This is a genomic window from Escherichia sp. E2586 (assembly GCF_005781105.1).
Taxonomy (GTDB): Bacteria; Pseudomonadota; Gammaproteobacteria; order Enterobacterales; family Enterobacteriaceae; genus Escherichia.
In genome coordinates, this window is record NZ_VATN01000018.1 from 57672 (window position 1) to 115342 (window position 57671).

53 protein-coding genes, 1 tRNA gene and 2 other RNA genes (2 of these 56 cut by a window edge) are annotated in these 57671 nt (G+C 50.5%); 40 read left to right on the forward strand and 16 right to left on the reverse strand.

Annotated elements, in window-relative coordinates:
• The 3 genes from xylH to xylF all read right to left on the reverse strand — a co-directional run.
• On the reverse strand, positions 1 to 76 hold the beginning of the coding sequence (gene xylH / locus FEK50_RS16905; RefSeq protein WP_131161470.1) for a xylose ABC transporter permease XylH. The gene continues 1106 nt to the left of window position 1, outside the view; 76 of the gene's 1182 nt are visible here — the first part of the coding sequence; its start codon is at positions 74 to 76; its stop codon lies beyond the left edge, outside the window.
• Positions 54 to 1595 (reverse strand): D-xylose ABC transporter ATP-binding protein, encoded by a 1542-nt coding sequence (xylG, locus tag FEK50_RS16910; protein WP_131161471.1) that lies wholly within the window; start codon positions 1593 to 1595, stop codon positions 54 to 56. Before xylG ends, xylH begins: the two co-directional genes overlap by 23 nt.
• A 77-nt stretch (positions 1596 to 1672) precedes the next feature.
• Positions 1673 to 2665 (reverse strand): D-xylose ABC transporter substrate-binding protein, encoded by a 993-nt coding sequence (gene xylF / locus FEK50_RS16915; RefSeq protein ID WP_131161472.1) that lies wholly within the window; start codon positions 2663 to 2665, stop codon positions 1673 to 1675.
• Between the two features lie 366 nt (positions 2666 to 3031).
• Here xylF and xylA point away from each other — a divergent pair, with 366 nt between their 5' ends.
• The 4 genes from xylA (at position 3032) to yiaA (ending at position 6870) form a co-directional block, all read left to right on the forward strand.
• Entirely contained in the window at positions 3032 to 4354 is a 1323-nt protein-coding gene (xylA, locus tag FEK50_RS16920; protein WP_130260109.1) for a xylose isomerase, read from the forward strand.
• A 70-nt stretch (positions 4355 to 4424) separates the two neighbouring features.
• Complete coding sequence (gene xylB, locus FEK50_RS16925) at positions 4425 to 5879, forward strand: xylulokinase (RefSeq protein WP_131161473.1); 1455 nt, start codon at positions 4425 to 4427, stop codon at positions 5877 to 5879.
• A gap of 166 nt (positions 5880 to 6045) precedes the next feature.
• A complete protein-coding gene (yiaB, locus tag FEK50_RS16930) occupies positions 6046 to 6387 on the forward strand; it encodes an inner membrane protein YiaB (protein WP_130210044.1) in 342 nt (113 codons plus the stop codon).
• 45 nt (positions 6388 to 6432) lie between these two features.
• The gene (gene yiaA / locus FEK50_RS16935; RefSeq protein WP_130210046.1) at positions 6433 to 6870 is read left to right on the forward strand and encodes an inner membrane protein YiaA; all 438 of its coding nucleotides are present in this window, start codon (positions 6433 to 6435) and stop codon (positions 6868 to 6870) included.
• A 36-nt stretch (positions 6871 to 6906) separates the two neighbouring features.
• On the opposite strand, the gene wecH is transcribed toward yiaA, so the two are convergent.
• The gene (wecH, locus tag FEK50_RS16940; protein ID WP_131161474.1) at positions 6907 to 7902 is read right to left on the reverse strand and encodes an O-acetyltransferase WecH; all 996 of its coding nucleotides are present in this window, start codon (positions 7900 to 7902) and stop codon (positions 6907 to 6909) included.
• A 174-nt stretch (positions 7903 to 8076) separates the two neighbouring features.
• Between wecH and FEK50_RS16945 the strand changes: the two genes are divergently transcribed.
• From FEK50_RS16945 to hokA, 4 genes are all read left to right on the forward strand, one after another.
• Positions 8077 to 8376, forward strand: a complete 300-nt coding sequence (locus FEK50_RS16945) for a YsaB family lipoprotein (RefSeq protein WP_130210050.1) — start codon at positions 8077 to 8079, stop codon at positions 8374 to 8376.
• Positions 8377 to 8470: 94 nt separating this feature from the next.
• Entirely contained in the window at positions 8471 to 9382 is a 912-nt protein-coding gene (gene glyQ, locus FEK50_RS16950) for a glycine--tRNA ligase subunit alpha (protein ID WP_001168547.1), read from the forward strand.
• A 9-nt stretch (positions 9383 to 9391) separates the two neighbouring features.
• Complete coding sequence (glyS, locus tag FEK50_RS16955) at positions 9392 to 11461, forward strand: glycine--tRNA ligase subunit beta (RefSeq protein WP_130210052.1); 2070 nt, start codon at positions 9392 to 9394, stop codon at positions 11459 to 11461.
• 323 nt (positions 11462 to 11784) lie between these two features.
• Positions 11785 to 11937, forward strand: coding sequence for a type I toxin-antitoxin system toxin HokA (gene hokA, locus FEK50_RS16960; protein ID WP_131161475.1), 153 nt, complete (start codon positions 11785 to 11787; stop codon positions 11935 to 11937).
• On the opposite strand, the gene FEK50_RS24555 is transcribed toward hokA, so the two are convergent.
• Positions 11914 to 11985, reverse strand: a complete 72-nt coding sequence (locus FEK50_RS24555) for a hypothetical protein (RefSeq protein ID WP_240780253.1) — start codon at positions 11983 to 11985, stop codon at positions 11914 to 11916. The genes hokA and FEK50_RS24555 overlap by 24 nt on opposite strands.
• Before the next feature lie 109 nt (positions 11986 to 12094).
• Here FEK50_RS24555 and yidD point away from each other — a divergent pair, with 109 nt between their 5' ends.
• The gene (gene yidD / locus FEK50_RS16965; protein ID WP_131161476.1) at positions 12095 to 12466 is read left to right on the forward strand and encodes a membrane protein insertion efficiency factor YidD; all 372 of its coding nucleotides are present in this window, start codon (positions 12095 to 12097) and stop codon (positions 12464 to 12466) included.
• 53 nt (positions 12467 to 12519) lie between these two features.
• Here the strand turns inward: yidD and cspA are convergent, their stop codons facing one another.
• Together cspA and FEK50_RS16975 are read right to left on the reverse strand one after the other, a co-directional pair.
• Positions 12520 to 12732 (reverse strand): RNA chaperone/antiterminator CspA, encoded by a 213-nt coding sequence (gene cspA, locus FEK50_RS16970; RefSeq protein WP_000014594.1) that lies wholly within the window; start codon positions 12730 to 12732, stop codon positions 12520 to 12522.
• A gap of 281 nt (positions 12733 to 13013) precedes the next feature.
• Positions 13014 to 13304, reverse strand: coding sequence for an HTH-type transcriptional regulator (locus tag FEK50_RS16975; RefSeq protein WP_130210056.1), 291 nt, complete (start codon positions 13302 to 13304; stop codon positions 13014 to 13016).
• A 419-nt stretch (positions 13305 to 13723) separates the two neighbouring features.
• On the opposite strand from FEK50_RS16975, the gene FEK50_RS16980 reads away from it, so the two are divergent.
• Positions 13724 to 14434 (forward strand): DUF3053 domain-containing protein, encoded by a 711-nt coding sequence (locus FEK50_RS16980; RefSeq protein ID WP_130210058.1) that lies wholly within the window; start codon positions 13724 to 13726, stop codon positions 14432 to 14434.
• A gap of 48 nt (positions 14435 to 14482) precedes the next feature.
• Here the strand turns inward: FEK50_RS16980 and ghrB are convergent, their stop codons facing one another.
• Entirely contained in the window at positions 14483 to 15457 is a 975-nt protein-coding gene (gene ghrB / locus FEK50_RS16985; RefSeq protein WP_131161477.1) for a glyoxylate/hydroxypyruvate reductase GhrB, read from the reverse strand.
• Positions 15458 to 15560: 103 nt separating this feature from the next.
• Positions 15561 to 16220: an OmpA family lipoprotein gene (locus FEK50_RS16990; protein WP_000747625.1), complete on the reverse strand. Its 660-nt coding sequence runs from the start codon at positions 16218 to 16220 to the stop codon at positions 15561 to 15563.
• A 152-nt stretch (positions 16221 to 16372) separates the two neighbouring features.
• Here FEK50_RS16990 and bisC point away from each other — a divergent pair, with 152 nt between their 5' ends.
• The gene (gene bisC, locus FEK50_RS16995) at positions 16373 to 18706 is read left to right on the forward strand and encodes a biotin sulfoxide reductase (protein ID WP_130210062.1); all 2334 of its coding nucleotides are present in this window, start codon (positions 16373 to 16375) and stop codon (positions 18704 to 18706) included.
• On the opposite strand, the gene FEK50_RS17000 is transcribed toward bisC, so the two are convergent.
• Complete coding sequence (locus FEK50_RS17000) at positions 18675 to 19115, reverse strand: N-acetyltransferase (protein WP_130210064.1); 441 nt, start codon at positions 19113 to 19115, stop codon at positions 18675 to 18677. The genes bisC and FEK50_RS17000 overlap by 32 nt on opposite strands.
• Positions 19112 to 19675, reverse strand: coding sequence for a DNA-3-methyladenine glycosylase I (gene tag, locus FEK50_RS17005; RefSeq protein ID WP_131161478.1), 564 nt, complete (start codon positions 19673 to 19675; stop codon positions 19112 to 19114). The genes FEK50_RS17000 and tag overlap by 4 nt, the downstream gene beginning before the upstream one ends.
• Positions 19676 to 19832: 157 nt before the next feature.
• Here tag and FEK50_RS17010 point away from each other — a divergent pair, with 157 nt between their 5' ends.
• The 12 genes from FEK50_RS17010 to dppA all read left to right on the forward strand — a co-directional run bounded on the left by FEK50_RS17010 (position 19833) and on the right by dppA (position 32445).
• A complete protein-coding gene (locus FEK50_RS17010) occupies positions 19833 to 20531 on the forward strand; it encodes an autotransporter outer membrane beta-barrel domain-containing protein (protein WP_130260119.1) in 699 nt (232 codons plus the stop codon).
• Positions 20532 to 20759: 228 nt separating this feature from the next.
• On the forward strand, positions 20760 to 21962 hold the full coding sequence (locus FEK50_RS17015; RefSeq protein ID WP_131161479.1) for an MFS transporter: 1203 nt from the start codon (positions 20760 to 20762) through the stop codon (positions 21960 to 21962).
• Positions 21963 to 22285: 323 nt separating this feature from the next.
• Complete coding sequence (gene lpfA, locus FEK50_RS17020; RefSeq protein ID WP_130210072.1) at positions 22286 to 22810, forward strand: long polar fimbrial major subunit LpfA; 525 nt, start codon at positions 22286 to 22288, stop codon at positions 22808 to 22810.
• Between the two features lie 83 nt (positions 22811 to 22893).
• Positions 22894 to 23580, forward strand: coding sequence for a long polar fimbrial biogenesis chaperone LpfB (gene lpfB / locus FEK50_RS17025; RefSeq protein WP_130210074.1), 687 nt, complete (start codon positions 22894 to 22896; stop codon positions 23578 to 23580).
• Between the two features lie 23 nt (positions 23581 to 23603).
• Positions 23604 to 26135 (forward strand): outer membrane usher protein LpfC, encoded by a 2532-nt coding sequence (gene lpfC, locus FEK50_RS17030; RefSeq protein WP_131161480.1) that lies wholly within the window; start codon positions 23604 to 23606, stop codon positions 26133 to 26135.
• Between the two features lie 10 nt (positions 26136 to 26145).
• The gene (gene lpfD / locus FEK50_RS17035) at positions 26146 to 27198 is read left to right on the forward strand and encodes a long polar fimbrial protein LpfD (protein WP_240780252.1); all 1053 of its coding nucleotides are present in this window, start codon (positions 26146 to 26148) and stop codon (positions 27196 to 27198) included.
• Between the two features lie 5 nt (positions 27199 to 27203).
• Positions 27204 to 27728, forward strand: coding sequence for a long polar fimbrial protein LpfE (gene lpfE / locus FEK50_RS17040; RefSeq protein ID WP_131161482.1), 525 nt, complete (start codon positions 27204 to 27206; stop codon positions 27726 to 27728).
• Positions 27729 to 27980: 252 nt separating this feature from the next.
• The gene (eptB, locus tag FEK50_RS17045; protein ID WP_130260123.1) at positions 27981 to 29672 is read left to right on the forward strand and encodes a kdo(2)-lipid A phosphoethanolamine 7''-transferase; all 1692 of its coding nucleotides are present in this window, start codon (positions 27981 to 27983) and stop codon (positions 29670 to 29672) included.
• A 91-nt stretch (positions 29673 to 29763) separates the two neighbouring features.
• A tRNA-Pro gene (locus FEK50_RS17050) sits at positions 29764 to 29840 on the forward strand.
• 34 nt (positions 29841 to 29874) lie between these two features.
• A non-coding RNA gene (locus FEK50_RS17055) (RtT sRNA) lies at positions 29875 to 30008 on the forward strand.
• 34 nt (positions 30009 to 30042) lie between these two features.
• Positions 30043 to 30176, forward strand: a non-coding RNA gene (locus tag FEK50_RS17060) — RtT sRNA.
• A gap of 661 nt (positions 30177 to 30837) precedes the next feature.
• Positions 30838 to 32445: a dipeptide ABC transporter substrate-binding protein DppA gene (dppA, locus tag FEK50_RS17065; protein WP_016262652.1), complete on the forward strand. Its 1608-nt coding sequence runs from the start codon at positions 30838 to 30840 to the stop codon at positions 32443 to 32445.
• A gap of 62 nt (positions 32446 to 32507) precedes the next feature.
• Here dppA and FEK50_RS24215 read toward each other — a convergent pair whose 3' ends face one another.
• Positions 32508 to 32735, reverse strand: coding sequence for a hypothetical protein (locus FEK50_RS24215; protein WP_165383329.1), 228 nt, complete (start codon positions 32733 to 32735; stop codon positions 32508 to 32510).
• 17 nt (positions 32736 to 32752) lie between these two features.
• Between FEK50_RS24215 and dppB the strand changes: the two genes are divergently transcribed.
• The 7 genes from dppB to FEK50_RS17105 all read left to right on the forward strand — a co-directional run bounded on the left by dppB (position 32753) and on the right by FEK50_RS17105 (position 38538).
• Positions 32753 to 33772, forward strand: a complete 1020-nt coding sequence (gene dppB / locus FEK50_RS17075; protein WP_000938857.1) for a dipeptide ABC transporter permease DppB — start codon at positions 32753 to 32755, stop codon at positions 33770 to 33772.
• Positions 33773 to 33781: 9 nt separating this feature from the next.
• The gene (gene dppC / locus FEK50_RS17080; RefSeq protein WP_130258811.1) at positions 33782 to 34684 is read left to right on the forward strand and encodes a dipeptide ABC transporter permease DppC; all 903 of its coding nucleotides are present in this window, start codon (positions 33782 to 33784) and stop codon (positions 34682 to 34684) included.
• Positions 34685 to 34694: 10 nt separating this feature from the next.
• Positions 34695 to 35678: a dipeptide ABC transporter ATP-binding protein gene (dppD, locus tag FEK50_RS17085; RefSeq protein WP_001196445.1), complete on the forward strand. Its 984-nt coding sequence runs from the start codon at positions 34695 to 34697 to the stop codon at positions 35676 to 35678.
• Positions 35675 to 36688 (forward strand): dipeptide ABC transporter ATP-binding subunit DppF, encoded by a 1014-nt coding sequence (dppF, locus tag FEK50_RS17090; protein ID WP_130260125.1) that lies wholly within the window; start codon positions 35675 to 35677, stop codon positions 36686 to 36688. The genes dppD and dppF overlap by 4 nt, the downstream gene beginning before the upstream one ends.
• Before the next feature lie 223 nt (positions 36689 to 36911).
• Positions 36912 to 37235: a helix-turn-helix transcriptional regulator gene (locus FEK50_RS17095; protein ID WP_130260126.1), complete on the forward strand. Its 324-nt coding sequence runs from the start codon at positions 36912 to 36914 to the stop codon at positions 37233 to 37235.
• Complete coding sequence (locus FEK50_RS17100) at positions 37220 to 37531, forward strand: HipA N-terminal domain-containing protein (protein ID WP_131161483.1); 312 nt, start codon at positions 37220 to 37222, stop codon at positions 37529 to 37531. The genes FEK50_RS17095 and FEK50_RS17100 overlap by 16 nt, the downstream gene beginning before the upstream one ends.
• Positions 37531 to 38538, forward strand: coding sequence for a HipA domain-containing protein (locus FEK50_RS17105; RefSeq protein WP_131161484.1), 1008 nt, complete (start codon positions 37531 to 37533; stop codon positions 38536 to 38538). Before FEK50_RS17100 ends, FEK50_RS17105 begins: the two co-directional genes overlap by 1 nt.
• Positions 38539 to 38554: 16 nt before the next feature.
• Here the strand turns inward: FEK50_RS17105 and FEK50_RS17110 are convergent, their stop codons facing one another.
• Entirely contained in the window at positions 38555 to 39826 is a 1272-nt protein-coding gene (locus FEK50_RS17110; RefSeq protein ID WP_130210096.1) for an amino acid permease, read from the reverse strand.
• Between the two features lie 475 nt (positions 39827 to 40301).
• Here FEK50_RS17110 and FEK50_RS24220 point away from each other — a divergent pair, with 475 nt between their 5' ends.
• The 3 genes from FEK50_RS24220 to FEK50_RS17135 all read left to right on the forward strand — a co-directional run bounded on the left by FEK50_RS24220 (position 40302) and on the right by FEK50_RS17135 (position 41373).
• The gene (locus FEK50_RS24220) at positions 40302 to 40409 is read left to right on the forward strand and encodes a type I toxin-antitoxin system toxin Ldr family protein (RefSeq protein WP_074399497.1); all 108 of its coding nucleotides are present in this window, start codon (positions 40302 to 40304) and stop codon (positions 40407 to 40409) included.
• Positions 40410 to 40783: 374 nt separating this feature from the next.
• Complete coding sequence (locus tag FEK50_RS17130; protein WP_002431793.1) at positions 40784 to 40891, forward strand: type I toxin-antitoxin system toxin Ldr family protein; 108 nt, start codon at positions 40784 to 40786, stop codon at positions 40889 to 40891.
• Between the two features lie 374 nt (positions 40892 to 41265).
• On the forward strand, positions 41266 to 41373 hold the full coding sequence (locus tag FEK50_RS17135; RefSeq protein WP_074399497.1) for a type I toxin-antitoxin system toxin Ldr family protein: 108 nt from the start codon (positions 41266 to 41268) through the stop codon (positions 41371 to 41373).
• A gap of 85 nt (positions 41374 to 41458) precedes the next feature.
• On the opposite strand, the gene bcsG is transcribed toward FEK50_RS17135, so the two are convergent.
• The 3 genes from bcsG to bcsE are packed head-to-tail and all read right to left on the reverse strand — an operon-like array spanning position 41459 to position 44894.
• The gene (gene bcsG, locus FEK50_RS17140; protein ID WP_130210100.1) at positions 41459 to 43138 is read right to left on the reverse strand and encodes a cellulose biosynthesis protein BcsG; all 1680 of its coding nucleotides are present in this window, start codon (positions 43136 to 43138) and stop codon (positions 41459 to 41461) included.
• Positions 43135 to 43326: a cellulose biosynthesis protein BcsF gene (bcsF, locus tag FEK50_RS17145; protein WP_130210102.1), complete on the reverse strand. Its 192-nt coding sequence runs from the start codon at positions 43324 to 43326 to the stop codon at positions 43135 to 43137. Before bcsF ends, bcsG begins: the two co-directional genes overlap by 4 nt.
• The gene (gene bcsE, locus FEK50_RS17150) at positions 43323 to 44894 is read right to left on the reverse strand and encodes a cellulose biosynthesis c-di-GMP-binding protein BcsE (RefSeq protein WP_130210104.1); all 1572 of its coding nucleotides are present in this window, start codon (positions 44892 to 44894) and stop codon (positions 43323 to 43325) included. The genes bcsF and bcsE overlap by 4 nt, the downstream gene beginning before the upstream one ends.
• A gap of 273 nt (positions 44895 to 45167) precedes the next feature.
• On the opposite strand from bcsE, the gene bcsR reads away from it, so the two are divergent.
• The 7 genes from bcsR to hmsP all read left to right on the forward strand — a co-directional run.
• Positions 45168 to 45356: a cellulose biosynthesis protein BcsR gene (gene bcsR / locus FEK50_RS17155; protein WP_064527810.1), complete on the forward strand. Its 189-nt coding sequence runs from the start codon at positions 45168 to 45170 to the stop codon at positions 45354 to 45356.
• Between the two features lie 11 nt (positions 45357 to 45367).
• The gene (gene bcsQ / locus FEK50_RS17160; RefSeq protein WP_130210106.1) at positions 45368 to 46120 is read left to right on the forward strand and encodes a cellulose biosynthesis protein BcsQ; all 753 of its coding nucleotides are present in this window, start codon (positions 45368 to 45370) and stop codon (positions 46118 to 46120) included.
• Entirely contained in the window at positions 46117 to 48735 is a 2619-nt protein-coding gene (gene bcsA / locus FEK50_RS17165) for a UDP-forming cellulose synthase catalytic subunit (RefSeq protein WP_131161486.1), read from the forward strand. The genes bcsQ and bcsA overlap by 4 nt, the downstream gene beginning before the upstream one ends.
• 10 nt (positions 48736 to 48745) lie before the next feature.
• Positions 48746 to 51085, forward strand: coding sequence for a cellulose biosynthesis cyclic di-GMP-binding regulatory protein BcsB (gene bcsB, locus FEK50_RS17170; protein ID WP_130210110.1), 2340 nt, complete (start codon positions 48746 to 48748; stop codon positions 51083 to 51085).
• A gap of 6 nt (positions 51086 to 51091) precedes the next feature.
• Complete coding sequence (gene bcsZ / locus FEK50_RS17175; RefSeq protein ID WP_131161492.1) at positions 51092 to 52198, forward strand: cellulose synthase complex periplasmic endoglucanase BcsZ; 1107 nt, start codon at positions 51092 to 51094, stop codon at positions 52196 to 52198.
• Entirely contained in the window at positions 52180 to 55653 is a 3474-nt protein-coding gene (gene bcsC, locus FEK50_RS17180; RefSeq protein WP_131161487.1) for a cellulose synthase complex outer membrane protein BcsC, read from the forward strand. Before bcsZ ends, bcsC begins: the two co-directional genes overlap by 19 nt.
• Before the next feature lie 82 nt (positions 55654 to 55735).
• Positions 55736 to 57671, forward strand: partial view of a biofilm formation regulator HmsP gene (hmsP, locus tag FEK50_RS17185; RefSeq protein ID WP_130210114.1) — the 5' portion only. 53 nt of this gene lie beyond the right edge of the window; the window shows 1936 of its 1989 coding nt (coding positions 1–1936); its start codon is at positions 55736 to 55738; its stop codon lies off the right edge, out of view.

The window sequence follows — 57671 nt, forward strand, 5'->3', positions numbered from 1 at the left end:
TCAGTGACTTCAGCACAGAGAAGCCACCGGATGTCGGTACGGCTAATTTCACTTCAGACGGATTGCTTTTCGACATGATGTTCGCTCCTCAATGCGGCTTCCATCACCTGCTCCTGAGTCAGGTTATGATTTATCAGGTTGGCTTTTAGTTTTCCTTCATGCATCACCAGTACGCGATCGCTAAGACCAAGTACTTCAGGTAATTCAGAAGAGATGACAATAACGGCGATACCCTGCTGGACGAGTTGGTTAATTAATTTGTAGATCTCGTATTTCGCGCCAATATCGATACCCCTGGTAGGTTCATCAAGAATGAGAATGCGCGGGTTGAGTAACAGACAGCGTGCCAGGATCGCTTTTTGTTGATTGCCGCCGCTTAAACGTCCAATAGCAAGTTCCGGAGACGACGTTTTCACTTTGAGTCGCTGGATTGATTCCAGAATACATTTTTGCTCTGCGGCATCATCAAGCTGGCTAATACCCCCGGTAAATTTACTGAGTGCGGCGAGGGTAATATTTTTACCAACTGCCATTACCGGAACGATGCCATCACGCTTTCTATCTTCTGGCACCATTGCAATACCCTGGGAGATGGCGTGCTGGCAATTACGAATATCCACTTGTTTGCCATCAATATAGATTTTCCCTTCCCATTGTCCGGGCCAAACGCCAAAAAGGCATTGAATAGTTTCGGTGCGACCAGCGCCGACCAGTCCAGCAATCCCCAGTATTTCGCCACGTTTCAGGGAAAACGAGACATCGTTAACCCGTTTAATATGACGATTAACCGGATGCCATGCCGTCAGATGTTCTATACGTAATATTTCATCGCCAGTGGTATGTGGTTCGTTTGGGTACAGTGCCGTTAATTCTCGCCCAACCATCATGGTGATAATATCGTCTTCGCTCATTCCGGCTGCATCACGCGTACCTATGTGCTGACCGTCGCGAATAACACAAATTGTGTCGGAAATCGCTTTGACTTCGTTGAGCTTGTGAGAAATATAGATACATGCGATGCCGTGTTGTTGCAGATCGCGAATAATATCCAGTAAAACTGTGGTTTCCAGCTCAGTTAATGAGGCTGTTGGTTCATCGAGAATTAATAAACGCACCTGTTTATTTAGTGCCTTGGCAATTTCAACGAGTTGTTGTTGCCCAAGCCCTAAATCACCCACGCGGGTATCTGGTGAAATGGATAAGCTGACTTGCGCTAACAGTTTCTGACAGCGTAGCGTCATCAGGTCATAATCCATGACCCCATTGCGGGTTATCTCATTGCCAAGAAAGATATTTTCCAGCACGGTCAACTCTTTCACCAATGCTAATTCCTGGTGAATGATGGCAATACCTTTGCGTTCGGTATCGCGGATGTGACTTGCCTGTATTACTTCACCAGCAAAAGTAATTTCGCCTTCGTAACTGCCAAAGGGATAAATTCCGCATAGCACTTTCATTAATGTTGATTTACCAGAACCGTTCTCACCGCAAAGTGAGACGATCTCACCAGCATTTAGCCGTAAACTGACGTTATCTATCGCCTTTACGCTGCCGAAAGTTTTGGTAATGCTCTTCATTTCAAGTAGATAAGACATAACGACTCCACCTAAGCCAATCAGTTCATGCGGCATGGAGAGAAATCACGTCCCCGTTGTCGACAGGGACGTAACGCTTAAAGCTCGCTCTCCTTGTGGAAACCGTCTTTAATCACCGTGTCTTTGATGTTGTTTTTATTCACATCAATAGGTGTCAGCAGGCGGGATGGAACATCTTTCAGCCCATTATTCAGCGTGGTATCTGCTTTAGGTTGTTGAGCGTTACCCAGTTCAACGGCAATTTCCGCGGCAGTATTTGCCAGAAGAGTAATCGGTTTATACACCGTCATGGTTTGCGTACCCGCAGCAATACGTTTAATGCCGGCGAGATCCGCATCCTGACCGGAAATGGCGACTTTCCCTGACAAACCTTGCGCGCTTAATGCCTGAATAGCCCCGCCAGCAGTAGCATCGTTAGAAGCAACAACAGCGTCAATTTTGTTATTGTTGGCGGTCAACGCGTTTTCCATAATTTTCAGTGCGTTTTCTGGTAACCAGCCATCAACCCATTGGTCGCCTACGACTTTAATTTTCCCGGAGTCGACGTAAGGTTTTAATACTTTCATTTGCCCGGCGCGGAAAAGCTTAGCGTTGTTATCCACCGGAGAGCCGCCCATCAGGAAATAATTTCCTTGCGGGACGATATCGACCAGCGCTTTTGCTTGTAGTTCGCCCACTTTTTCGTTATCGAAAGAAATATAAAAGTCGATATCAGCATCATTAATCATGCGGTCGTAAGCTAATACTTTAATGCCTTCTTGTTTTGCTTCTTTTACAACGTTACTTAATACCTGTCCGTTATACGGAATAATGACAAGAACATCGACTCCCCGGTTAATCATGTTTTCAATCTGCGACATTTGAGTTTCTTCGTTGCCATTTGCAGACTGCACAAATACTTTTGCGCCGAGAGATTCAGCTTTTTTCACGAAAATATCCCGGTCTTTCTGCCAGCGCTCAAGACGGAGATCATCAATAGCCATACCAATTTTGACTTCTTTAGCATGTGCCGCAACGTTGGTTAGCAGAAGTGAGGTGCACAGGGTGAGTAAAATGTTCTTTATTTTCATGGTTCAGAGGCCTTCTTTTGTTAGAGGGTAGCTTTAAAAAGTAACAATCACCGCGTTAAACGTGACCAATTTTTAGCAACTAAATGGGGGAAAACAATTACAGATTTTTATCTTTCGATTACGATTTTTCGTTTATTTCTTGATTTATGACCGAGATCTTATTTTTGTTGGTTAATCGAATTTGTTGCATTTTTCTCTTCGAGTAATTACCCAATTTCATCATTCCATTTTATTTTGCGAGCGAGCGCACACTTGTGAATTATCTCAATAGCAGTGTGAAATAACATAATTGAGCAACTTAAAGGGAGTGCCCAATATTACGACATCATCCATTACCCGCGGCATTACCTGATTATGGAGTTCATTATGCAAGCTTATTTTGACCAGCTCGATCGCGTTCGTTATGAAGGCCCGAAATCCTCTAACCCGTTAGCATTCCGTCACTACAACCCCGACGAATTGGTGTTGGGTAAGCGTATGGAAGACCATTTGCGTTTTGCTGCTTGCTACTGGCACACCTTCTGCTGGAACGGGGCGGATATGTTTGGCGTAGGCGCGTTTAACCGTCCCTGGCAGCAACCTGGCGAGGCGCTGGCATTGGCGAAGCGTAAAGCAGATGTCGCATTTGAGTTTTTCCACAAATTACATGTGCCTTTTTATTGCTTCCACGATGTGGACGTTTCCCCGGAAGGCGCATCGTTAAAAGAGTACATCAATAACTTTGCGCAAATGGTCGATGTGCTGGCAGGTAAACAAGAAGAGAGCGGCGTGAAACTGCTGTGGGGAACCGCTAACTGCTTTACTAACCCACGTTATGGTGCGGGCGCAGCTACGAATCCCGACCCGGAAGTTTTCAGCTGGGCAGCAACACAAGTCGTTACGGCGATGGAAGCGACGCATAAACTGGGTGGTGAAAACTATGTATTGTGGGGCGGTCGCGAAGGTTACGAAACGCTGCTGAATACCGATTTGCGTCAGGAGCGTGAACAGATTGGCCGCTTTATGCAGATGGTGGTTGATCATAAACATAAAATCGGTTTCCAGGGTACCCTGCTTATCGAACCGAAACCGCAAGAGCCGACCAAACATCAATATGATTACGATGCCGCGACGGTCTACGGCTTCCTGAAGCAGTTTGGCCTGGAAAAAGAGATTAAACTGAATATTGAAGCAAACCATGCAACGTTGGCGGGGCACTCTTTCCACCATGAAATTGCCACCGCCATTGCGCTTGGTCTGTTCGGTTCTGTCGATGCTAACCGTGGTGACGCGCAGTTGGGCTGGGATACCGACCAGTTCCCGAACAGCGTGGAAGAAAATGCGCTGGTGATGTATGAAATTCTCAAAGCGGGCGGTTTTACCACCGGTGGTTTGAATTTCGATGCCAAAGTACGTCGTCAGAGCACCGATAAATATGACCTGTTCTACGGTCATATTGGCGCGATGGATACGATGGCACTGGCGCTGAAAATTGCAGCACGCATGATTGAAGACGGTGAGCTGGATAAACGCGTAGCGCAACGTTATTCCGGCTGGAATAGCGAACTGGGCCAGCAAATTCTGAAAGGCCAAATGTCACTGGCGGATTTAGCAAAATATGCCCAGGAACATAATCTTGCACCGGTGCATCAGAGTGGTCGCCAGGAGCAGTTAGAAAATCTGGTAAACCATTATCTGTTCGACAAATAACGGCTAACTGTGCAGTCCGTTGGCCCGGTTATCGGTAGCGATACCGGGCATTTTTTAAGGAACGATCGCTATGTATATCGGGATAGATCTTGGCACATCGGGCGTGAAAGTCATTCTGCTCAACAAACAGGGTGAGGTAATTGCTTCACAAACAGAAAAACTAACCGTTTCGCGCCCACATCCCCTCTGGTCGGAACAAGACCCGGAACAGTGGTGGCAGGCAACTGATCGTGCAGTGAGAACACTTGCGCGACAATGTTCTTTGCAAGAGGTTAAGGCGTTAGGTATTGCCGGACAGATGCACGGAGCAACGTTACTTGATGCTCGGCAGCAGGTATTACGTCCAGCGATTTTGTGGAATGACGGGCGCTGTGCGCAAGAGTGCGCTTTGCTTGAAGCACGAGTCCCGGATTCGCGCGCTATAACCGGCAACCTGATGATGCCCGGATTTACCGCGCCTAAGCTGCTGTGGGTGCAACGCCATGAGCCAGATATATTCCGTCAGGTAGACAAAGTTTTATTGCCAAAAGATTATTTGCGTCTGCGTATGACCGGAGAGTTTGCCAGTGATATGTCTGATGCGGCAGGCACCATGTGGCTGGATGTCGCGAAGCGTGACTGGAGTGATGTCATGCTGCAAGCTTGCCAGCTGTCCCGTGACCAGATGCCAGCATTATACGAAGGCAGTGAAGTTACTGGGACTTTGCTTCCCGAGGTGGCAAAAGCATGGGGAATGGCGGCAGTGCCCGTTGTAGCGGGCGGCGGCGATAATGCGGCTGGCGCGGTTGGTGTGGGTATGGTTGATGCCAACCAGGCAATGCTGTCGCTGGGAACTTCTGGTGTTTATTTTGCGGTGAGCGAAGGGTTCTTAAGCAAGCCGGAAAGCGCCGTACACAGCTTTTGCCATGCATTACCACAGCGTTGGCATTTAATGTCGGTGATGTTGAGTGCGGCATCGTGTCTGGATTGGGCCGCGAAATTAACCGGCCTGAGCAATGTTCCAGCCTTAATTGCAGCTGCGCAACAGGCAGATGAAAGTGCCGAGCCAATCTGGTTTTTGCCTTATCTTTCCGGCGAGCGTACTCCGCACAATAATCCACAGGCGAAGGGGGTTTTCTTTGGCCTGACCCATCAACACGGTCCTAATGAACTGGCGCGAGCAGTGCTGGAAGGCGTGGGTTATGCGCTGGCCGATGGCATGGATGTCGTGCACGCCTGCGGTATTAAACCGCAAAGTATTACCCTGATTGGTGGTGGAGCACGTAGTGAGTACTGGCGTCAGATGCTGGCGGATATCAGCGGTCAGCAGTTGGATTACCGCACGGGTGGTGATGTAGGGCCAGCACTGGGCGCTGCAAGGTTGGCGCAGATTGCGGTGAATCCAGATAAATCACTCAGTGAATTGTTGCCGCAACTGCCGTTAGAGCAGTCGCATATGCCGAACGCGCAGCATCATGCCGCTTATCAGCCACGACGCGAAACATTCCGTCGTCTCTACCAGCAACTTCTGCCACTAATGGCGTAAACTTATCCCCTGCCTGACCGGGCAGGGATAATTCCTGTCTATATAAATTATCAATTCATTAGTATTCAATATGAATTTATTCTGAAAATCATTTGTTAATGGTATTTTTCAGTTTTGTCTTTCGTTGGTTAATCGTAATGTATCGCTGGTAGATACGGAGATCATTATGAAAACCTCAAAGACTGTGGCAAAACTATTATTCGTTGTCGGGGCGTTGGTTTATCTGGTTGGGCTATGGATCTCATGCCCATTGTTAAGCGGCAAAGGCTATTTTCTCGGTGTGTTAATGACGGGAACGTTTGGCAATTATGCTTATCTTCGTGCTGAAAAACTCGGGCAACTGGATGACATGTTTATTCGCATCTGCCAGTTAGTTGCGTTAATCACTATCGGTCTGTTGTTTATCGGTGTTTTAAATGCACCTATCAATGCTTATGAAATGGTGATCTACCCCATCGCCTTTTTTGTCTGCTTGTTTGGTCAAATGCGTTTGTTTCGCTCGGCATGAGCAACATAAAGCTCTTACACATTCAGGAATGAAAGGAATACTGTGATGGAAAACAAAATATCAACCTATTCTCCAGCATTTAGCATTGTGTCATGGATAGCGCTTGGCGGCGGTATTGTTACCTATTTATTAGGGCTATGGAATGCGGAAATGCAGTTAAATGAAAAAGGATATTACTTTGCTGTTCTGGTGCTAGGACTATTTTCAGCCGCATCTTATCAAAAAACTGTGCGGGACAAATATGAAGGCATCCCCACTACATCCATTTATTATATGACCTGCCTGGTTGTCTTTATCATTTCTGTTGCATTACTGATAGTTGGTCTGTGGAATGCAACATTATTACTCAGCGAAAAAGGGTTTTATGGTCTGGCCTTCTTTTTAAGTTTGTTTGGTGCAGTAGCAGTGCAGAAGAATATTCGTGATGCTGGAGTTAATCCAACAAAAGAAACTGTGGTTGTTCAGGAAGAATATAGCGAATAATCCTTGTAAGCCCGGTCAATGTGACCGGGCTTTTGCTCAACTTACGAATCTGTTGCGGTCGATTCGTTGCACCAGCACAGAAAGTAATAAGCTTGTGGCCAGCGTGGCGCAGAAGATCCAGATAATATCCAGTATTGGCCAGTTTTTAAGCTCAATCCCCCGGGTACGCAGCGCATGGATAATCAATGCGTGGAACCCGTATATACCTAAAGAATGGCGTGATATCAGCCCAAGCCCGGGAACAGTGCGTGTATCCAGCGTATTTTTTACCAGCGTCAGTAACGCGATTGCACAGATAAAAACCATCGGTCCGCAATAGAGATACCAGGTATCGGCAAAATTTCCTCGCCACTGTAATTCATATAATGTCCCGCGAGAGATAATAAATACCCCCGCAACAAACAGCGTGGCGCTCACCCACGACAGTGATTTATGTTGCGTATCCATCATGCCAATGGCGCGGCCCAACATGCCATACAGGATGTAGTAAAAAGTATCGCCATTGATATATAAGTTAATCGGTAGCCATTCGAAGCTGTCGATCTTCTGTGGCACTGTGTTTGGGTTAGCGATGATGCCAATCACCACCATTAGTACCAGCAACATTTTACCGCTAACGTTTTTCACCTGAACCAGCGGCGAAACCAGATAAATCACCGCAATCGCGAAGAAAAACCATAAGTGATAAAACACAGGCTTTTGTAGCAGGTTTTTCAGCGCTAACTCCACATTGATAGCGGTAAAAAGCGCAATGTAGATCAACGCGATGACACTATAAAACAGCAGGCATAAGCCAATACGCAAAAAATGACGCGGCTGGGCACTACGTTCGCCAAAAAAGAGATAGCCGGAAATCATGAAAAATAGCGGCACGCTGACACGGGAGGCAGAATTTAGAACATTCGCGATATCCCAGGTTACGGGGCTAACGCTATGGGCGTTGGTTACATACCAGGTGGTAGTATGAATCATCACCACCATTAAACAGGCTATCCCTCGCAGGTTATCAATCCAATAAATTTTGGGCTGCATCTGTGTCTCTGTAACTGGTTAAAAAAAGGTCTGACCGATAAATCATTCAGCTGGTGCACTGGAATAATCCGAGTTTTATCTCTACAGCTTATAGAGGCTTGAGGAAATTCGTTAGATTCAGCCACTATACCGATATTAATAATAAGACTCACCTGCAAATAAGACGGTAATTTAATGATGATGAACTCTTTCTTTCCAGCAATGGCACTTATTGTGTTAGTGGGATGCTCGACACCGCCACCCGAGCAGAAAGCACAGCGGGTAAAGGTTGAGCCGCTGCGTTCATTGAATATGGAAGCATTGTGCAAGGGTCAGGCAGCAAAACGTTATAACACCGGCGAGCAAAAAATCGACGTCACTGCCTTTGAACAGTTCCAGGGAAGCTACGAAATGCGTGGTTATACCTTCCGGAAAGAGCAGTTTGTCTGTTCTTTTGACGCAGATGGCCATTTTTTGCATCTTTCCATGCGTTAAGCCCTGCTTTTTCCCGTTTCGTACTGTATATCTTCCATCCAGCGGGTATACTGATCCCTTCCTTTAAATCCACACGTATCCAGCACGAAATAATATGCAAAAGTTTGATACCAGGACCTTCCAGGGCTTGATCCTGACCTTACAGGATTACTGGGCTCGCCAGGGCTGCACCATTGTTCAACCATTGGACATGGAAGTCGGCGCGGGAACCTCTCACCCAATGACCTGTCTGCGCGCGCTGGGGCCAGAACCGATGGCGGCTGCTTATGTTCAGCCTTCTCGTCGCCCGACCGATGGTCGCTACGGCGAAAACCCCAACCGTTTACAGCACTACTATCAGTTCCAGGTGGTGATTAAGCCATCGCCGGACAATATTCAGGAGCTGTACCTCGGTTCTCTGAAAGAGCTGGGCATGGACCCGACTATCCACGATATCCGTTTCGTGGAAGATAACTGGGAAAACCCGACGCTGGGTGCCTGGGGGCTGGGCTGGGAAGTGTGGCTGAACGGCATGGAAGTGACGCAGTTCACTTACTTCCAGCAGGTTGGTGGTCTGGAGTGTAAACCGGTTACCGGCGAGATCACCTACGGTCTGGAACGTCTGGCAATGTACATTCAGGGCGTAGACAGCGTTTACGACCTGGTCTGGAGCGACGGCCCGCTGGGTAAAACCACCTACGGCGACGTGTTCCATCAGAACGAAGTGGAGCAGTCCACTTACAACTTCGAATACGCGGATGTGGACTTCCTGTTCACCTGCTTCGAGCAGTACGAGAAAGAAGCCCAGCAGCTGCTGGCGCTGGAAAGTCCGCTGCCGCTGCCAGCCTACGAACGTATTCTGAAAGCCGCCCACAGCTTCAACCTGCTGGATGCGCGTAAAGCCATCTCCGTCACCGAGCGTCAGCGCTACATTCTGCGCATTCGCACCCTGACCAAAGCAGTGGCAGAAGCATACTACGCTTCCCGTGAAGCCCTCGGCTTCCCGATGTGCAACAAAGATAAGTAAGAGGCGGCTATGTCTGAGAAAACTTTTCTGGTGGAAATCGGCACTGAAGAGCTGCCACCAAAAGCACTGCGCAGCCTGGCTGAGTCCTTTGCTGCGAACTTTACTGCGGAGCTGGATAACGCTGGCCTCGCACACGGCACCGTTCAATGGTTTGCTGCTCCGCGTCGTCTGGCGCTGAAAGTAGCTAACCTGGCGGAAGCACAGCCGGATCGCGAAATCGAAAAACGTGGCCCGGCAATTGCCCAGGCGTTCGACGCCGAAGGCAAACCGAGCAAAGCGGCAGAAGGTTGGGCGCGTGGTTGCGGTATTACCGTTGACCAGGCAGAGCGCCTGACCACTGACAAAGGTGAATGGCTGCTGTATCGCGCCCACGTGAAAGGCGAAAGTACCGAAGCACTGCTGCCGAATATGGTTGCGACTTCGCTGGCGAAACTGCCGATCCCGAAACTGATGCGCTGGGGCGCGTCTGACGTACACTTCGTGCGTCCGGTTCACACCGTAACCCTGCTGCTGGGCGACAAAGTTATTCCGGCGACGATCCTGGGCATTCAGTCCGATCGCGTGATTCGCGGTCACCGCTTTATGGGCGAACCGGAATTCACTATCGACAATGCCGATCAGTATCCGGAGATTCTGCGTGAGCGCGGGAAAGTCATCGCCGATTATGAAGAACGTAAGGCGAAGATTAAAGCCGATGCCGAAGAAGCAGCGCGTAAGATTGGCGGTAACGCTGACTTAAGCGAAAACCTGCTGGAAGAAGTGGCTTCTCTGGTTGAATGGCCAGTTGTTCTGACCGCGAAATTCGAAGAGAAATTCCTCGCTGTGCCGTCTGAAGCACTGGTTTACACTATGAAAGGTGACCAGAAGTACTTCCCGGTGTACGCGAACGACGGCAAACTGCTGCCGAACTTTATCTTCGTTGCCAACATCGAATCGAAAGATCCGCAGCAAATTATCTCCGGTAACGAGAAAGTCGTTCGTCCACGTCTGGCAGATGCCGAGTTCTTCTTCAACACCGACCGTAAAAAACGTCTGGAAGATAACCTGCCGCGCCTGCAAACCGTGCTGTTCCAGCAACAGCTGGGTACGCTGCGCGACAAAACTGACCGCATTCAGGCGCTGGCTGGCTGGATTGCTGAACAGATTGGCGCTGACGTCAACCACGCAACCCGTGCGGGTCTGCTGTCTAAGTGTGACCTGATGACCAACATGGTCTTCGAGTTCACCGACACCCAGGGCGTTATGGGGATGCACTACGCGCGTCACGATGGCGAAGCGGAAGATGTCGCTGTTGCGCTGAACGAGCAGTATCAGCCGCGTTTTGCCGGTGATGACCTGCCGTCTAACCCGGTGGCCTGTGCGCTGGCGATTGCTGACAAGATGGACACCCTGGCGGGTATCTTCGGTATTGGTCAGCATCCGAAAGGCGACAAAGACCCGTTTGCGCTGCGTCGTGCCGCACTTGGCGTGCTGCGTATTATCGTTGAGAAGAACCTCAACCTTGATCTGCAAACGCTGACCGAAGAAGCGGTGCGCTTGTACGGTGATAAGCTGACCAACGCCAACGTGGTTGATGACGTTATCGACTTTATGCTTGGTCGCTTCCGCGCCTGGTATCAGGACGAAGGTTACACCGTTGACACCATCCAGGCGGTACTGGCGCGTCGTCCGACTCGTCCGGCAGATTTCGATGCTCGTATGAAAGCAGTATCGCACTTCCGTACGCTGGATGCGGCGGCTGCACTGGCGGCGGCGAACAAACGTGTATCCAACATTCTGGCGAAATCTGCCGAAGTGCTGAGCGATCGCGTGAATGCCTCTACCCTGAAAGAGCCGGAAGAAATTAAGCTGGCGATGCAGGTTGTGGTGCTGCGCGACAAACTGGAGCCGTACTTTGCTGAAGGTCGTTACCAGGATGCGCTGGTCGAACTGGCCGAGTTGCGTGAACCGGTAGATGCTTTCTTCGATAAAGTGATGGTCATGGTTGATGATAAAGATCTGCGTATCAACCGTCTGACCATGCTGGAAAAACTGCGCGAATTATTCCTGCGCGTTGCGGATATTTCGCTGTTGCAGTAATAACACTGTTATTAAATAGCCTGCCACTTGGCAGGCTTTTTTTATCGCTAAATAATACAGCTACCTTTAATAATTTTCTGCTGAATAAAAGTTATCTCATATATTAATTTCATGAGATTTTTTTAGGATTTTATTAAGGAGAGGAAAGGAATTTATTACGCTAGAATAGCTGTGGGTGCTTGAGACTGTTTGTCTCAGGTATTCACCGAAAGGCAGACAGAGAAAAGCCCCACCTGACTATAAATCAAAGTGAGGCTACCTCTATGCCTGAACACCATAAGGTTAGCCTCTTACTCGTTGGAAATCAACACAGGAGGCTGGGAATGCCGCAAAAATACGGATTACTTTCTTTAATAGTGATTTGTTTCACGCTTTTATTTTTCACCTGGATGGTAAGAGATTCACTGTGTGAATTGCATATTAAACAGGAGAGTTATGAGCTGGCGGCGTTTTTAGCCTGCAAATTGAAAGAGTAAGAGTCTTCGGCGGGAAGTTATTCCCGCCTTTCTTACGGTGTTGGGTATTCTCAATGCACCCTAATTTATTTCCTTGATGAATATTATTTAAAAAATGCGAATGGATTTGGCTATTAAATAGGTTTTTAATTGAGAACAGGAATAGTTCGGAGCCTTCATGAATAAACTGCTTTTACTGTTGATAATGCTTTATCAACGACATCTTTCTCCTCGCAAAGGATACCGCTGTGCTTACAGTGTGTTGCACCAAACGCAGGGATGTTCGGGAGCGGTCAAAGAGATTATTCAACAGAAAGGTGTTATTGCAGGCTGGGGCGAGATACGTCAGCGTTTTGCAGATTGCCGACTAGCGGCACAGACAATCAGGCAGAAGCAACACCTGAACGAGGTTACACGTAAAAAGAAGAATAATGATTGTGATTGTTCCGGGTGTGATGGTGCGGCCTGTCGCGATTGCCACATCCCGGTGCCGGATATGGATTGTTCCTGGGACTGTTCTTCTCTACATATAAAGCGGTTTTTCCAATAAAAAAATCCCCGCCAAATGGCAGGGATCTTAGATTCTGTGCTTTTAAGCAGAGATTACAGGCTGGTTACGTTACCAGCTGCCGGGCCTTTAGCGCCGCTTTCGATGGTGAAGGACACTTTCTGACCTTCGTCCAGAGATTTGTAACCATCGTTCTGGATAGCAGAGAAGTGTACGAACACGTCTTTAGAGCCATCGTCAGGAGTGATGAAACCGAAGCCTTTGTCAGCGTTGAACCATTTTACGATACCAGTCATTTTACCGGACATAGTGTATTACCTTTAATAATTAAGTGTGCCTTTCGGCGATATGGCGTGCTTTACAGATTTTGAAGCGTTAAAGGAAATGTGCACTACGAGGGGTATCAACGATAACTCTTGAAGGGACTTGCCTTACTACACTGCTTTAATGGTCTGTACGTCAAACCGTTGATGTGCATTAAGCCACGCATTGGAGGTGGATGCAACAATTATTTTTCAAATTTATGATTAATCGGTCGGAAAACGGCCCTGTCATCAGGACCGTAAACATCAAAAAAGTTAATAAAACTCTATTCCATCAACTGCTTACTTAATGCCGGATTGGCCTGAATCAGACGCATTAATTTTAGTTCAGCACTGGAAGGCTTCACTCGTCTGGATTCCCATTCCTTTACCATCGCAACGGATACGCCCAAAACACGAGCGAAATCATCAATTTTTAACCCCGTTCCTTTGCGTAATTGCTCAATCTCGGTACAGGGCGTAGGTCTGTGCATCAGGGTAATCTTCTGTGTTTCATCTTTAAAAACAATTTGTTCCAGACTGCTCAACAGCTCAAGCATTGGATCTTTATATTCCATTGAAAACTCCTCAAATCACACTGCGGGATCGTGAATTGCATTGAAGCTCATTAAGAATAGTCGGGAAACACAGACTCAGCGGGAAGCAACCAGAGTGTGATTCGATTCAGCCTATCAATAACTGTGACTTATAGTTGCCTAACGATATGATTAATGCCGATATATTTCGCAGAATCCCGGATTGTAAAGATTCCGAAAATTTCACCTACCTAAGAGAAGTAAAGTCCTGGCTAAAAAACGCAATAGCAATGCCTGTTTTTAACAATGAAACAACAAATTAACCTTCCTTCATTTTCTACATCATTTTCCCAGGAAGATTATGCATAAAGGGTATCTTGCAAGCTTGTCCTGGACTATCCTTGTCACGTCAGACACGCGTGTGTCGTTGTGCGCTTTTTTTGGGTGAAAGGAGTAAGAAAATGGCGACAGGAAAGTCCTGCTCTCGCTGGTTTGCGCCTCTTGCGGCGTTATTAATGGTAGTTAGCCTGAGTGGGTGTTTTGATAAAGAAGGCGATCAGCGTAAAGCGTTTATCGACTTCCTGCAGAATACAGTGATGCGTAGCGGTGAACGTCTACCAACCTTGACTGCCGATCAGAAAAAACAATTTGGTCCTTTTGTCTCTGATTACGCGATTCTGTATGGCTATTCCCAACAGGTGAATCAGGCGATGGATTCCGGTCTACGTCCGGTTGTAGACAGCGTTAACGCAATTCGTGCACCACAGGATTATGTCACGCAAAGTGGTCCGCTGCGTGAAATGAACGGTTCGCTGGGTGTACTGGCGCAACAGCTACAAAATGCGAAGTTGCAGGCCGATGCTGCGCACTCTGCGCTGAAACAGACTGATGATCTGAAGCCGGTCTTTGATCAGGCATTCACCAAAGTGGTGACGACACCGGCTGATGCGTTACAACCGTTGATTCCGGCGGCACAAACCTTTACACAACAACTGGTAATGGTTGGGGACTATATTTCCCAGCAGGGTACTCAGGTAAGCTTTGTGGCGAATGGCATTCAGTTCCCGACTTCGCAGCAGGCGAGTGAATATAACAAACTGATTGCGCCATTACCGGCACAACATCAGGCGTTTAATCAGGCCTGGACCGCAGCAGTAACTGCAACCCAATAAAGAGTAAAAGCCCGGGAGATTTTCGGGCTTTTCTCCACGCAGTCGCGGTTATTCCGCGACTTGCGGATTCACACAGTTCTTCTCGACATTCCCTTGTAACGCATTAATCAAATTATCCACCGCACAGGCGGCCATGCCATAACGCGTCTCATGAGTAGCAGAACCAATATGTGGGACTGCGACGACATTTGCCATTGAGAGCAGCGGTGAATCCACTGACAGTGGCTCTTGTTCGAAGACATCCAGTCCGGCGGCGTGAATTTCCCCTTTCTGCAATGCCGCAATCAGTGCATTTTCGTCAACCACCGGTCCACGTCCTGCATTAATGAAGATGGCGGAGGATTTCATTTTGGCGAATTGTTCAGCGCCAAACAGGTGATGCGTTTCTTCAGTTAGCGGCAGGATCAGGCAAACGAAATCCGATTCTTGTAACAGCGTATCCAGATCGCAATAACGGGCGTTAAAGCGTTCTTCAGCTTCTTTATGGTGGCGGCGAGCGTTATAGAGAATCGGCATGTTGAAGCCAAAGTGCGCCCGTTGTGCCAGTGCCATGCCAATCCGTCCCATCCCGACAATGCCAAGAGTTTTATGATGCACGTCGCTGCCGTACCAGTCCGGGCCAATGCTCGCGGTCCATTCGCCTGCTTTTACGCGTTCTGCTACCTCGACAACCCGACGCGCGGTACACAGCACCAATGCCATCAGCGTATCGGCCACCGTTTCCGTTAATACGGTTGGCGTATGCATTAGCAGGATTTTTCGGGCGGTAAGCGCATCGACATCGAAATTGTCGTAGCCTACAGAGATAGTTGATGTGGCACGCAGTTTCGGCATTTTGTCCAGCAACGTGGCATCAACATTTTCATTTGAACCTAACAAGCCCTCGGCTTCGGCAAAAATTTCCGCGTTTTGCGCGACGGTCTGTGGAGTGAGGTCTGTCACCTGGTGAACGGTGAAATGTGCTTGCAGGCGTTGCAGTAAATCATCAGGTAAGGCTTTGTAGAGGATAACGGACGGCTTCATGCTTCTCTCCATTCACTGATAAGGCGATCACCTTAGCCTGAAAAATGAAGCAGGAAAACCTAAGAATACCAGGTGATTGAATCACCACCTGGCATGAAAGTGATTACAGCGGGCTTAAGGTAATTTCTACGCGACGGTTTTGGGCTTTGCCTTCTGCGGTGCTGTTGCTGGCGATCGGGTTAGCCGGACCAAGACCCTGGGTACGAATACGGCTGGCGTCAACGCCCTGGGTAATCAACGCGCTGGCAACGGAATCTGCACGCTGCTGCGACAGACGCATGTTCAGGTCATGACCACCAGTGCTGTCGGTGTAGCCAATCACGTTAACCGCCGTTTTCGGGTACTCTTTCAGTACCATTGCAACACCGGTCAGGGTGTTAGCACCTGCTGGTTTCAGAGTGGCGCTGCTGCTGTCGAAGGTCACATTGTTCGGCATGTTGAGGATAATGTTGTCCCCGCTGCGCGTTACGCTAACGCCGGTGCCGCGCATTTTGTCGCGCAGTTTCGCTTCCTGCACATCCATGTAATAGCCAACGCCGCCGCCCAGTGCCGCGCCTGCTGCTGCGCCAATCAGTGCGCCTTTACCACGATCTTTCTTCGAAGAAGAGAGTGCGCCAATGCCCGCGCCAACGAGAGAGCCCAGACCCGCGCCAATAGCAGATTTACCCGCTTCGCGTTCGCCGGTGTAAGGGTTAGTTGTACAACCAGATACCGCCAGAGCGCCACTCACAACGGCGGCAATAAGATAAACACGTTTCTTCATTGTTAATCCTTAATAACCTTTTTATTCTTTGCCACGGGTTTCGTGGCGGAAGATTATGCCGTGTGAACATGAAGATTATTCCTGGGAATACTCGGAAATTTGTAAGTAATATTTAACTGCTCAATACATCTAACTTTTCAGGAGCCTTCGGTTTGGCCAACTCATCCTCACGTTATTCTGTTCTTACTGCCGCCCACTGGGGCCCAATGCTGGTTGAAACCGACGGTGAAACAGTTTTCACCTCGCGTGGTGCGTTAACCACAGGAATGGAAAACTCCTTGCAGAGTGCGGTTCGCGACCAGGTTCATAGCAATACGCGGGTGCGATTTCCGATGGTGCGTAAAGGCTTTCTTGCGTCACCAGAAAATCCACAAGGAATTCGCGGGCAGGACGAATTTGTTCGCGTGAGTTGGGATGAGGCACTGGATCTTATTCACCAACAACACAAACGTATTCGCGGAACTTATGGTCCGGCGTCGATTTTTGCCGGTTCCTACGGTTGGCGTTCAAATGGCGTGCTGCATAAAGCGTCAACCTTGTTACAACGCTATATGGCGCTGGCAGGCGGCTATACCGGCCATCTGGGGGATTATTCGACCGGCGCAGCACAGGCGATCATGCCGTATGTTGTGGGCGGCAGCGAAGTTTATCAACAGCAGACCAGCTGGCCGTTGGTGCTGCAACACAGCGATGTGGTTGTGCTGTGGAGTGCTAACCCTCTAAATACGCTGAAAATTGCGTGGAATGCGTCTGATGAGCAGGGGCTTTCTTACTTTTGTGCACTGCGTGACAGTGGGAAAAAGCTGATCTGCATTGATCCAATGCGATCGGAAACCGTCGATTTCTTTGGCGACAAAATAGAGTGGGTAGCTCCACATATGGGCACCGACGTAGCACTGATGCTGGGGATCGCCCATACGCTGGTGGAAAATGGCTGGCACGACGAGGCATTTCTGGCACGTTGTACCACAGGTTATGACGTCTTCGCCGCTTATTTGCTGGGCGAGAGCGATGGCATTGCGAAAACTGCCGAATGGGCGGCGGAGATTTGTGGTGTTGGCGCAGAGAAAATCCGCGAACTGGCGGCTATTTTCCATCAAAATACCACCATGCTGATGGCTGGTTGGGGAATGCAACGCCAACAGTTTGGTGAGCAGAAACACTGGATGCTCGTCACGCTGGCGGCAATGTTGGGGCAAATCGGTACACCAGGTGGCGGTTTTGGGCTTTCTTATCATTTTGCCAACGGTGGTAATCCCACGCGCCGCGCTGCGGTGCTTTCATCCATGCAGGGCAGTTTGCCGGAGGGCACCGATGCGGTAGATAAAATCCCCGTAGCTCGCATTGTTGAAGCTCTGGAAAATCCTGGCGGCGCGTATCAACACAACGGCATGAACCGACATTTTCCGGATATTCGTTTTATCTGGTGGGCGGGCGGTGCCAACTTTACCCACCACCAGGATACCAATCGCTTGATCCGCGCCTGGCAAAAACCGGAGCTGGTGGTGATATCGGAATGTTTCTGGACGGCGGCGGCGAAACACGCCGATATCGTCCTCCCCGCGACCACCTCATTTGAGCGTAACGATCTCACTATGACTGGTGATTACAGCAATCAGCATCTGGTGCCGATGAAGCAAGTAGTGCCACCGCGCGATGAAGCGCGTAATGATTTTGATGTTTTTGCTGAGTTAAGTGAGCGCTGGGAGAAGGGCGGCTATACACGGTTTACGGAAGGGAAAAGTGAGCTGCAATGGCTGGAAACGTTCTATAACGTTGCGCGGCAACGTGGGGCAAGTCAGCAGGTACACTTGCCGCCGTTTGACGAGTTCTGGGAAGCCAACCAGTTAATTGAGATGCCAGAAAACCCAACCAGCGAACAGTTTATTCGGTTTGCTGATTTTCGCCGCGCCCCACAGGCGCATCCGTTAAAAACTGCCAGTGGTAAGATTGAAATCTTCTCGCAGCGTATCGCGGATTACGGTTACCCGGATTGTCCAGGGCATCCCATGTGGCTGGAGCCGGATGAGTGGCAGGGCAACGCCGAACCGGAACAGTTGCAGGTACTTTCTGCTCATCCGGCGCATCGTCTGCACAGTCAGTTGAATTACAGTTCCCTGCGCGAATTGTACGCGGTGGCAAATCGAGAACCTGTCACCATTCATCCTGTAGATGCACAGGCGCGCGGTATACAAGATGGCGATACTGTTCGGCTGTGGAACTCACGCGGGCAAATCCTTGCCGGAGCGGTGATTAGCGAAGGTATCAAACCCGGTGTGATGTGCATTCACGAAGGGGCATGGCCGGATCTGGATTTTACTGCTGGCGGGATTTGTAAGAACGGTGCGGTGAATGTGCTGACCAAAGACCTCCCAAGCTCGCGGCTGGGGAATGGCTGTGCAGGTAACACGGCGCTGGCGTGGCTGGAAAAATACACCGGCCCTGAACTTACGCTTACGGCGTTTGATCCGCCTGCCAGTCCATAATCCAGGTAGGGAGTTGAGTTTCCTCCTGCCATGCGCAGTCGACAATGCGAAAGCCTTGCGCATGATAAAAACTTATCGCTGGTTGGTTTTTCTGGTAAACCTCCAGCAATAAATGGGGATGGCGTTGTTGCATATGTTGCATTAACGCCTTGCCGATACCGCGCCTGACAGCCTTCGGTGCGACAAACATCGCTGCCAGAAATCGCCCTTCCATCACGCTGACAAAACCGAGAAATTCACCGCTTTCTTCCCACACCCAGTTTTGTGCGTTAGCAAGATATGCATCACGCACCAGTGGAATGCAGTCACGCCAGTAACTCTCTTCTATAAAGGGATGTCCCCAGGTTGTGCTTTCCAGCCACAGTTCAAGGATCGCGGGCAGCTCAGAACGTTGCGCTTGTCTAATCATGCCTTATTCCCCGGATGGCAACAGCAGCCAACCACATGATCGTTCACCAGCCCACACGCCTGCATAAAGGAGTAACAAATCGTCGAGCCTACAAATTTAAAGCCACGTTTTTTCAATGCCTTAGAGAGTGCGTCGGAGGCAGGTGTCGACGAGGGGATTTCGCTCAACGTTGTGGCTTGTGTCACCTGTGGCTGATGATTTACGAACGACCAGACAAACTCGGCAAACGGTTCGCCGTTCTCTTCCATTTGCAGGTATGCACGCACATTGCCAATAATGGCCTGAATCTTCCCGCGATGGCGGATAATCCCGGCGTCCTGAACCAGTCTTTCGACATCCTCTTCCTGCATTGCCGCAACTTTTACTGGATCGAACTGATGAAAACAGGCGCGATAATTCTCTCGTTTTTTGAGGACGGTAATCCAGGACAGCCCCGCTTGTTGACCTTCAAGGCAGATCATTTCGAACAGTTTTTTACTGTCAGTTTCAGGCACGCCCCACTCTTCATCGTGGTAGGCAATATAAAGCGGGTCCTGACTCACCCAGCCGCAACGTTCCATACTTTCCCTCGCTATGTACCTGTTCGTAAAAATTTCACCGGCTTTTCTTGACGCACCGGTGAAAAAGTCAATATTTAATACAGGACTACTATGCCCGATATCTTTCATACAATGACAATAATAATGCCGAATTCGGCTCTTCCCTGGAGTCGTGTTAATGATCATAAAAAAATGTGGTGGTCGCCAGACGTTAAGTCTACTGGCGAGCGTGGTAATCAATTCCTTTTTTCTCAACACAGCTTACGCCTGGCAACAAGAATATATCGTTGATACGCAACCCGGACATACCACGGAGCGTTACACCTGGGATAGCGATCACCAACCGGATTACAACGATATTTTGTCGCAACGTATTCAAAGCAGCCAAAGAGTGCTGGGACTGGACGTTAATCTGGCGGAAGAAACGCCTGCGGATGTAACCAGCAGCATGAGTATGGGCTGGAATTTCCCTTTATATGAACACGTTACGACTGGTCCGGTTGCCGCATTGCATTACGACGGTACGACCACTTCGATGTATAACGAGTTTGGCGACAGCACGGCAATGCTGACCGATCCGTTATGGCATGCCAGCGTCAGTACGTTAGGCTGGCGTGTTGATTCCCGACTTGGCGATTTCCGCCCCTGGGCGCAAATCAGCTACAACCAGCAATTTGGTGAAAATATCTGGAAGGCTCAATCAGGCCTAAGTCGCATGACAGCGACAAATCAGAATGGTAACTGGCTCGATGTGACCGTAGGAGCCGATATGTTGCTTAACCAACATATTGCCGCCTATGCCGCGTTATCCCAGGCGGAGAATAGCGCCAATGATAGTGATTACTTGTATACCATGGGTGTTAGCGCCAGATTTTAACGAATTAGTCACAATCAAAGCCCGGCAATAACAATCATTGTAATGATAGTGGGTGCTAACTCACTCAAATAATAATTTTAATGAATGTTTGTCATGTCATTCATTCCTTAGTTAAAGCATTTCATTCCGTTCTGATGGCATTTCATGCCGTTTTTCCCCTGGCATAAAATGCACTTCGTTATGGTTGTCGGCAGAGAATCTTCCAATTTACTACTGCAGGACACTGCCATGACACCTTCAAACTATCAGCGTACCCGCTGGCTAACCCTTATCGGTACCATTATCACCCAGTTTGCGCTGGGGTCAGTTTATACCTGGAGCCTGTTTAATGGCGCGCTCTCTGCCAAACTGGATGCGCCGGTCAGTCAGGTTGCTTTCTCCTTCGGCCTGTTGAGTCTGGGACTGGCAATTTCTTCTTCTGTTGCTGGCAAGTTACAGGAACGTTTTGGTGTCAAGCGCGTCACAATGGCTTCCGGTGTTCTGCTGGGATTGGGGTTCTTTCTTACCGCGCACTCCAACAGCCTGATGATGTTGTGGTTGAGCGCTGGTGTGCTGGTTGGTCTGGCAGATGGCGCAGGTTATCTGCTGACGCTCTCTAACTGTGTGAAGTGGTTCCCGGAGCGTAAAGGGCTGATCTCCGCGTTTGCCATTGGTTCCTATGGTTTGGGTAGCCTGGGATTCAAATTTATCGACTCGCATCTGCTGGAGACGGTGGGTCTGGAAAAAACCTTTGTGATTTGGGGCGCGATTGCGCTGGTGATGATTGTCTTTGGCGCGACGTTAATGAAAGATGCACCGAAACAGGAAGTCAAAACCCATAATGGTGTAGTGGAAAATGATTTCACTCTGGCCGAGTCAATGCGTAAACCGCAATACTGGATGCTGGCGGTGATGTTCCTCACTGCCTGCATGAGCGGCCTGTATGTGATTGGTGTAGCGAAAGATATTGCTCAGAGTCTGGCGCATCTTGATGCAATTTCCGCGGCCAACGCAGTGACGGTTATTTCTATTGCTAACCTTTCTGGTCGTCTGGTGTTGGGCATTCTGTCTGACAAAATCGCCCGTATCCGCGTCATCACTATTGGACAGGTGATTTCGCTGGTGGGTATGGCAGCACTGCTGTTTGCACCATTGAATGCAGTGACATTCTTTGCGGCGATTGCCTGTGTGGCGTTTAACTTCGGCGGCACGATTACTGTGTTCCCGTCACTGGTCAGTGAGTTTTTCGGTCTTAATAACCTGGCTAAAAACTACGGTGTGATTTACCTCGGTTTCGGTATCGGCAGCATTTGCGGCTCGCTTATCGCCTCACTGTTTGGCGGCTTCTATGTGACTTTCTACGTCATTTTTGCCCTGCTGATTTTGTCTCTGGCGCTTTCTACTACCATTCGCCAGCCAGAGCAGGAAGTATTGCGTGAAGCACATATTTAGAAATATGTGGCTACTGAAATAAATCCCACAGGGAGACGTCAGCGTCTCCCTTTTTTATAATCGAATATTAAATGAGCAATAATATTCATATAAAGAATGTGTTTTGTTATTTAATATAAATCATAAATATAAATATATTCCTAAAAACACAGTGGCTATTTGATGTGTTATTTGTAATGCATTGAAGTTGAAGTAAATTTAACTTTGTTACCAAAATACACCTTCAGTAAAATAATTTTATTTTTTAGCACCGTTTGTATAATCTGCCCCCCCGTTGTTATGAACAACATCAAGCATATTTATCTATATAAATGGAGTTATAAATGAAAAAGGTTCTGTTTGCCTTATCTGCGCTTGCGCTGACCTCTACTTCCGTATTCGCAGCTGATGCGGGCGACGGTACTGTTAAATTCACTGGTGAGATTGTTGACGCCGCTTGTGTTGTGTCTCCAGACACTCAAAAACAAGAAGTTGTTCTGGGCCAGGTGAACAAGTCTGTGTTTACTGCTACTGGTGATAAATCCACAGCAACTCCGTTCAAAATCAAACTGGAAAACTGCGATATCTCCACGTTCAAAAATGTGGATATCAGTTTTAACGGTGTTGGTGATGCAGACAACAGCAAACTGATTTCTGTGAGCACTGAACCAGGTGCGGCATCTGGCGTAGGTATTGGTATTTATGATAACACCAATACGCTGGTTGAACTGAATACTGGTAAATCCAAAACTACTCTGAAACAAGGCCAGACCGTTCTGTATTTCACCGCTAACTATGTCTCTACTAAAGATGCAGTAACCATCGGTTACGGTAACGCCGAAGTCGACTTCAACCTGACTTACAACTAATCGAGCCTGACGGAACGATCATCTCTCAATGGCAACAGATTATCTGTTGCCATTATTCGCACCAATGACTCAGGGACCGAATCATGAAACGTATTAGCCTTGCCGTGCTGGCACTTTTAATGACCGCACAACAGTGTTTTGCTGGTGGCATAGCCTTAAGCACGACGCGTGTTATTTATGATGGCGGCAAGAAAGAAGCGTCGCTGACCGTTGAAAATCACAATAAAAATGAAGAGTTTTTGATCCAGTCATGGATTGATGATGTGAATGGCAATAAAAAAACACCGTTTATTATTACACCGCCATTATTCAAACTTGATCCCGATAAAAATAACGTCTTACGTATCGTCAATATTGAAGATACTTTACCTAAAGATCGTGAATCTGTTTACTGGATTAATGTAAAAGCGATTCCTGCGAAAAGCGCTGAAAATGAAAATAAAAACGTCTTACAGATAGCCGTTCGCACCCGTCTGAAGTTGTTCTACCGTCCGAAAGGCTTACCGGGAAGTAATCTTGAGGCAATGAAGCAGTTACGTTTTCAACGTCAAAATAACCAAATTGTGGTTAATAACGACTCCGCTTATAACCTGACCTTTAATCAGTTTTCCGTTAATGGACAAAAGATTGAACGGGCGGGAATGGTTCTCGCGAAAGGAAAGTTAAACATTAACCTTCCAGCCGGTACAGGCAATGCGAACGAAGTGAAATACAGCATTATTAATGATTTCGGTGTTGCTGGCGAAATGCTGACGAAGCCGATTAACTGATCCTTTTACAAGGCGCTTTTACTATGCATTGGATGCATTTACCTCTCTATCACTACAGAGCGCATTTTTCTTTCTCACTGCTGGCATTAACGATTGCCAGCTCGTTACCTGCGTATGGCGGAAAATTTAACCCTAAATTTCTCGAAAACGTTCAGGGTATCGATCAACACGTCGACTTGTCGGTATACGACTCACCTGTCGGCCAGCAAATACCCGGTAAATACCGGGTTTCGGTGTTTGTAAACGAAGAAAAAATGGCTTCCCGGACGCTGGATTTTAGTACCGCCAGCGAAGCGAAACGCAAAGCCAGCGGTGAGTCGCTTATGCCTTGCCTTAGCCGGGTGCAACTGGAAGAAATGGGCGTGCGTGTTGACAGCTTTCCGGCGCTGAAGATGTCACCACCGGAAGCCTGTGTGGCGTTTGATGAAATCATTCCCCAGGCCACCAGCCGCTTTGATTTTAATACTCAGACGCTGCATCTTTCCTTCCCGCAGGCGGCAATGATGATGACCGCTCGTGGCACGGTTGATCCTTCTCGCTGGGACGAAGGAATACCCGCGCTGTTGCTGGATTACAGCTTTAGTGGCAGCAATGGGCGCAATGAAGGAACAGGTTCATCTTCAGACTCTACCAGTGACAGTTATTACCTGAACCTGCGCAGCGGTTTGAACGTCGGTCCGTGGCGTTTACGTAATAACAGTATCTGGAACCGTACCGATGGCAAAAACCAATGGGATAACGTTGGTACATCGTTAAACCGGGCGATTATTCCACTCAAGTCACAGATAACACTGGGTGATACCGCCACGCCTGGCGAGATTTTTGACAGCGTACAAATGCGCGGGGCGTTACTGGCATCTGACGATGAGATGTTGCCGGACAGCCAGCGTGGCTTTGCTCCGGTGGTGCGCGGCATCGCCAAAAGCAACGCTGAAGTCAGTATCGAACAGAACGGCTATGTCATTTATCGCACTTTTGTTCAGCCGGGCGCATTTGAGATTAACGATCTCTACGCAACCTCCGGCAGCGGCGACCTGACGGTGATCATTAAAGAAGCCGACGGAAGTGAACAACGTTTCATCCAGCCGTTTTCGGCGGTGGCGATTTTTCAGCGTGAAGGGTATCTGAAATATAGCCTGGCTGCCGGTGAGTATCGTGCGGGTAATTACGACAGCGATAAATCGCGATTCGGGCAGTTTACCGCCATGTACGGCTTGCCGTGGGGAATGACCGCCTATGGTGGTGCATTGTTATCGGCTGACTACAACGCCTTAGCACTGGGGCTGGGGAAAAACTTCGGCACCATTGGCGCGGTATCGGTGGATGTCACCCAGGCGAAAAGTCAGTTACGCAACAATGAAAAAGAGGAAGGCCAGTCTTATCGTTTCCTCTATTCGAAAAGTTTTGACGGCGGCACTGACTTGCGCCTGCTGGGCTACAAGTATTCAACTAGCGGCTATTACACCTTCCAGGAAGCGACCGATGTTCGCAGTGACGCCGACAGTGATTACCGTCGTTATCACAAGCGCAGCCAGATACAGGGCAACATTACTCAGCAACTGGGAGACTACGGCTCTGTTTATTTCAATATGACGCAGCAGGATTACTGGAACGTTGACGGTAAGGAGAACTCCTTAAGCGCTGGTTATCACGGTCATATTGGTCGGGTGAATTACAGTGTGGCCTATACCTGGACGAGAAGCCCGGAATGGGAAGAAGACGATCGCCTGTGGTCATTCAGTGTTTCGATCCCTCTGGGGGGCGCGTGGAGCAGTTATCGCATGACCACCGACCAGAATGGCAGGACGTCGCAACAGGCCTCTGTCAGCGGCACGTTACTGGAAGATCGTAACCTGAACTATAACGTTCAGCAGGGTTACACCAGTAATGGCGTTGGCTACAGTGGCAGCGTCAATATGGGGTATATGGGTGGCTCTGGCAACATCGACATGGGCTATAACTATTCCAAAGATAACCAACAGGTTAACTATGGCGTGCGCGGCGGTGTCATCGTTCACAGTGAAGGTATAACGCTTTCGCAGCCCTTAGGGGAAAGTCTGGCGATTGTTTCTGCTCCGGGCGCGCGTGGTGGACATGTGGTTAATAGCAGCGGCGTAGAAGTTGACTGGATGGGTAACGCGGTGGTGCCGTATCTCACGCCATATCGTGAAACCATTGTGGAACTGCGTAGCGACACGCTGGGGCAAAACGTTGAACTACAGGAAGCGTTCCAGAAAGTCGTGCCAACGCGTGGCGCAGTTGTGCGTTCCCGCTTTGAAACGCGCGTTGGTTACCGCGTATTGATGAGTTTAAAACAGGCGAATGGCAACGCTGTACCGTTCGGTGCTACCGCAGCATTAAGTGATGACAGCAAACCAGCCAGCAGCATTGTGGGTGAAGAGGGGCAGCTCTATATCAGCGGGATGCCGGAAGAGGGCGAGTTACAGGTGAGCTGGGGGAATGAGCAGGCGCAACGTTGCCGTGTGCCGTTCCGTTTGTCAGAGAAAAAGGACAATTCGGCTATCGTGATGGTTAATGCGGTATGTGAGAAATAAGGATATGCAGATGAGCTTTGTGAAATTAGTGTTTGGTGCTGTATTAATAACCTTAAGTTTATTTTCTACGAGTACTTATGCAGCGGATTGGGGACCCTGTCAGACTGATTCAGGAATACCTCACGACTATTGGTTTGATATAACGCAAACCATTATGGTCCCGACTGAAAATAAATCAGGTAAAATCGTCAGTATTCCATTTGATCTAGGGTATACTTATTCCGCTTATTGTCAGTGCCCTGATCCTATACCTCAAACGGGAGTAGTAACTAGATTTAAAGGAGAGTCTACTCTTTTGGATTCAACTCCCCAGTCAAATTATTACAAGTTGAATAATAATATATCAGTATTAACGAAGATTTATATTTTTAGACGTGGGGATTATATTGTTCCATTTACGGACATTGATAATGTTACTCTTGGTCTGGAGTGTACGCGGGGATTGTCAACGGGTTGGACGACAGGGAGTAAAGGTAATGTATTAATAAAAATAACCAAGCCTTTTACTGGTGAACTGGATATTCCAAAAACTCAAATTGCTGCACTTTATGGTTCAAAAAAAGCTTCATCTTACGGCAGTATTCCAATGGCAACAGTAAGTATTTTGGGGAAAATCACTGTCACTCAAGGTTGTGAACTTGCCGCTGGCACCGTGCTGGATATTCCATTCGGAGAATATCAGGCCCATGACTTTAAAGGGCGTGCCGGGCAACCGCCACAAAATGTTCGGAAGGTACAAAAAGAACTGAGTTTTGACTGCAATAATATTTCAGATGGCGTTAAAATTTATCTCAGTATTGATGCAACACCGAATAATGCTTACCCCAACGCAATTGATTTAGGTAACGCCGATGTTGGTGCAGTCATTGAGGACGGTAAAGGTAATATCCTCAAGCCGAATGACAGTAATAGCTTATTAGAAATGAATCCCGGTTCGCTGTACGAAGATGTCAAACGCAAAGCGACAACCACAATTACCGCTTATCCCGTTAGCACGACCGGAAAATTACCCGCTGCCGGTGATTACAGCGGCATTGCTACCATGCATGTCGAACTGGAGTAACAGTCATGAAGCGAACAATACTTGCGTTATGTCTGCTGCCTCTTTCCTTTTCGTCACTGGCGGCAACCACGGACTTAGGGCCGAAAGGAACGTTGAAATTCACCCTTAAAATTAGCCAGGGTGCCTGCGAACTGGTAAAAGACAGTGTTGAAGTCGACATGGGATTAGCGGTTCTCAAAAAACCGGTAAGAATTGGAACAGAACTTAATCCCACTACTTTTTCCATCGGTCTGAAAAACTGTAGCGATGTGGTCAGAGCCTACGTCACTATGGACGGTACGCCCAATGCGGACGACCCGAATCTTTTTGCGCTGGATGCGGGTGGCGCTACGGGCGTTGGGCTGAAAATCAAAACCGCCGCGGGAGTACAACAGTTCCCGGAAAATACGACACCGACACCGGTTGAGTTTGCAATTAACGGTGATGGCGCACATCAACTGAACTATATCGCCAGCTATGTGCCAATTCGCGCTGATGCAACCATTGGTCGCGCGGATGCAACGGTCGATTTTACCGTTCAGTACGAATAATTTCGCATCTTCGGGGCCAGGAAACTGGCCCTTTTTACTGCTTTTTGTAACGCTAAAGTCTTTTTTCATACTTGTATTTTTGTAAATTTGTGCTTCAAGTACACTCTTTCCCCACACTTTTTCCCTTTGCTGTGGTCTACTTATCAGCGTGTGCAGATTTTCCTTATCTGACGACCTTCGCACTTTTCCCTTGCCTGGCTTGAAAGGCCATAATGCAGGGTGTTATCACCTGTTTTTCCAGGGTTTGTTTGCATGAGATATATCAAAACGATAACGCAGCAAAAGCTAAGCTTTTTGCTCGCTGTCTATATCGGTCTGTTTATGAATTGCGCAGTCTATTTCCGTCGGTTTGACGGTTACGCGCATAACTTCACTTTTCTTAATGGCGTCTCGGCGGTTATCGAACTGGCAGGGACGGTTCTGGCAACCTTCTTCTTTTTACGCTTAATTTCACTCTTTGGCAGAACGGCCTGGAAAGTGCTGGCTTCATTGCTGGTGCTGATTTCTGCCGGAGCCAGCTACTACATGACATTTATGAATGTCATGATTGGCTACGGGATTGTTGCTTCGGTGATGACCACCGACATTGACCTGTCGAAAGAAGTGGTTGGCTGGACGCTTATCGCATGGGTTGTACTGGTGAGTATTATCCCGTTGCTATTTATCTGGATGAACCGTTCACAAGACACTTTCTGGCGCCAACTTTGTACCCCGAAAACTCGCTGGCGTAGTGCGCTTACCGTGCTTTTGGCGGGCTTGTTGGTATGGGGCCCAATTCGTCTGATGGATGTAGTGCAAAAGCGTGCAGACCGTTTGGCCGGAGTGGATATGCCAAGCTACGGCGGCGTGCTGGCGAACTCTTATCTGCCTTCGAACTGGCTTTCTGCGCTGGGGCTGTATGCCTGGGCGCAAGTGGATGAATCGTCAGACAATCGGTCGCTGATGAATCCGGCAAAAAAATTCACCTATACCCCGACGCAAAATCTCGACGACACCTATGTGGTTTTCATTATTGGCGAAACTACGCGTTGGGATCATATGGGGATGCTGGGCTACGAGCGCGATACCACGCCGAAGCTGGCCAAAGAGAAAAACCTGGTGATGTACCGTGGTTATTCTTGTGATACCGCGACTAAATTATCACTACGCTGTATGTTTGTACGTGAAGGTGGAACGGAAGATAACCCACAACGTACGCTTAAAGAGCAGAACGTATTTGCGGTTCTCAAACAGCTGGGCTTTAGCTCTGATTTGTACGCCATGCAGAGTGAGATGTGGTTCTACAGCAACACCATGGCTGACAACATTGCCTATCGCGAGCAAATTGCAGCAGAGCCGCGTAACCGTGGGAAAGCGGTGGACGACATGTTACTGGTCAATGAAATCGAGCGTTCTCTGGAGAAAAAACCAGAAGGTAAGCATCTGATTGTCCTGCATACCAAAGGTTCGCACTACAACTATACTCAACGTTATCCCCGTGAGTTTGCCCAGTGGAAGCCAGAGTGCTATGCCATTGACCGCAAATGCCCACGAGCGCCGATGATTAACTCATACGATAACTCAATCACCTACGTTGATCATTTTATCGACACGGTTATCGACAAATTCCGCGATAAGAAGGCCATTATTTTCTATGCAGCGGACCACGGTGAATCAATTAATGAGCGTGAGCACTTGCATGGCACACCACGTGAATATGCGCCGCCGGAGCAGTTCCGCGTACCCATGATGGTCTGGATGTCGGATAAATATCTGGAGAATCCGGCCAACGCGCAGGCATTCGCGCAGCTGAAAAAAGAGGCGGATATAAAAGTGCCACGCCGTCATGTAGAACTGTACGACACCATTTTAGGTTGCCTTGGTTATACTTCACCGGACGGTGGTATCAACGAAAACAACAACTGGTGTCGAATCCCTCAGGCGAAGAAAGCAGAAGCTAACTAAATGCACTGCTGAGTTTCTCGCCGATCAAAAGGCATTTTGCTATTAAGGGATTGACGAAGGCGTATCTGAGCAGTAAGATGCGCCCCGCATTCGGTGATTGGCGCAGCCTGGTAGCGCACTTCGTTCGGGACGAAGGGGTCGGAGGTTCGAATCCTCTATCACCGACCAAATTCGAAAAGCCTGCTCAGTGAGCAGGCTTTTTTGCATTTGTAGCCCATGAGGACGAGAACCTCCGGGGGCAGGGAGGTTCGACTCGAGCGAAGCGAGAGAACGTTGCGTCAGCAACGGCCCGCAGGGCGAGCCACGAAGTGGCGAGTAATCCTCTATCACCGACCAAATTCGAAAAGCCTGCTCAGTGAGCAGGCTTTTTTGCATTTGTAGCCCATGAGGATGAGAACCTCCGGGGGCAGGGAGGTTCGACTCGAGCGAAGCGAGAGAACGTTGCGTCAGCAACGGCCCGCAGGGCGAGCCACGAAGTGGCGAGTAATCCTCTATCACCGACCAATTTAGAAAAACCAGCCTACGGGCTGGTTTTTTGCTTTCTGTAACCCGCTCGAACGTAGGCCTGATAAGACGCGGCAGCGTCGCATCAGGCAATGGCAGCACACATTTCCCTGCCAAAATTGCGCCCCACATCTCACTATCCATTAACGGATTTGTGACAGAAACCATTGTCTTTTTTTATATTTGCTTAAATCTTTTTTTGCGTTACTTATGCCTGGCGCTGGCATTTTCCGTTGTGCGGTTTAGCGTTCATGGTATTAATCGCTCAGATATCCACCTTTTCCTCAGATTTTTTTCATTAAATGCATAAAACTTAATCACCAATTGTTGCTAAATATTAAGCTGATTGTTCTGGTTATGTTGGCGTAGCACAAATTTCTCTGCTGCAAATAGTTGTTTGAAGTTTTTTTAATCTTTGTTTGTGGATTCTCACCGTTGGTGTAAATCCCGGTGGGCTGTATTGACGTTTTCACATTCTGTTGACAGATTGTAGGTCACGAGGGGCATTTTATGGAGGATCCGCACTGTAACACTGATGTTAATTAGTACGGCATCCCCACCTCATAACGTTGACCCGACCGGGCAAAAAACAAAAAAGGTCAGGCAGCGACAACCCACTGCAAAGGGTTAAAACAACAAACATCACAATTGGAGCAGAATAATGCGTATTTCCTTGAAAAAGTCAGGGATGCTGAAGCTTGGTCTCAGCCTGGTGGCTATGACCGTCGCAGCAAGTGTTCAGGCTAAAACTCTGGTTTATTGCTCAGAAGGATCTCCGGAAGGGTTTAACCCGCAGCTGTTTACTTCCGGCACCACCTATGACGCCTCTTCCGTACCGCTTTATAACCGTCTGGTTGAATTTAAAATTGGCACCACTGAAGTGATCCCGGGCCTCGCTGAAAAGTGGGAAGTCAGCGATGATGGTAAAACCTATACCTTCCACTTGCGTAAAGGTGTGAAGTGGCACGACAACAAAGAATTCAAACCGACGCGCGAACTGAACGCCGATGACGTGGTGTTCTCGTTCGATCGTCAGAAAAACGCGCAAAACCCGTACCATAAAGTTTCTGGCGGTAGCTACGAATACTTCGAAGGCATGGGCTTGCCGGAGCTGATCAGCGAAGTGAAAAAGGTGGACGACAACACCGTTCAGTTTGTGCTGACTCGCCCTGAAGCACCGTTCCTGGCTGACCTGGCAATGGACTTCGCTTCTATTCTGTCAAAAGAATATGCTGACGCGATGATGAAAGCCGGTACGCCGGAAAAGCTGGACCTCAACCCAATCGGCACCGGTCCGTTCCAGTTACAGCAGTATCAAAAAGATTCCCGTATTCGCTACAAAGCGTTTGATGGCTACTGGGGCACCAAACCGCAGATCGATACGCTGGTCTTCTCCATTACCCCTGACGCTTCCGTGCGTTACGCTAAATTGCAGAAAAATGAATGCCAGGTAATGCCGTACCCGAACCCGGCAGATATCGCTCGCATGAAGCAGGATAAATCCATCAATCTGATGGAAATGCCGGGGCTGAACGTCGGTTATCTCTCGTATAACGTGCAGAAAAAACCACTCGATGACGTGAAAGTTCGCCAGGCTCTGACCTACGCGGTGAACAAAGACGCGATCATCAAAGCGGTTTATCAGGGCGCGGGCGTGGCAGCGAAAAACCTGATCCCGCCAACCATGTGGGGCTATAACGATGACGTTCAGGACTACACCTACGATCCTGAAAAAGCGAAAGCATTGCTGAAAGAAGCGGGTCTGGAAAAAGGTTTCTCCATCGACCTGTGGGCTATGCCAGTACAACGTCCGTATAACCCGAACGCTCGCCGCATGGCAGAGATGATTCAGGCTGACTGGGCGAAAGTCGGCGTGCAGGCCAAAATCGTCACCTACGAATGGGGTGAGTATCTCAAGCGTGCGAAAGATGGCGAGCACCAGACGGTAATGATGGGCTGGACTGGCGATAACGGGGATCCGGATAACTTCTTCGCCACCCTGTTCAGCTGCGCCGCCTCTGAACAAGGCTCCAACTACTCAAAATGGTGCTACAAACCGTTTGAAGATCTGATTCAACCGGCGCGTGCTACCGACGACCACAACAAACGCGTTGAACTGTACAAACAAGCACAGGTGGTGATGCACGATCAGGCTCCGGCACTGATCATCGCTCACTCCACCGTGTTTGAACCGGTACGCAAAGAAGTTAAAGGCTATGTGGTTGATCCATTAGGCAAACATCACTTCGAAAACGTCTCTATCGAATAATTAAAAGCCATACAAGACTGATGGCAAAGGCAAAACTGCCTGATGCGCTCCGCTTATCTGGCCTACGAAAATTCTGCAATGTATTGAGTTTGCACGATTTTGTAGGCCGGATAAGGCGTTAACGCCGCATCCGGCATAAACAAAGCGCACTTTGTCAACAATCTGCATACCCGGTGGTGCTGTGCCTCTGCGCGCAGCGCCATCCGGCAGCAATACTTCATTCCCTGTCCGGCACGGGCGGGAATTGATTTGTGAGCAATACAGACACGCAGTTCCAGGCTGCGGGTCACTACAGAGAATCCGGGTTATGTTGCAGTTTATTCTCCGACGTTTGGGACTCGTCATCCCCACGTTTATCGGTATTACCCTTCTCACATTTGCCTTTGTCCACATGATCCCGGGCGATCCGGTGATGATCATGGCGGGCGAACGTGGGATCTCCCCAGAGCGTCACGCGCAATTGCTGGCAGAACTCGGCTTGGATAAACCGATGTGGCAGCAGTATCTCCATTACATTTGGGGCGTAATGCACGGCGATTTAGGCATTTCGATGAAAAGCCGCATCCCGGTTTGGGAAGAGTTCGTGCCGCGCTTCCAGGCCACGCTGGAACTTGGTGTCTGTGCGATGATTTTTGCTACGGCAGTCGGTATTCCGGTTGGTGTGCTGGCTGCGGTTAAACGCGGTTCCATTTTCGATCACACTGCGGTTGGCCTGGCGCTGACCGGCTACTCGATGCCGATCTTCTGGTGGGGCATGATGCTGATCATGCTGGTTTCGGTGCACTGGAACCTGACGCCTGTCTCCGGTCGCGTGAGCGACATGGTGTTCCTCGATGATTCCAATCCGTTAACCGGTTTTATGCTGATCGACACCGCTATCTGGGGTGAAGACGGTAACTTTATCGATGCCGTCGCCCATATGATCTTACCGGCGATGGTGCTGGGCACAATTCCGCTGGCGGTTATCGTTCGTATGACGCGCTCCTCAATGCTGGAAGTGCTGGGCGAGGATTACATCCGCACCGCGCGCGCTAAAGGGCTAACCCGGATGCGGGTGATTATCGTCCATGCGCTGCGTAACGCGATGCTGCCGGTGGTGACTGTTATCGGCCTTCAGGTGGGAACATTGCTGGCGGGGGCGATTCTGACCGAAACCATCTTCTCGTGGCCCGGTCTTGGGCGCTGGTTGATTGACGCACTGCAACGCCGCGACTATCCGGTAGTGCAGGGCGGCGTATTGCTGGTGGCGACGATGATTATCCTCGTCAACCTGCTGGTCGATCTGCTGTACGGCGTGGTGAACCCGCGTATTCGTCATAAGAAATAAGGGGACATCATGTCACAGGTTACTGAAAATAAAGTGATTAGCGCGCCGGTGCCGATGACCCCGTTACAGGAGTTCTGGCACTATTTTAAACGCAACAAAGGCGCGGTTGTCGGGCTGGTTTACGTCGTCATCGTGCTGTTTATCGCGATCTTTGCCAACTGGATTGCGCCGTATAACCCGGCGGAACAGTTCCGCGATGCGCTACTCGCCCCGCCAGCCTGGCAGGAAGGCGGCAGCATGGCGCACTTGCTCGGTACAGATGACGTCGGTCGTGACGTTATGTCACGCCTGATGTACGGCGCGCGCTTGTCGCTGCTGGTTGGCTGTCTGGTGGTGGTGTTATCGCTGATTATGGGCGTTATTCTCGGCCTGATCGCCGGTTACTTTGGCGGCCTGGTCGATAACATCATCATGCGCGTGGTCGATATCATGCTGGCGCTGCCAAGCCTGCTGCTGGCGCTGGTGCTGGTGGCTATCTTCGGCCCGTCGATTGGTAACGCCGCGCTGGCGCTGACCTTCGTTGCCTTGCCGCACTATGTGCGCTTAACTCGCGCCGCCGTGCTGGTGGAGGTGAATCGCGATTACGTCACCGCGTCTCGCGTGGCAGGTGCCGGGGCGCTGCGCCAGATGTTTATCAATATTCTTCCCAACTGCCTTGCACCGTTGATTGTTCAGGCGTCGCTCGGTTTCTCTAACGCCATTCTCGATATGGCTGCTCTTGGTTTCCTCGGCATGGGGGCGCAGCCGCCAACACCGGAGTGGGGCACCATGCTCTCCGATGTGTTGCAGTTCGCGCAAAGCGCCTGGTGGGTCGTGACCTTCCCGGGTCTGGCGATCCTGCTGACGGTGCTGGCATTTAACCTGATGGGTGACGGTCTGCGTGACGCGCTCGATCCCAAACTGAAGCAGTAAGAGGTTCGAGATGGCGTTATTAAATATAGATAAATTATCGGTGCATTTCGGCGACGAAAGCGCACCGTTCCGCGCCGTAGACCGCATCAGCTACAGCGTAAAACAGGGCGAAGTGGTCGGGATTGTTGGGGAGTCTGGCTCTGGTAAGTCGGTCAGTTCACTGGCGATTATGGGGCTGATTGATTATCCGGGCCGCGTGATGGCAGAAAAGCTGGAGTTTAACGGCCAGGATTTGCAGCGTATCTCAGAAAAAGAGCGCCGCAATCTGGTGGGCGCCGAAGTGGCAATGATCTTCCAGGACCCGATGACCAGCCTTAACCCGTGTTACACCGTGGGTTTCCAGATCATGGAAGCGATTAAGGTGCATCAGGGCGGTAACAAAAGTACCCGCCGTCAGCGGGCGATTGACCTGCTGAATCAGGTCGGCATTCCTGACCCGGCCTCGCGTTTAGACGTTTATCCGCATCAGCTTTCCGGCGGCATGAGCCAGCGTGTAATGATCGCTATGGCAATTGCCTGTCGGCCAAAACTGCTGATTGCCGATGAGCCGACTACCGCGCTGGACGTGACCATTCAGGCGCAAATCATCGAACTGCTGCTGGAGTTGCAGCAGAAAGAGAACATGGCGCTGGTGTTGATCACTCATGACCTGGCGCTGGTGGCGGAGGCGGCGCATAAAATCATCGTGATGTATGCAGGCCAGGTGGTGGAAACAGGTGATGCCCACGCCATCTTCCGTGCGCCGCGTCACCCGTATACTCAGGCATTGCTGCGTGCATTGCCGGAATTTGCTCAGGACAAAGAACGTCTGGCATCGTTGCCTGGCGTCGTTCCAGGCAAATACGACCGCCCGAACGGCTGCCTGCTTAACCCGCGTTGCCCCTATGCGACAGACAAATGCCGCGCTGAAGAACCGGCGCTGAATATGCTCGCTGACGGGCGTCAGTCCAAATGCCATTACCCACTTGATGATGCCGGGAGGCCGACACTATGAGTACGCAAGAGGCCACCTCGCAACAACCGCTGTTGCAGGCTATCGACCTGAAAAAACATTATCCGGTGAAGAAAGGCATGTTCGCGCCGGAACGTCTGGTGAAGGCGCTGGATGGCGTTTCGTTTAACCTTGAACGTGGCAAAACGCTGGCGGTAGTAGGTGAATCCGGTTGCGGTAAATCGACGCTTGGTCGGTTACTGACGATGATTGAAACGCCCACCGGCGGTGAACTGTATTATCAGGGGCAGGATTTGCTCAAGCACGATCCGCAGGCGCAGAAGCTGCGTCGGCAGAAAATCCAGATCGTCTTCCAGAACCCCTATGGTTCACTGAATCCGCGTAAAAAAGTCGGGCAAATTCTCGAAGAGCCGCTGCTTATTAACACCAGCTTAAGCAAAGAACAGCGTCGGGAAAAAGCGCTGTCGATGATGGCGAAAGTCGGCCTGAAAACCGAGCATTACGACCGCTATCCGCACATGTTCTCCGGCGGTCAGCGTCAGCGTATCGCCATTGCCCGTGGTCTGATGCTCGACCCGGATGTGGTGATTGCCGATGAGCCGGTTTCCGCGCTGGACGTTTCGGTGCGCGCGCAGGTGCTGAACCTGATGATGGATTTGCAGCAGGAGTTGGGGCTGTCTTATGTCTTTATCTCCCACGACCTGTCGGTGGTGGAGCACATTGCTGATGAAGTGATGGTAATGTACCTGGGCCGCTGCGTGGAGAAGGGAACGAAGGACCAAATCTTTAATAACCCGCGCCATCCGTATACTCAGGCACTGCTCTCTGCGACGCCGCGCCTGAACCCGGACGATCGCCGCGAGCGCATCAAACTCACCGGTGAACTGCCAAGCCCGCTGAATCCACCGCCGGGCTGCGCCTTCAACGCCCGCTGTCGTCGACGCTTCGGCCCCTGCACCCAGTTGCAGCCGCAGCTAAAAGACTACGGCGGTCAACTGGTTGCCTGCTTTGCTGTTGATCAGGATGAAAATCCGCAGAAGCCTGCTGTATAACCCACCCGATGAGACCGGCTTTCATGCTGGTCTCATGTCAAATATGACCTTCTTGTACTTTAACTATCACTTATAGATCTTTTTTGACCATTGCTGTTGCCAGTGGATTATATATGAGCTAAATTATAATAATTAATAAAAAATAGTTCATTTGTGATGCTTAACGAACTTCTTTAACCATAAATGATCTTTTTTTGTCTTTAATCAATTGAAAGGTTCTTTAATGATCTACACGGGGTCACAGAATCTGGCTCAAGAGTTGAAAGCGATCGGCGACCAGCTCCAGGAGTTGCAGAAGAAACTTATTCAGGGGCCGAATATTAGTCAACCACGCCCCCTCCGGACCATTGAGACTCCTCGTCATTTGGGGGAACAACTGAACGCACGTCGCAAAGAATTGGGCATTGATTTATACACACTTGAACTACAAACGGGGATCTCAACGTCCACGTTAAAGCGACTTTTTAAGGATCCTGAACAGGTTAAATTCGGCAGTGTGTTTGCGGTGGCGAACGTTCTTGGAGTGAAACTATGCATCGACGAGTGAAAGTGTTGCTCTATGGTCAGGTAGTGGGTGAACTCTCTCAGAACGACAGTGGTTTTTTGTTTCAGTACGCCCCGGATTACCACGGACCGGCAATCTCAATCAGTCTGCCCGTCGCACAGCGTCAGTTTCCTAGTGAGAAGTTGCATCCTTATTTTGCCTCACTGGCGCCAGAAGGATGGCTGCGTCAACGCTACAGCCAGATACAGCATCGTGACGAAAACGATCCGCTGGGAATGCTTATTGATAACGGCAAGAATCTGCTGGGGGCAATCCAGATTTTACCTTGGGAGGAATAATGGCGAATTGTCGCATTCTGTTAACGCCGCTGAATGAACGTGACGAACAGCGCGGATATTCGACACAAGGGTTGAAGCGCCTGAGCGGCACTGCAAAATTGAATCCTCGGCTGGGGTTTACGCGAACTCAGTTTGTGCAGGAACTTCCGCGTCAACAAAAAGGGATGAGTATTTCCGGTTACCAGCCCAAATTGCAATTAGTGCTGGATGAAGGAGAGTTCCGCGTCGTAGATCATCAGGGAAATTTTATCCTTAAGCCCTCTCCAGCCGACTTTCCCGGTTTGGCCGAAAATGAACATGCAACAATGACATTGATGTCTCGTTTGGGATTTGACGTACCTGTGCATGGCCTGCTGAGTTTTGCACCACAATCAGAGGAGGAGCTTGAATACGCGTTTGTTATCCGGCGCTATGACCGGGATGACAAGGGGCAGCCAGTGCATCAGGAGCAGCTTGATGGTGCGATGCAGATTACAGATAAATATGGCAAAACGGGAAATGATAACGAGCAATACGTCAGCTATGAAACGCTGGCCCGATTTTTAATTGCCCATGTTAACGACAACATCGCATTTAAAATCGATCTCTTTCGTCGCATTGTTTACGCCTGGTTGCTGGGTAATAACGACATGCATTTACGAAACTTTGGCTTAGTGTACTCCGATGGTTTGACGCCAGCGTTAGCGCCGGTGTATGACTTTGTTTCTATCGCTCCCAATCCGGAATATTTTCTCTCAAACTATCTGGCGCTGCCGTTATTGATGCGAGAAGAAGGCGGTCGGGAACTGGCTCCTGGATTTGAAAGTGATTATGGTGAGTATATCGGGCAGGACTTTTTGCTGTTGGGTGAATCGATGGGATTAGCGCCCAGATTGCTGGAAAAACTCTTTCAGGATATACGTAAAGAAAATGCCATTGTTATGGAAACGTATGAACAGTCCTTTATGACTCAGGAGCATATCCAGGCTGTACTGAAATGCTATCGACATCGTCTGGGGCTGCTGTGAGCAGCCCCCGTTACTTTTACTCAATCAGCTTCAACAGCGGCGAAAAGCACAGCAAAATGCCATAAAACAGGATAAGCCATGTTTTTAGCCCGCGTAGTTTTTTCAGTTGTGAAACTTTAGAGATCAGGAAAAACGGAATCAGGCACGACACAATGCCATATAACGGGCTTCCTAACTGAAAGAACACCAGCACCGATACACGAAACGAAACCCAAATCGTCAACGTAATGACGATAAAAGCGCAAATTGCCAGAGTCAGCATACGCGAGTTAATTTTCTGGGTATCAATAATTCGGCTTAACAGATTGAGAATAATGCCTTTAATGGCCTCGTGGAAACCGAGGTAAATGCCAAAGAATGCGGTCAGTACGGCAAAGATATTCAGCACCGTAGAGGTGATATGAATGATATGCCCGGGGATCACCTGCGCGGCTAGTGCCAGTGCCGAGATATTTTGTTCAAAGGCAGAAACGGCTTCTTCGTGGCTAATTGAGAAGGTAAACGAAAAGGCAAAAAACAGGATCACCGCGATGAGCGTGATATAGCTAATCCGGTGGGTACGCAGCGCGAGCCGAGTTGCCAGTACTTTATCTGTTTCCCGTTTACGATAGGCAATATTCATCGGGTTAAGCACCTGAATAAATACCGCAGAGAAGAAACAAAATGGAATGGTGAGCAGGACGTCGCGGAAAAATACGGAGGCTTGTGGGAAGGCGGTTATATTGGCGAAATTCCAGTGCGGGATCATCGCAAAACCGAACACGACAATAATGCCGACTTTGACCACCACCATTGGCCCGGAGATCTTAAATAGCAACCTTTCACCACCAGACGCAATCGCCACCAGTACGGCGAAAATAGCGACTTTATAAAGTAGAGATTGTGAAAGATCGGCATCGGTTAAACCGAAGGTTTTCAGGTATGAGGCGCTGTCGAAAACCACGGAGAGAGAGTAGATAAAAATCCCGTGGATAATCATCAAAAAGTAGATAACCCCGAGGAAAATTCCCCAGTTTTTGCCCAGGTAATGACTGATAATATCTGTATAGTCATTACAGGAATCACTTTCTGAAAGTGTCTTTAAATAAATGTCCTGCACTATCCAGGTTGCCGGATAAGCAATGATTGCAGCGGTAATAAATACCCAAATCCCCTTCAGGCCAATTTGTACCGGCATCAGCACGGTTCCGGCACCAATCGCCATTCCTATACATAATAAAACCCAGCCGAAGTCGTAGCGCGTAAACGGCAATTTGTGATCGTGTAATGGTTGTGTGTTGTGCTGCATAAAGTCCTGTCCAGAAAGAAGTCAGCCTCGTAAAAATGAATAACCCCAGCTTCTCTTGCGCAACTGGTAGAGAAGTTGAATACGCAGTGTGTAACGAATGAGACAACAGATTCACTGGGGAGATTGCGAGGAGGCGCAATTCTACAAAATTGCGCATTTCACTACCAGTCTGGAGTCAGCTCGGATATGAACTGCAACTATTGTAAACAAAGAAATTAAGCTGGAAGGCATCACGCAGTGAGGAAAATTGCCAGATGCTGACGGTAAAACGCAATCGTAGAATCAGCGGCAAGCCGGAAGGATTCCGGTGAGGCGCAATGTTGCGGGGGCTTTATCCCCGGCGGCATTGGTTGCTGGAAAGAGAAAACCCCCGCACGTTGCAGGTATGCACCTGACAACATCACGGGGGCCATTCTTGATAGTAGACAACTCAAGGATAGCCGCGAAACGTTGTCATTACAACAGAGGCGGCTATATGACGCTCGCAGAGTTGAGCATGGCCTTCTGGCATGATTTAGCGGCTCCGGTCATTGCTGGCATTCTCGCCAGCCTGATCGTGAGCTGGCTGAATAAGCGGAAGTAATATGCAACGTGGGCGTCAGGCTGCCGTAATGGCAATTTGCGCCCGGACCAGGCCGCAGGGGTGAAACTCTGCGGCCTTTTTCGTAAGAAAAATGCAACGGTTGCAAGCCGGTCATATTCTGCGGAATGCGCAGCACAGAGTGAAGAAGTGACGGATTTCGAAGCAGAAAAACAGCTGTAGAATCAGCCGCAAGCCGGAAGATTCCGGTGAGGCGCAATGTTGCGGGGGCTTTATCCCTGGTGGCATTGGTTGCTGGAGAGAGAAAACCCCCGCACATTGCAGGTATGCACCTGACAACATCACGGGGGCCATTTTTGCATCTAGACCATTCAAGAATAGCCGCGAAACGTTGTCATTACAACAGAGGCGGCTATATGACGCTCGCAGAGTTGGGCATGGCCTTCTGGCACGATTTAGCGGCTCCGGTCATTGCTGGCATTCTTGCCAGCCTGATCGTGAGCTGGCTGAATAAGCGGAAGTAATATGCCATGCGGGTGTCAGGCTGCCGTAATGGCAATTTGCGCCCGGACCAGGCCGCAGGGGGAAACTCTGCGGCCTTTTTCGTAAGAAAAATGCAACGGTTGCAAGTGGATAATATTCTGCGGAATGCGCAGCACAGAGTGAAGAAGTGATGGATTTCGAAGCACAAAAATGGTCGTAGAATCAGCGGCAAGCCGGAAGGTTCCGGTGAGGCGCAATGTTGCGGGGGGCTTGATCCCTGGTGGCATTGGTTGCTGGAGAGAGAAAACCCCCGCACGCTGCAGGTATGCACCTGACAACATCACGGGGGCCATTCTTGAAACTAGACGACTCAAGGATAGCCGCGAAACGTTGTCATTACAACAGAGGCGGCTATATGACGCTCGCAGAGTTGAGCATGGCCTTCTGGCATGATTTAGCGGCTCCGGTCATTGCTGGCATTCTTGCCAGCCTGATCGTGAGCTGGCTGAATAAGCGGAAGTAATATGTCATGCGGGCGTCAGGCTGCCGTAATGGCAATTTGCGCCCGGTCCAGGCCGCAGGGGGAAACTCTGCGGCCTTTTTCGTAATTACTGCGGATAAGGCACCCAGTCGCCACCGTTCAGGCGAACATACGGTTTATTTTGATATTGAATGACCACCGCATTCGAGTTCTCGGAAACAGGCGCAGTCTGTGGTAATCCACTAGTGAGTTTTTTCCAGTCAACATTGTCTTCGGTGAAAATCTTGCCGTCGAGAACGCGAACCACCAGATCAGAGATTGCCAGGAAGCTGCTTGGTTGGTCGATGACAATTGGTGCGCCCTGATGTGGTGTTTTCATGCCGAAGAATTTCACGCCAACCGGTACATCAGTGATTGCCGGGCTGGGGATATCACGCAAACCAGAAACTTGCATTCTGTCACCTTTCAACGCGCCACCGTGTTCCGGTACTACGACGACCATCACTTTACGACCCGATTTCTCCAGTTCAGTAAAGAAGGCGTCCAGTTCATCAAAGAACTTCTGCGCTCGCGCTTTGTAATCCGCTGTTTTGCTGACGCCCGGATAATGGTTGCCGTCATGCAGTGGAAGCGTGTTGTAGAACGTGGCGCTACGGCTGTTTTTATCTTTTTCGGTAACGTCCAGCCAGCGGTTAAGCACGGCAGTATCGTCATAAACCGGCGAACCATCAAAGCCCAGCAAAATGACGGGAAGATTTGTTTGATCCATCAATTCGGTCTGCATACCGCCGTTTTCGCGAACTTCTTTCAGGAAGCCGCCAAACTGGCCGTTATGTCCCATCATCAGGTGCTGGGTAAAGCCCAGTTTTGACAAGTTATCGAACAGATAGCAGTCATTATTTGCTGGTTGATACAGATTGGTGTGCGATGGCTGACCGCAACTGGCGCGCAGCAGACGAATCGCCGCCGGACCGCTGTATGAGGTTGCAGAGTTGAAATTCTTGAACTCAATATCAAAATGCGACCACAACGGATGTGACATTAATCCGGCAGCTTCAATATCCGACCATGAAAGCGAACAGATATTAATCACCAGAAGCTCAAATGGCTGCGCATCCGCTGGCAGCGCGGATGGGAAGGTCGATTTACGTTTCGCCTCGGCGTTATAGAAATTATTCAGCCAGGCATTGAGGTTTGCGGTTGTCGGTGGTGCAGTTTGCGCTGGCATATCTCCAACTACTGGCGTGCCGCCGGTTGCCGCGACTGTTGCCGCAGCGTTACCGCCCGTCGTTGTTACCGTGGTGGTCGGTTGACCGGCTGGCCACAGGGAGAAACTTGGACCAGCCAGCGTAAGTACGTTCAGCCATACCAGAATGGCGACCACAAAAACGGTGATGCGAATCCATTGCGACAAGAATAACCAGGCCACTAACAAAACAAAGACAGCACCAATCATCTGCCAGTTAATAAAGCGCGTGACCAGATCGATTAAATAATCGGGACTAAAGCCTGCCACTTGTGACCCCTGGCTCATAATACTTTCCGGGCCAGGTAGCCAGGTATCATGCCAGAAGAGGGCAAAGCCGATTGGCAGGGCGATCCAGTGGCGCAGGCGATGCAGGCTGTAGCGCGGAATCGGCATCAGCAGGAACGCGGCAAATACCAGATTGAGTAGCGGATGGAAGTTAAGGTAGCCCGCCCACAACAGGCCGAACTTAACCAGAAAATAAAAGTTCCAGCCAGAAAGGCCGCGCCAGTATTGCCAGAGGGAAGAAGGCATAGCGGTATTTTGGGTAAATTGAGTCATTTTTTGGTAGCCCTGGCTTTTTCTGCACGGCGTAACGTACCGGCCGGTTTTACATAACGAGGTTTCGCAAATAACAAACGCAGGGTGTCACGAATGCGCCGTAGGGAATGGCGCGCCAGATAGCCCAGCGGGAAAAAAACAATCGCACAAACGATAATGATTTCAATGATATCGCTGATGGTCATCATGATGAATGCTCCACAGGATCACTCAACAGTCGCAGCGGTTCCGGTATTCGTCGCCAGTTACGCCCATCATGCTCGGCATTGATTACCGGCATGGAGGCCTGAGTTAAAGGCAGTGGCACCCCCCATTGTTCCGGGGCCAGCAGACGCATTTGCACCAGCTCGGCGCTGATTTGGTCATCTTCAAACCAGACCATGCGGTTAGAGAAAATATCGCCGGTAGGTAACGGGAAAATGTGATTCAACGCAGTATCCAGATCGTTGATCCTGCAGAATGAGAGGAACAGGACCAGTCGATTTCCACCAACGGTCATAATGTCGCCAGTGCGATTTGGACGGCACAGCGTCAGGGCTTGCTCAACGCGGATGCCCGGTACTGGGCGTAAAGCGACCAGCACGCCTTTACCATGAGCAGGCAACAACGTGTTATTCATCATGTTATTGACCGCCTCACAGAACACATCCCACTTTTGAAAACCGCGCAGTTTCAGCGGTTGGGTCATGGATAGCAGGGTAGTGATATCTTCCGGAACATAGCGGCTGAACTTCTGCCCTTGCACGCTTTCAATCATCGTCAGACAACGGGAGAGCGGAGCATTCCACGGAATCACCATATTCGCACCGCAGGCCAACAACAAACGTTCATCCGTGGCACGCAGGCTGGCGGTATTTTCCCGCACGAGGATCTTCATCGCACTACCACGCTGGCGACGCAGGGTATGAATGCTGCGGGCCAGTGGTTCAATTTGCCCATTTTGCTGTAAAGAGAAAACGACGGTTGCAGCCTGTGCAGTCCGGGCTTCATTGAACAGAGTTTCGTTGTTGTCGAACAGTTGCCAGTGTTCTGATAAAGGGGGGGCGCCTTCCAGCACAGCAATATTGCTAAGAATGCGTTTTTCATCGCTGCGTGGTTGGATCTCCGCTTCTTCACGCTGAACTAACGTCCAGATACCCTCTTGCTGCTGAACGATGAGTTGCTGACGGGCGCTAACCCCTTTTTCGTTGCACCAGAAGGCGATATCCAGCAGATGTTGATCGCCCTGAAAACGCAAACTGGCAAGCCCAAAAAGTGAGCGGTATTCCTCCAGCAACAATGAAAATTGTTTATCGTTATTATTTCCTGGATTAATTACCAGCAGTGAGCAATGGTATAATCTGCTCCACTTGTTCATTTTATCCAGCCATGAACGAAGCCGCTCAGTTGGAATGTTTTGCCATGCATTATTGGCACAAACAAGAATGAAAAGATAATTTTCGGGATCAATAGAACATTGTAAATCACGGGGCAAATAGTATAGCCCCTTTTCATGATTTAGCATTGAAAATAATTTTATTTTTTCCGGTCCGTGAGAATCATCTAATTTGAAGGTTTTTTCGGGATCGTTATCCATGCTAATGACCGCGACTTTCGCGGTTTCAGCTTGAGAAGCCATCGTTTGATTCACAAGGCTGATAGCATCTTCTTGACGATCGACGTTAAACCACCAGACGCCGCCTGCTGGCATATGCCGCAACTCATCCCACAAAGATGAGATACCGATAGAGAATACAGGGTCCACAACGTCCCTCAAGTCACCATTTTGTCTGATTATTAGTTTACTAGCGAAAGCTAAGAAATAAACCTACCATTGAAATTAAAACTTATCAGATTTAGCATGTGAATCAATTTAGCAGGCTGGAAGCCTTATGATATCAGTCTTTTCGTTTTTTACTTTCGTTAGTTGCGTACATGAAAGTTAAAAAATGAACGGATTACGTATTGCCGTCTGGCATTATACGGGCAAAATTCTGTCGATTAGAATTGACTGATGCGTGGCGGGTATATTTTATCGAGATTAAGCATAATGAATAACAACGAACAGGATACTCTGCCTGATCCCGCGATAGGCTATATCTTTCAGAATGATATTTTGGCGTTAAAGCAGGCGTTTTCACTGCCTGATATCGATTATGCCGATATTTCTCAGCGTGAGCAGTTAGCAGCGGCGTTAAAACGCTGGCCATTGTTGGCTGAGTTTGCGCAACAGAAGTAGGGGAGTAGTGAATGGCCGTACTGGGATTACAGGGGGTGCGGGGAGGTGTGGGTACAACAACCATCACCGCCGCGTTGGCCTGGGCATTGCAAATGTTGGGAGAAAATGTCCTGGTGGTTGATGCCTGCCCGGACAATTTGTTGCGCTTGTCGTTCAACGTTGATTTTACCCATCGTCAGGGCTGGGCCAGAGCCATACTGGATGGTCAGGACTGGCGAGATGCCGGGATGCGCTATACCTCTCAGCTCGATCTGCTGCCTTTTGGTCAGTTAACCATTGAAGAGCAAGAGAATCCCCAGCACTGGCAAACTCAGTTGGGTGCAATTTGCGAAGGCTTGCAGCAGCTGCAGGCCAGTGGGCGTTATCAATGGATTTTGATCGACTTACCGCGCGACGCCTCGCAGATAACGCATCAAATCCTGAGCCTGTGCGATCACTCGCTGGCAATCGTTAAAGTGGATGCTAACTGCCATATTCGGCTGCATCAGCAAGCATTGCCTGCTGGCGCGCATATATTGATTAATGATTTCCGCATTGGCAGCCAGGTACAGGAAGATATTTACCAGTTGTGGTTGCAAAGCCAGCGCCGGTTACTGCCAATGTTGATTCATCGCGATGAAGCGATGGCTGAATGCCTGGCGGCGAAACAGCCGTTAGGTGAATACCGCAGTGATGCGCTGGCGGCGGAGGAAGTTCTGACGCTGGCAAACTGGTGCCTGTTGAACTATTCCGGTCTGAAAAAGCCAGTCGGGAGCGCGTCATGAGTATCTTGACCCGGTGGTTGCTTATCCCGCCGGTCAACGCGCGTCTTATCGGGCGTTATCGGGATTATCGTCGTCACGGCGCATCGGCTTTCAGCGCGACGCTTGGCTGTTTTTGGCTGATCCTGGCCTGGGTGTTCATTCCGCTTGAACACCCGCGCTGGCAGCGTATCCGCGCAGAACATAAAAACCTTTACCCACATATCAACGCTTCGCGTCCGTGCCCGTTGGATCCAGTCCGTTATGTCATTCAGACTTGCTGGTTGTTGATCGGCGCTTCACGCAGAGAGACGCCAAAACCACGCTGGCGGGCATTTTCTGGCCTGCAGAATATCCGTGGGCGTTACCATCAATGGATGGACAAACTACCAGAACGTGTCAGCCAGAACACGCAACATCTTGATGAGAAAAAAGAACTTGGCCATCTGAGCGCCGGAGCACGGCGTTTTATTCTTGGTGTTATTGTGACTTTCTCGCTGATTCTGGCGCTAATTTGCGTCACTCAGCCTTTTAACCCGTTGTCGCAATTTATCTTCCTGATGTTGCTGTGGGGCGTGGCGCTAATGGTGCGGCGTATGCCAGGGCGCTTCTCGGCGTTGATGTTGATTGTGCTGTCGCTGACTGTTTCGTGTCGCTATATCTGGTGGCGATATACCTCGACGTTGAACTGGGATGATCCGGTCAGCCTGGTATGTGGCTTAATCCTGCTATTTGCGGAAACTTATGCGTGGATTGTGCTGGTGCTTGGCTACTTCCAGGTGGTATGGCCACTGAATCGTCAGCCAGTACCGCTGCCGAAAGACATGTCGCAATGGCCGTCGGTGGATATCTTTGTACCGACCTACAACGAAGATCTCAGCGTGGTGAAAAATACCATTTATGCTTCGCTGGGTATCGACTGGCCGAAAGACAAACTCAACATCTGGATCCTCGATGACGGCGGCAGGGAAGAGTTTCGCCAGTTTGCGCAAAACGTGGGGGTGAAATATATCGCCCGAACGACGCATGAACATGCGAAAGCAGGCAACATCAACAATGCACTGAAATATGCCAAAGGCGAGTTCGTGTCGATTTTCGACTGCGACCACGTTCCCACACGCTCGTTCCTGCAAATGACCATGGGCTGGTTCCTGAAAGAAAAGCAGTTGGCGATGATGCAGACGCCTCACCACTTCTTCTCACCAGATCCGTTCGAACGCAACCTGGGGCGTTTTCGTAAAACGCCGAACGAAGGCACGCTGTTCTACGGTCTGGTGCAGGACGGTAATGACATGTGGGATGCCACTTTCTTCTGCGGTTCCTGTGCGGTGATTCGTCGTAAGCCGTTGGACGAGATTGGCGGCATCGCGGTCGAAACCGTGACTGAAGATGCGCATACTTCTCTGCGTTTACACCGTCGTGGCTACACTTCCGCTTATATGCGTATTCCCCAGGCGGCGGGGCTGGCGACTGAAAGCCTTTCGGCGCACATTGGGCAACGTATCCGTTGGGCGCGTGGAATGGTGCAAATCTTCCGTCTTGATAACCCGCTTACTGGTAAAGGACTGAAGTTCGCTCAGCGGCTGTGCTACGTCAACGCTATGTTCCACTTCTTGTCGGGGATTCCACGGCTGATCTTCCTGACCGCACCGCTGGCGTTCCTGCTGCTGCACGCCTACATCATTTACGCGCCTGCGTTGATGATTGCCCTGTTTGTGCTGCCGCATATGATTCACGCCAGCCTGACCAACTCGAAGATTCAGGGTAAATATCGCCACTCCTTCTGGAGTGAAATCTACGAGACGGTGCTCGCCTGGTATATCGCCCCGCCGACGCTGGTGGCGCTGATTAACCCGCACAAAGGCAAATTTAACGTCACCGCCAAAGGTGGTCTGGTGGAGGAAGAGTACGTCGACTGGGTGATCTCGCGACCGTACATCTTCCTCGTATTACTCAACCTGGTCGGTGTTGCTGTCGGCATCTGGCGTTACTTCTATGGCCCGCCGACTGAAATGCTCACCGTGGTCGTTAGTATGGTTTGGGTGTTCTACAACCTGATTATTCTCGGCGGCGCAGTAGCGGTATCGGTAGAAAGCAAGCAGGTACGTCGTTCACACCGTGTTGAGATGACCATGCCAGCGGCGATTGCCCGGGAAGATGGGCATCTTTTCTCCTGCACCGTTCAGGACTTCTCTGACGGCGGCCTGGGGATCAAGATCAACGGTCAGGCGCAGATTCTGGAAGGACAGAAAGTGAATCTGCTGCTCAAACGCGGTCAGCAAGAGTATGCCTTCCCGACTCAGGTTGCGCGCGTGATGGGTAACGAAGTGGGGCTGCAATTGATGCCGCTCACTACCCAGCAACATATCGATTTTGTGCAGTGTACGTTTGCCCGTGCGGATACATGGGCGCTCTGGCAGGACAGCTACCCGGAAGATAAGCCGCTGGAAAGTCTGCTGGATATTCTGAAGCTCGGCTTCCGTGGCTACCGCCATCTGGCGGAGTTTGCGCCTTCTTCGGTGAAGGGCATTTTCCGTGTGCTGACTTCTCTGGTTTCCTGGGTTGTTTCGTTCATTCCGCGTCGCCCGGAGCGGAGCGAAACGGTACAACCATCGGATCAGGCTTTGGCTCAACAATGATGATAACGCGATGAAAAGAAAACTATTCTGGATTTGTGCAGTGGCTATGGGGATGAGTGCGTTCCCCTCTTTCATGACGCAGGCGACACCGACGACGCAACCACTGATCAATGCTGAGCCAACTGTGCCTGCCCAGGCGGAGCAAAATCCGCGGGTCGGACAGGTGATGCCAGGCGTGCAGGGCGCGGACGCGCCCATCGTGGCGCAGAATGGCCCTTCGCGCGATGTGAAGCTGACCTTTGCGCAAATCGCGCCGCCGCCGGGTAGCATGGTACTGCGTGGCATTAACCCGAACGGCAGCATAGAGTTTGGTATGCGCAGTGATGAAGTAGTGACGAAGGCGATGCTTAACCTTGAATATACGCCGTCGCCATCACTGCTGCCGATACAGTCGCAGTTGAAAGTCTATCTGAACGATGAGTTGATGGGCGTGCTGCCAGTGACCAAAGAGCAGTTGGGTAAAAAGACGTTGGCGCAAATGCCGATTAATCCGCTGTTTATCACCGACTTCAACCGCGTGCGGCTGGAGTTTGTTGGTCATTATCAGGATGTCTGTGAAAACCCGGCCAGCACAACGCTCTGGCTGGATGTTGGACGCAGTAGCGGACTGGATCTGACATATCAATCACTGAATGTGAAAAATGATCTGTCGCACTTCCCGATTCCGTTTTTCGACCCGAGGGATAACCGAGCCAATACGTTGCCGATAGTTTTTGCTGGTGCGCCGGATGTTGGTCTGCAACAGGCTTCGGCGATTGTTGCGTCGTGGTTTGGTTCGCGTTCTGGCTGGCGCGGACAGAACTTCCCGGTACTCTATAATCAGCTTCCGGACCGCAATGCGATTGTCTTTGCGACCAATGACAAGCGACCGGACTTCCTGCGCGATCATCCGGCAGTAAAAGCCCCGGTGATTGAGATGATCAACCATCCGGAGAATCCTTACGTCAAATTGTTGGTGGTCTTTGGGCGTGATGACAAAGATCTATTGCAGGCGGCGAAAGGCATCGCTCAGGGCAATATTTTGTTCCGCGGTGACAGCGTAGTGGTGAACGATGTTAAACCGCTATTGCCACGTAAACCGTACGATGCGCCAAACTGGGTGCGAACCGATCGTCCGGTCACCTTTGGTGAGCTGAAAACCTATGAAGAACAGTTACAGTCCAGCGGGCTGGAGCCGGCAGCGATTAATATCTCGCTGAACTTGCCGCCAGATCTCTACCTGATGCGCAGCACCGGTATCGATATGGATATCAACTATCGCTACACCATGCCGCCGGTGAAAGATAGCTCGCGGATGGATATCAGCCTGAACAACCAGTTCCTGCAATCTTTCAACCTGAGCAGTAAACAGGAGGCGAACCGCCTGCTGCTGCGGATCCCGGTGTTGCAAGGTTTGCTGGATGGTAAAACCGATGTCTCCATTCCGGCGCTGAAACTGGGGGCGACCAACCAGTTGCGTTTCGATTTTGAGTATATGAACCCAATGCCGGGTGGTTCGGTGGATAACTGTATTACCTTCCAGCCGGTGCAGAATCACGTCGTGATTGGTGACGACTCTACCATCGACTTCTCGAAGTATTACCACTTCATCCCGATGCCGGATCTGCGCGCGTTTGCTAATGCGGGCTTCCCGTTCAGCCGGATGGCGGATTTGTCGCAAACCATTACCGTGATGCCAAAAACACCAAACGAAGCGCAGATGGAAACACTGCTTAATACGGTGGGCTTTATTGGTGCACAGACGGGCTTCCCGGCGATCAACCTGACGGTGACCGATGATGGCAGCACCATTCAGGGGAAAGACGCCGATATCATGATAATTGGCGGTATCCCGGACAAGTTAAAAGATGACAAGCAGATCGATCTGCTGGTGCAGGCTACCGAAAGCTGGGTGAAAACGCCGATGCGCCAGACTCCGTTCCCCGGCATTGTACCTGACGAAAACGACCGCGCAGCAGAAACTCAGTCCACGCTGACCTCTTCTGGTGCGATGGCGGCGGTGATTGGCTTCCAGTCACCGTATAACGACCAGCGCAGCGTAATTGCGTTACTGGCGGATAGTCCACGCGGTTACGAGATGCTCAACGATGCGGTGAACGACAGCGGTAAACGCGCCACTATGTTTGGTTCCGTAGCGGTGATTCGCGAGTCCGGTGTTAACAGCCTGCGCGTTGGCGACGTCTATTACGTCGGTCATCTGCCGTGGTTTGAACGTTTATGGTACGCACTGGCGAACCATCCGATTCTGCTGGCGATACTGGCGGCAATCAGCGTGGTGCTACTGGCATGGGTACTGTGGCGTCTGCTGCGCATCATCAGCCGTCGTCGTCTTAATCCGGATAATGAGTAATCGATGATGAAAGTTTTGCGTAGTGGGATCGTGACGATGCTGCTGTTGGCTGCCTTCAGTGTTCAGGCAGCCTGCAACTGGCCTGCCTGGGAGCAGTTCAAAAAGGATTACATCAGTCAGGAAGGGCGCGTCATTGACCCCAGTGATGCACGCAAAATTACCACCTCTGAAGGGCAAAGCTACGGCATGTTCTTTGCCCTGGCGGCTAATGATCGTGCGACATTTGACAACCTACTTGACTGGACCCAGAACAATCTTGCTCAGGGGGCCTTAAACGAACATTTGCCTGCCTGGCTGTGGGGCAAAAAAGAGAACAGCAAGTGGGAAGTGCTGGACAGCAATTCGGCCTCTGATGGTGATATCTGGATGGCCTGGTCGTTGCTTGAGGCGGGGCGATTGTGGAAAGAGCAGCGTTATACCGACATCGGCAGCGCATTGTTAAAACGCATTGCGCAAGAGGAAGTGGTGACGGTGCCGGGGCTGGGGTCCATGCTGTTACCGGGAAAAGTCGGCTTTGCCGAGAATAACAGCTGGCGTTTGAATCCGAGTTATCTACCACCGACGCTGGCGCAGTATTTCACCCGCTTTGGCGCGCCCTGGACTACGCTGCGCGAAACGAATCAACGTTTGCTGCTGGAAACTGCACCGAAAGGTTTTTCGCCTGACTGGGTGCGTTATGAAAAAGATAAAGGCTGGCAGCTGAAAGCTGAAAAAACGCTGATCAGCAGCTATGACGCCATTCGCGTTTATATGTGGGTCGGCATGATGCCAGATACTGATCCGCAAAAAGCACGGCTGTTAGCGCGTTTTAAACCGATGGCGACATTTACTGAGAAGAACGGCTATCCGCCGGAGAAAGTTGATGTCGCTACGGGTAAAGCGCAGGGGCAAGGGCCGGTAGGTTTTTCTGCGGCTATGTTGCCATTTCTTCAGGACCGTGACGCGCAGGCTGTACAGCGCCAGCGTGTGGCAGATAACTTTCCTGGCAGCGATGCCTATTACAATTATGTGCTGACCCTGTTCGGACAAGGCTGGGATCAACACCGTTTCCGCTTCTCGACAAAAGGTGAGTTATTACCGGACTGGGGCCAGGAATGCGCAAATTCACACTAAACATCCTCACACTTTCCCTCGGTCTGGCTGTGATGCCGATGGTCGAGGCGGCGCCAACCGCCCAGCAACAGCTACTGGAGCAGGTACGAGTTGGCGAAGCGACTCACCGCGAAGACCTGGTGCAGCAGTCGCTGTATCGTCTGGAACTTATTGATCCGAATAACCCGGACGTCGTTGCTGCCCGTTTTCGCTCTCTGTTACGGCAGGGTGATGTTGATGGGGCGCAAAAACAACTCGACCGATTGTCGCAATTAGCGCCGAGTTCAAACGCTTACAAATCGTCGCGGACGACGATGTTGCTTTCCACGCCGGATGGTCGTCAGGCATTGCAACAAGCACGATTGCAGGCCACCACCGGGCATGCGGAAGAAGCCGTGGCGGGTTACAACAAACTGTTCAACGGGGCGCCGCCGGAAGGTGACATTGCCGTCGAGTACTGGAGTACCGTGGCGAAAATTCCGGCTCGCCGTGGCGAAGCGATTAATCAGCTAAAACGCATCAATGCGGATACGCCGGGCAATACGGGCCTGCAAAACAATCTGGCGCTATTGCTGTTTAGCAGCGATCGCCGTGACGAAGGTTTTGCCGTACTGGAGCAGATGGCGAAATCGAACGCCGGGCGCGAGGGGGCTTCTAAAATCTGGTACGGGCAGATTAAAGACATGCCTGTCAGCGATGCCAGCGTGCAGGCGCTGAAAAAATATCTCTCAGTATTTAGCGATGGCGACAACGTGGCTGCTGCACAATCGCAACTGGCAGAACAACAAAAACAACTGGCCGATCCTGCTTTCCGTGCCCGTGCGCAAGGTTTAGCGGCGGTGGATTCAGGCATGGCGGGTAAAGCTATCCCCGAGTTGCAACTGGCGGTGCGTGCTAACCCGAAAGACAGTGAAGCGCTGGGGGCGCTGGGCCAGGCGTATTCTCAGAAAGGCGATCGCGCCAATGCGGTGGCGAATCTGGAGAAAGCCCTCGCGCTGGACCCGCACAGCAGCAACAACGACAAATGGAACAGCCTGCTGAAAGTGAACCGTTATTGGCTGGCGATCCAACAGGGCGATGCCGCGCTTAAAGCGAACAATCCTGATCAAGCGGAACGGTTATTCCAGCAGGCGCGCAATGTAGATAATACTGACAGCTATGCGGTGCTGGGGCTGGGTGATGTGGCGATGGCGCGCAAAGATTACCCTGCAGCCGAACGTTATTATCAGCAGACGCTGCGGATGGACAGCGGCAACACCAACGCCGTGCGCGGTCTGGCGAATCTTTATCGCCAGCAATCGCCGGAAAAGGCTGAAGCATTTATTGCCTCGCTCTCTGCCAGCCAGCGGCGCAGCGTTGACGATATTGAACGTAGTCTGCAAAACGACCGTTTGTCACAGCAGGCCGAAGCGCTGGAAAAACAGGGCAAATGGGCGCAAGCAGCAGCACTTCAGCGCCAGCGACTGGCACTGGACCCCGGCAGTGTGTGGATTACTTACCGACTTTCGCAGGATCTCTGGCAGGCCGGACAACGCAGCCAGGCTGATACTCTGATGCGCAATCTGGCGCAGCAGAAGCCGAACGACCCGGAGCAGGTTTATGCCTACGGGCTGTATCTCTCCGGTCATGATCAAGACCGGGCGGCACTGGCGCATATCAACAGCCTGCCGCGCGCGCAGTGGAACAGCAATATTCATGAACTGGTGAACCGACTGCAAAGCGATCAGGTGCTGGAAACAGCCAATCGCCTGCGTGAAAGCGGCAAAGAAGCCGAAGCGGAAGCGATGCTGCGTCAGCAGCCACCTTCCACACGCATTGATCTCACCCTGGCCGACTGGGCGCAGCAACGGCGCGATTACACCGCCGCCCGCGCGGCTTATCAGAACGTCCTGACGCGCGAGTCGAATAACGTCGACGCCATTCTTGGTCTGACGGAAGTGGATATCGCTGCTGGTGACAAAGCGGCGGCACGTAGCCAGCTGGCGAAACTGCCCGCCACCGATAACGCCTCTCTGAACACTCAGCGGCGCGTGGCGCTGGCGCAGGCGCAGCTTGGCGATACCGCAGCGGCGCAGCAGACATTTAACAAGCTGATCCCGCAGGCAAAATCTCAGCCGCCGTCGATGGAAAGCGCGATGGTACTGCGCGATGGTGCGAAGTTTGAAGCACAGGCGGGCGATCCAAAGCAGGCGCTGGAAACCTACAAAGACGCGATGGTCGCATCCGGTGTGACCACGACGCGTCCGCAGGATAACGACACCTTTACCCGACTGACCCGCAACGACGAGAAAGATGACTGGCTGAAACGCGGCGTACGTAGCGATGCGGCGGACCTCTATCGTCAGCAGGATCTTAACGTCACCCTGGAGCACGACTACTGGGGATCGAGCGGCACTGGCGGATACTCCGATCTGAAAGCGCACACCACCATGTTGCAGGTAGATGCGCCCTATGCGGACGGACGAATGTTCTTCCGCAGCGATTTCGTCAATATGAATGTCGGCAGTTTCTCCACCAACGACGACGGCACGTGGGACAACAACTGGGGGACCTGTACGTTACAAGATTGTAGCGGCAATCGCAGTCAGTCGGATTCTGGCGCAAGCGTGGCGGTCGGCTGGCGAAATGACGTCTGGAGTTGGGATATTGGCACCACGCCGATGGGCTTCAATGTCGTGGACGTGGTCGGTGGCGTTAGTTACAGCGATGATATCGGGCCGCTTGGCTACACCGTTAACGCCCATCGCCGACCTATTTCCAGTTCATTACTTGCCTTCGGCGGACAGAAAGACTCTCCGAGCAATACCGGGAAAAAATGGGGCGGCGTACGTGCCGATGGTGTGGGGTTAAGTCTGAGCTATGATAAAGGCGAGGCAAACGGCGTCTGGGCATCACTTAGCGGTGATCAGTTAACCGGAAAAAATGTCGAAGATAACTGGCGCGTGCGCTGGATGACGGGCTATTACTATAAAGTCATCAACCAGAATAATCGTCGCGTCACTATCGGCCTGAACAACATGATCTGGCATTACGACAAAGACCTGAGTGGGTACTCACTTGGGCAGGGCGGCTACTACAGCCCGCAGGAATATCTGTCGTTTGCCGTACCGGTGATGTGGCGTGAGCGCACGGAAAACTGGTCATGGGAGCTGGGCGCGTCTGGCTCATGGTCGCACTCGCGCACTAAAACCATGCCGCGTTATCCGCTGATGAACCTGATTCCGAATGACTGGAAAGACGACGCCGCTGACCAGACCAACGGTGGCAGTAGCAGCCAGGGCTTTGGCTATACGGCGCGGGCGTTACTTGAACGACGCGTTACATCCAACTGGTTTGTCGGCACGGCGATTGATATCCAGCAGGCGAAAGATTATGCGCCAAGCCATTTCCTGCTCTACGTACGGTATTCTGCCGCCGGATGGCAGGGCGATATGGATTTACCGCCACAGCCGCTGATACCTTACGCCGACTGGTAAGTTTTCAGATAGCGCCTCTCTTAATGCCGCTGCGATCGGGTATACTCGGGCGGCAGTCTGGGATTTCCGGGGGAGAGATAATTTGCGCGTTAGTCGTTCGTTAACAATCAAGCAGATGGCAATGGTGGCGGCCGTTGTTCTGGTGTTTGTCTTTGTTTTTTGCACCGTTTTGCTGTTCCACCTGGTACAGCAGAATCGCTATAACACGGCTACGCAACTGGAAAGCATTGCTCGTTCTGTCCGCGAACCCTTGTCCTCAGCCATCCTCAAAGGGGATATTCCCCAGGCGGAGGCCATTCTCTCCAGCATCAAACCTGCGGGCGTGGTCAGCCGCGCAGATGTGGTGCTGCCTAACCAGTTCCAGGCGCTGCGTAAAAGTTTTATTCCTGAACGCCCGGTGCCGGTAATGGTTACCCGACTGCTCGAACTACCGGTGCAAATCTCGCTGGGCGTTTACTCGCTGGAGCGCCCGGCAAACCCACAACCGATTGCCTATCTGGTGTTACAGGCGGATTCCTTCCGCATGTATAAGTTCGTGATGAGTACGCTCTCAACGTTAGTGACCATTTACTTACTTTTGTCGCTCATCCTGACAGTGGCGATTAGCTGGTGTATTAACCGACTGATATTACATCCTTTACGCAATATTGCTCGTGAGCTGAACGCCATTCCACCGCAAGAGATTATCGGCCATCAGCTGGCGCTGCCGCGTCTGCATCAGGACGATGAAATAGGTATGCTGGTGCGCAGTTATAACCTTAACCAGCAACTGTTGCAGCGTCATTATGAAGAGCAGATCGAAAACGCGATGCGCTTCCCGGTGTCGGACTTGCCAAACAAAGCCCTGCTGATGGAGATGCTGGAACAGGTGGTGACGCGTAAACAGACTACTGCGCTGATGATTATCACCTGCGAAACCCTGCGCGACACCGCCGGTGTGCTGAAAGAGGCGCAGCGGGAAATCCTGCTACTTACGCTGGTGGAAAAACTCAAGTCGGTGCTGTCGCCGCGCATGGTTCTCGCGCAGGTCAGTGGCTATGACTTCGCTGTTATCGCCAACGGTGTGCAGGAGCCGTGGCACGCTATTACGTTAGGTCAGCAAGTACTCACTATCATGAGCGAGCGCTTGCCTATTGATCGCATTCAACTGCGCCCACACTGTAACATCGGCGTGGCGATGTTCTATGGCGATATCACCGCCGAACAACTTTATGGTCGTGCTATTTCTGCGGCGTTTACCGCGCGTCATAAAGGGAAGAATCAGATTCAGTTCTATGATCCGCAGCAGATGGAAGCTGCTCAACAGCGGCTGACGGAAGAGAGCGATATCCTTAATGCGCTTGAAAATCATCAATTTGCGATTTGGCTACAACCACAAGTTGAGATGACCAGCGGCAAGTTAGTCAGCGCGGAAGTGTTATTGCGTATCCAGCAACCGGATGGGAGTTGGGACCTACCGGATGGGTTAATTGATCGTATTGAGTCTTGTGGACTGATGGTTACCGTCGGTCACTGGGTGCTGGAAGAGTCATGCCGACTGCTTGCCGCCTGGCAGGAGCGCGGCATTATGCTGCCATTATCGGTGAACATCTCAGCGCTGCAACTGATGCATCCGAATATGGTGGCGGATATGCTGGAACTGCTAACGCGCTATCGTGTTCAGCCAGGAACGTTGATTCTGGAAGTGACAGAAAGCCGACGCATTGATGACCCTCACGCGGCGGTGGCAATCCTTCGTCCGCTGCGCAACGCCGGAGTACAGGTGGCGCTGGATGATTTCGGTATGGGCTATTCAGGGTTGCGTCAGTTGCAGCATATGAAATCTCTCCCGGTGGACGTTTTGAAAATCGACAAAATGTTCATTGATGGGTTACCGGAAGATAGCAGCATGATTGCCGCGATTATCATGTTGGCGAAAAGCCTGAATCTGCAAATCATTGCTGAAGGCGTAGAGACAGAAGCACAACGTGACTGGTTGGCAAAGGCTGGCGTTGGTATTGCCCAGGGCTTCCTCTTTG

Bases quoted from the DNA above. Each gene is read 5' to 3' on its own strand.
- eptB (WP_130260123.1), top strand. From the start codon at position 27,981: ATGAGATATATCAAAACGATAACGCAGCAAAAGCTAAGCTTTTTGCTC.
- FEK50_RS24220 (WP_074399497.1), top strand. From the start codon at position 40,302: ATGACGCTCGCAGAGTTGAGCATGGCCTTCTGGCATGATTTAGCGGCT.
- FEK50_RS17105 (WP_131161484.1), top strand. From the start codon at position 37,531: ATGGCGAATTGTCGCATTCTGTTAACGCCGCTGAATGAACGTGACGAA.
- dppC (WP_130258811.1), top strand. From the start codon at position 33,782: ATGTCACAGGTTACTGAAAATAAAGTGATTAGCGCGCCGGTGCCGATG.
- lpfC (WP_131161480.1), top strand. From the start codon at position 23,604: ATGCATTGGATGCATTTACCTCTCTATCACTACAGAGCGCATTTTTCT.
- bcsG (WP_130210100.1), bottom strand. From the start codon at position 43,138: ATGACTCAATTTACCCAAAATACCGCTATGCCTTCTTCCCTCTGGCAA.
- xylB (WP_131161473.1), top strand. From the start codon at position 4,425: ATGTATATCGGGATAGATCTTGGCACATCGGGCGTGAAAGTCATTCTG.
- dppB (WP_000938857.1), top strand. From the start codon at position 32,753: ATGTTGCAGTTTATTCTCCGACGTTTGGGACTCGTCATCCCCACGTTT.
- wecH (WP_131161474.1), bottom strand. From the start codon at position 7,902: ATGCAGCCCAAAATTTATTGGATTGATAACCTGCGAGGGATAGCCTGT.
- cspA (WP_000014594.1), bottom strand. From the start codon at position 12,732: ATGTCCGGTAAAATGACTGGTATCGTAAAATGGTTCAACGCTGACAAA.
- bcsF (WP_130210102.1), bottom strand. From the start codon at position 43,326: ATGATGACCATCAGCGATATCATTGAAATCATTATCGTTTGTGCGATT.
- yiaA (WP_130210046.1), top strand. From the start codon at position 6,433: ATGGAAAACAAAATATCAACCTATTCTCCAGCATTTAGCATTGTGTCA.
- dppD (WP_001196445.1), top strand. From the start codon at position 34,695: ATGGCGTTATTAAATATAGATAAATTATCGGTGCATTTCGGCGACGAA.
- bcsC (WP_131161487.1), top strand. From the start codon at position 52,180: ATGCGCAAATTCACACTAAACATCCTCACACTTTCCCTCGGTCTGGCT.
- glyQ (WP_001168547.1), top strand. From the start codon at position 8,471: ATGCAAAAGTTTGATACCAGGACCTTCCAGGGCTTGATCCTGACCTTA.
- bcsA (WP_131161486.1), top strand. From the start codon at position 46,117: ATGAGTATCTTGACCCGGTGGTTGCTTATCCCGCCGGTCAACGCGCGT.
- dppF (WP_130260125.1), top strand. From the start codon at position 35,675: ATGAGTACGCAAGAGGCCACCTCGCAACAACCGCTGTTGCAGGCTATC.
- bcsR (WP_064527810.1), top strand. From the start codon at position 45,168: ATGAATAACAACGAACAGGATACTCTGCCTGATCCCGCGATAGGCTAT.
- xylA (WP_130260109.1), top strand. From the start codon at position 3,032: ATGCAAGCTTATTTTGACCAGCTCGATCGCGTTCGTTATGAAGGCCCG.
- FEK50_RS16980 (WP_130210058.1), top strand. From the start codon at position 13,724: ATGGCGACAGGAAAGTCCTGCTCTCGCTGGTTTGCGCCTCTTGCGGCG.
- bcsQ (WP_130210106.1), top strand. From the start codon at position 45,368: ATGGCCGTACTGGGATTACAGGGGGTGCGGGGAGGTGTGGGTACAACA.
- lpfA (WP_130210072.1), top strand. From the start codon at position 22,286: ATGAAAAAGGTTCTGTTTGCCTTATCTGCGCTTGCGCTGACCTCTACT.
- bcsZ (WP_131161492.1), top strand. From the start codon at position 51,092: ATGAAAGTTTTGCGTAGTGGGATCGTGACGATGCTGCTGTTGGCTGCC.
- lpfB (WP_130210074.1), top strand. From the start codon at position 22,894: ATGAAACGTATTAGCCTTGCCGTGCTGGCACTTTTAATGACCGCACAA.
- FEK50_RS16975 (WP_130210056.1), bottom strand. From the start codon at position 13,304: ATGGAATATAAAGATCCAATGCTTGAGCTGTTGAGCAGTCTGGAACAA.
- FEK50_RS17135 (WP_074399497.1), top strand. From the start codon at position 41,266: ATGACGCTCGCAGAGTTGAGCATGGCCTTCTGGCATGATTTAGCGGCT.
- hokA (WP_131161475.1), top strand. From the start codon at position 11,785: ATGCCGCAAAAATACGGATTACTTTCTTTAATAGTGATTTGTTTCACG.
- yiaB (WP_130210044.1), top strand. From the start codon at position 6,046: ATGAAAACCTCAAAGACTGTGGCAAAACTATTATTCGTTGTCGGGGCG.
- dppA (WP_016262652.1), top strand. From the start codon at position 30,838: ATGCGTATTTCCTTGAAAAAGTCAGGGATGCTGAAGCTTGGTCTCAGC.
- lpfD (WP_240780252.1), top strand. From the start codon at position 26,146: ATGAGCTTTGTGAAATTAGTGTTTGGTGCTGTATTAATAACCTTAAGT.
- xylG (WP_131161471.1), bottom strand. From the start codon at position 1,595: ATGTCTTATCTACTTGAAATGAAGAGCATTACCAAAACTTTCGGCAGC.
- ghrB (WP_131161477.1), bottom strand. From the start codon at position 15,457: ATGAAGCCGTCCGTTATCCTCTACAAAGCCTTACCTGATGATTTACTG.
- xylF (WP_131161472.1), bottom strand. From the start codon at position 2,665: ATGAAAATAAAGAACATTTTACTCACCCTGTGCACCTCACTTCTGCTA.
- yidD (WP_131161476.1), top strand. From the start codon at position 12,095: ATGAATAAACTGCTTTTACTGTTGATAATGCTTTATCAACGACATCTT.
- FEK50_RS16945 (WP_130210050.1), top strand. From the start codon at position 8,077: ATGATGATGAACTCTTTCTTTCCAGCAATGGCACTTATTGTGTTAGTG.
- lpfE (WP_131161482.1), top strand. From the start codon at position 27,204: ATGAAGCGAACAATACTTGCGTTATGTCTGCTGCCTCTTTCCTTTTCG.
- FEK50_RS17015 (WP_131161479.1), top strand. From the start codon at position 20,760: ATGACACCTTCAAACTATCAGCGTACCCGCTGGCTAACCCTTATCGGT.
- FEK50_RS17010 (WP_130260119.1), top strand. From the start codon at position 19,833: ATGATCATAAAAAAATGTGGTGGTCGCCAGACGTTAAGTCTACTGGCG.
- FEK50_RS17130 (WP_002431793.1), top strand. From the start codon at position 40,784: ATGACGCTCGCAGAGTTGGGCATGGCCTTCTGGCACGATTTAGCGGCT.
- FEK50_RS17000 (WP_130210064.1), bottom strand. From the start codon at position 19,115: ATGATTAGACAAGCGCAACGTTCTGAGCTGCCCGCGATCCTTGAACTG.
- FEK50_RS16990 (WP_000747625.1), bottom strand. From the start codon at position 16,220: ATGAAGAAACGTGTTTATCTTATTGCCGCCGTTGTGAGTGGCGCTCTG.
- FEK50_RS17100 (WP_131161483.1), top strand. From the start codon at position 37,220: ATGCATCGACGAGTGAAAGTGTTGCTCTATGGTCAGGTAGTGGGTGAA.
- FEK50_RS17095 (WP_130260126.1), top strand. From the start codon at position 36,912: ATGATCTACACGGGGTCACAGAATCTGGCTCAAGAGTTGAAAGCGATC.
- tag (WP_131161478.1), bottom strand. From the start codon at position 19,675: ATGGAACGTTGCGGCTGGGTGAGTCAGGACCCGCTTTATATTGCCTAC.
- bcsB (WP_130210110.1), top strand. From the start codon at position 48,746: ATGAAAAGAAAACTATTCTGGATTTGTGCAGTGGCTATGGGGATGAGT.
- glyS (WP_130210052.1), top strand. From the start codon at position 9,392: ATGTCTGAGAAAACTTTTCTGGTGGAAATCGGCACTGAAGAGCTGCCA.
- FEK50_RS17110 (WP_130210096.1), bottom strand. From the start codon at position 39,826: ATGCAGCACAACACACAACCATTACACGATCACAAATTGCCGTTTACG.